Raw genomic sequence first — 55,140 nt, forward strand, 5'->3', positions numbered from 1 at the left:
ACTCCCGACGCCACTGCTTTTGCACCAGATCGCCGGCGGAACGCGCATCTGAGACAACGCGCCCCTTATCATCACGAACGTCGCCCTTATGATCCTCGACCAGACTTCTCAGCTTGGCGGCGCCATATTCAACGCCATTTCCATACCCGGTAAAACGGAACCGCGCCCTCCCGAGCTCGGACGCTGCGCTTTCGTTGTAACGCCTCTGAATAATGTCCGCCGCCTTCGGATCGCCGGTCAACCGCTCCCCTTCCATGCTGCGCAACACCACCACACCGTCAACCTTTAAAACGCCATGTGATGGTTGCGAAACGGCATAAGCAAAGCTGCGATTACCGAATGCGCTAGCCAGACTATCGCGCACGTGCTGCTGCAAAGCTTCTTCTGTTGCGAACCCGGCAGCTTCGATCGTCACCCGGAAAGTTCCAATATCCCTGCTCTCAGCCCGATTTTGAAACAATGGCTCCCAATCTCCGCGTAAACGGGCCAGCTCCTCGCGACCCTGAAGGCGCTCACCGTTTTCCTTTTCGACGCGTATTTCCCCGCCACGCGATACGTAATTGACCATCGCGCCGAACCGCGCACCGCCACCGTACGACGCCAATTTGACCACAGCTGGTTGACCACCGGCTGCGATTGCGGCCAAACGTGTTTCCATCGGCCTCGCGACAGCAACCTGTTTGTTTGATGCGCTACCTGCGCTTGTCATCGCTCTTGAGGATGGCCTGCGCATTTTCGGCACGGAAACACCACTTGCTGCAGCGGCACCACCTGCGATCTGTAATTCGCGCAACCTCCGGCGCATTTCTTCCTCGGCGCTGCTTGCAGCCCTCGAACCAAGTGAAAGCTCATGCAGCAACGCCGCCCGGCGCTGCTCCCATTCGCTCTCAAAAGCCCCGAGAAAGAATTCCATGGTCGCTATTCCTTGCTGCGGTGTCTGTATCCTGACCGCTTGGTGACGCGTCTCAATTCAGTCAGAACCGCAACCTGCAACTTTTGCACGTCACCCACCACCATGCGGATCTCGCTATCTGAAACCGATTTGCCGCTATTCAGCGCTCGAGCAACCTGATTGAGATTGATGCCTATCATGCGCATATCCTCAAGCAGGAGTGACAAAAGCGCCCTGTCTTCGTCATTGAAGATCGGCTTTTTCCCTGCCCCTTGTAGCAAAACGGCCTTGAAAAATGCGCTTATCGTCATGTCAACCGCCTTCGCGGCGCCGTCGATCGCGTCATATTCGTCCGCCGAGACACGGCTATGAATGGTTTGCGGCTGGGGTTTTGCGACCCTTATATCCTCTGAAATTGCTTCATTCATAAGCGTTGTTAGCTCCAATTCAGCGCAGCAATCGACAATCGCGGACGTGTTTCGCGATTGATCAGAAAAAATGTAGCACATTTTTCCGTATCCTGCCTCACCTATTGTCGAGAGAACCATTCTTATTCGTCGAATATGGCCCCGCTCTGCCCGCCCTTCACAGAATTACGCTCACCAGGGTTCACCCCCAGGGCCGCTTAACCGCCCTTGTGTACCCCTCGTACTCGCCAGCAAGGGACGCTACGCTCTTCGCCCTTGCCGGACTGCGTGCGAGCGGCACAGACGGCTCTTGCGCGGCTCCAGGGTCTTGCGCCGTGTGGGCAGCATTTGCGGACGCTTCGGCAATAAATAAACGCAAAGAACACCAGCATTATCCAGGTACAGGAGGGCCATCGTGACACTTCGAATATCATCGGTAAGTGGCAAAGGCGGAGCGGGGAAGACGACCGCAGTCATTTTGACTGCAGGTGAACTCGCACTCAAAAATCGACGAGTGTTGCTCATTGATGCCGATCCACGACAGAACTTGGCCGAGTGGTGGAAGCGGTGTGAGGCAAAGGACAATGTACCGGCGTCGATTTCACTGGCGACGGCACTTCGTCAGAACAATATAGAGAAGTTAATGGCGTCACAGGAGGACAACTGACGCGCCGGGCGTCGATAGTGTTGTGATGGATACGATAATCGACCATTCAGATATTGTCATCACACCCATTCAGCCCGCCCAGGACGAGATTAAAGCAGTTGGTGAAGCAGCGGAAGCAATTGCGACACGAACAGACTTTCTTGACCGTAATATCCCTCAAGCAGTTCTTCGAACACGCATCACCATCGTCAATCGGCACCTCGAAGAATACCGGATCATTCGCCCTTTCGTCCAAAATCTCAGCGAACACGGGTACAATTCCGTACTTCTCGAAACGGAATTAATCGAACGAAATTGCTATCGTGAAATCCGCAGCGGTCTTGGCACACTACAAATGCTCGAACCGAGTGAACCGGTTCTCAAGGCCAGAGCGGAGGTGAATGCATTCGTCGAGGAGTTGGAGCAACTTAAAAAGGAACACCGCGGGGAGACTATCAATGGCTAAGGGAAAAATCTCTCTTTCTGATTTCCCTGTCGCGGAACGTCGAAAACGTTCTGTTGATCTGGGTAAAGACACTGCCGCCCCGCCTATTTCTCACGTGCAAGAAGAAGGCGCTGCAAACGTTGGAAATGAATCGGCGTTCGTGACATCAAGTCAGAAAAAGCAGGATAAACCTCTCGAGAAAACGCCGGAACAACACCGCGCAAGTGCAATTGAAAATGCGAACCGTCGAGAAGACTCCCGTAACCGACTGCGCGAGCTTCGCAAATCCCGTGAACGCGAAAGCAAACATTTCGTCAATGTTTCGCTTGATTATGAAACCAAACGTCGTCTTGAGAACGCTGCTCATGACAATGGCCTCAAAATGACGGTCATTCTTCGTGATGCCATTGATCAATATCTTAAAGATAATGGATACTGACCGTGTTCGGCCGTAGTTTTCTCGTCGGGATAGCGCTCGGAATTGCCATTGGAATCTATATTGCTCCATCGCTACACACCAAACCAGATATTCACAATGACGAACCGACGATCGCTCGTGTGGCAAAGCAAAGCTACGATGCCATCTGGCCTGATGACGAAACAGCCAAGACAGAGCTATTTCGATTATCGAACTGGAATTACGCCGGATACGGCCATTCTTCCAAAGTGTCAGTGCTACGTTGTATTCTAATTAAAGAGCAGACCGCTGCATGCGAATTGTCTGCATCGCTAAGCTGGCTGAACGAGACCAAAGTTATCGAAGCAGTCTTCGAGGGCGCGGCCAATGATTGGCGCCTTGTGGCGGTGAAATCCAGATAACCGAAGTGACAACGTCGGCATTGGAAGCCCCGAACAACATAACGCCGAAATCGCTCTCCTGCTTCATTTCAATATAAACGCGCGCTGAAACAAGCGAACACCACCTCTGGAGTGCTGCAATTTTCAGAAAATGTGATAATGATCGCTGTTGTGGCACGGCAGGCAAAAGGGGTTTCCGCGTGAATCGTGAGGCATTGGATTTCGCTAACGAACATTCTTTGGAAAAAACCAATGATCCTGAGATCGATAAGCCAGTCTTCAGGCGTCCGGGCTTTAATGGAATAAGTACGTTTGAAGAAATCGATCAACGGCTTGCGAAATACCTACGTGATGCACGCGATAGCGCCGGCTTGAAACAAGCTGATTTTGCTCCGCTCATGGGACTTTCTACGCCCGTTTATGGTCGCTATGAACGCGCGTTTTCAAAGCTGCATGTCACTCGCATGGTGCATATCTGCGAAGTGCTGAACATTATGCCCATCGAAATGCTTTACGAGGCAGCACCTCATTTGTGGGGCAAAAGTGAGGAGGAAGCCAAGGATCGCGTCGAACTTGCGAAACTGGTGGCTGATCTCCCGCACAGCACTACGCGTGACTTGCTTTCGTTGGTTAAAAAAATGGCTGACCTACAAAGCCAAGTCGACGCCAAAACGCAAAGCTCAGATTGAATCAAATAATCAAAGCTGGCAATGGCTATTGCGAATAGCCGACAATTGCTTGAAATGCGCGAGCTAAGAACCAATCACCGATTGGAGGATAGGGTTCGCTATTGTACTACCTCACTTAATATGGTACTAATTTTCATACCTAATTTGATATGGACTTGTTATGCAACGTGTGGAAGCAAATATAGCGGTTAGCGTTTCAGACCTAAAAAAAAGTCCGTCCGCCGTAATGGACGAGGCTAATGGCGAGGCTGTGGCCGTTCTTAATCATAATCGAATTATGGCTTATATGGTTCCCGCTGGCGTCTATGAAGCCATGCTCGAACAGCTGGATGATATTCGCCTCACTGAGATAATCCGGAATCGAGCCGACGAAAAAGGAATTTCGGTCGATATCGATGCCTTATAAGCTTGAATTCTTGCCATCGGCCCTCAAAGAATGGAATAAACTCGGCGCGACGATCCAGCAACAATTGAAGAAGAAACTTCGCGAACGATTGGAAACGCCGCGTGTCGTGAGTGCTTCACTTCATGGTATGCCCGATCATTATAAAATCAAGCTTCGCCAGTTGGGCTACCGACTTGTTTACTCCGTCAATGACGATACCGTTACGGTATTGGTCATAGCGGTTGGAAAACGTGAGCGTGGCGATGTTTACAATACCGCTCGCACCAGATCACAGTAATATCTCATCTGTCAGACCCGATGCAGCGCAAAGAGACCTGCTGGACCTCGAGGTCGCTTACGCGACCTTCGTTCTGTGTATCGATACAAATCCATGCAGATAATCGGCAGCCGCCTGTGCTTTGGCTGCTGCAGTGATAATGGCGCGTTTGTTGGCCTTCAGGACGGCCAGCCAATTATCGATGTAAGCGGCTGTGTTTTCGCGAGGATCATGGGCCACGCCCAGGTCAGCGCAAAGGAAAGCTGCGGATAGTTCGGCAACGAGCTCTTCAAGAGCATAAGCGTTGGTGCCGAAGCGGCCAGATAGATCGCGATCAAGGCGATGATTTGCGCCTGACCAATGACCAATTTCGTGCAGAAGCGACGAGTAAAGATGGACGTCGCTTAAAAATCGCTCCCGGTCGGGCATGAGTATGTCGTCAGGTCCAGGACGATAGCAAGCCTGCGTGCCGCCGTAGTGAATGACGGCTCCGGTCTGGCGAACGAAGGTGTCGACGGTTTCATTGTGGGGCACGGGCGCCGTCGGGATAGATTCGGCTGGGCTATAATATTCGGAAGGCAGGTTTTCGATCTGCTCTACGTTGAAAACCGTGTAGCCCTTGAGAAAAGGGATTGAACGGTCGTCATCAGCGTCCTGATCCTTCGGGGTAAAGGTGCCATACTTGACGACGAGCGATCCACGTTCGCCCTTCCGGACTTGACCGCCGAGATCCTTCGCTTGACGATAAGTCATCCAAGTGGTGTCCTCGTAGCCGTTCATCTGCGATGCGATCCAGAGCATGAGAACATTGATGCCGCGATAGGCTTCGCCGCTTGATCGGCGGGGGATGATGGAGGTCGGGCGGGTATTTCCGCGCCATGGTCGCACCCAAGGTTTGGTGCCGCCTTCCAGCTGCTCGATGATGACGTTTGTGATGTGCTGATAGGTGTCGCTGACGTTTTTCATGGCCGTCTCCATTCGTTGGTTGACGGCAAGAAACGGAGATAGCCGAGACGAGCCTATGCACCCTTTGGGCCGCAACGGGAGCGGAGGACCGCGAAGCGGTTGCATGGGGGAGGGGCTATCGCAGCTTGTCCGTCAATCAGCCAACGGGTGAGGCGGCCTAAATGTCGTTCACCGAACCTAACGGAACGGCCATCGAAGCGGCTGATGTGCCACTTATCGTTCGCGGTCGTCGGAATCCCGCTCGGGATGCTTGTGCGCCGACAGCTCTGCAAGCCGGGATGGCGCCGCGGCGCTTTTCTGCTCTGGTGGCATTCGCTCAACGGCGGAACCATCTGCATTTCTGACGTGATCCGGGCGCGACAGGCGGGAAAAGTCAGAACGAGCCGTGAATGTAATTTCGATATCGTCGTCGGGCAACCGTTCTGGAAGGTCGGCGCGATCGACGGCAACAATCCCGTGATCGGTAACAAGGCTAGCAACACGGATATCGTGACCGAGAACCTGACCTGAAATCTGTTCGCCCGGCCTGGCGGTGCGCACGTTGTGCTCGAAAGCATTCTCACCGCGCATTTCCAAATCGACGAAGGCAGCTCTTATGGAGGGATCGTTGGTCGTCGCTTTAGATGCTTCAATCATGCGCGGTTTGGTGATGACAGTAAAGTCAACCTCATGACCATGTTCGCGACCGATGGCTGTTAGCAGTGCCTCCTGGGCCCGCCCGTTACCTTCTCGGAACGGGTGCACATAATTCAACTCTGACAACACTTTACCTGTGTCAAATGACACGATATTTGGCCTTTTTGGCCACTATGTTGCCTTTGGGTCAGGATTGCTGACCTTTCCAAACGATCCTCTGGTCAAGCCGCTACTATTCAATGGAGGATGGCCGTGCTGCAACTCGCCTGAAATCCACTTTGCGACTTCCACGCCCCCGCACGTCAAACAACGTGACAGCTCCTTGACAGTTTATCGACTGACAATGACACCAGGTCTGGAAGCAGGTCTTCTACCCGCGTGCTTAAGGGAAATCGATAATAGACCCAAACCGCATAGGCGATAATTTCATGCGCAAAGCGAAAGCCTTTCAGACAGGGCATAGGGTTTGGAATGATCATCTCAAAGTGATAAATCAATGCCCATCAGACAACTTGGCAATACTGTAAACTTCGCGCCGATATTCAGAATGCCCCAACGCGAGGTAATCGTGTCGGGGCTACTCGATACATCTTCGTGTGCCGTTTATGACAAGAAGCTAAAAGGAGATAATCGTTAAGAGAAATTACAGCGGAACCCGCTTGCTTCCTGTGGTTCTCCGAGCTTCACCTGCCTCAGGGACAGGTTTTATTCAATCATGGCTTTGTTCGTATCGACTTTTTCAAAGTGATTTTCCGATAAACGCGCTGAACGTCGTCGCCCTCTCAGTATTTCGATTCGAATAATCGAAATCGAGGGTGCCGGAAATCCAATAACCCTTATCCGCCAGGCCTGAATAGGTAAAAGTCGGTCCTACCCTCCCGCGTTCCGACCTAGCATAATCAGAGTCGGTCAGATTGTAGATGTCATATTGGTGATGGACGCCAACGGCCAGCGTATCCGTCAGCTGATATCCAAACGCGATATCCGCCAGATTGAGCGAAAGGCCTGCCTGCATACGCTTCCGGCCTCCCGTTTCCAGGTCGGTATAATTTTTATCGCGGAAGAGGTAGTTAATATTCGTGGGCGATATGCTTAGTTGCCATTTGTCATAACCAAAGAAGTTATTGACGCTCGCGCTGATGGAATACTGGTTCGCGCCAGCACCGTACCCGCTGGATTTATCCGATCCGTTAGGAAAGTTCATGAATATCGTAGGGCTGATCCACCAGGCTCGATAACCTTCTGTGTTTGGTTTGGCTTTTGTGGCTGCGACCTGATAGTAATATTCGAATCCTAGTTGAGGAGATGTAACACCCCACCGTGAGTCATCACCCTCAAAATCGCTTTTTTGGTAACCACCATTAAAACCTAGCCAGAGTTCAACCTGGTCCTGCTTTGTGCCGGTCAGTCCAGTTTCGCTGAACCAGGCCAGCTGGAAAAAATTTGCTGCCGTTTGGCTGTTATGTTCCTTCGTATAGTAAGGCCACAGTTGAAGCGCCCAACCCGGTGTCCCGGGTTGGGCGTTTCCCAAGAAATTTCCTGCGTACGCACCATTTGGAACGAATGAAAGAGCGATCGTTGACATTAGTAAGCCAGCGATGCTCATTTTACGAAAAAGTAGCATGGTATTCCCCTTCTTATTGGCATACTTGCGTAGGCATAGTATTTTTACATTTCGTAGATCAATTTGTGACGTCTATTACGATTTTCCCATGTGAACTCCTGGTTGATTTCATATATTTCCAAGCTTCGATGTATCCATTCATAGGAAATAAGCGGTCTATATTCGGAATAATATTTTTTAAAGTTAGATTTTTATTTACATAATCCACGCCTCCCTGTCTCATTTCTTGATGTTCAATATAGTTGAATACTGAGTACGCCTGGAACGTCACGTTCTTTTGAAACATGTCTCGCAAAGGAAGTTCGGGCGGCTTTGTGTCCAGAGTGCCGTAAAAATAGACATGCGCATCTCGCGCAAAGGCAGGACTGTATTTGGAGATCAGTCCCTCTCCGATTGGATCAAAGGCGACATCAATTCCCTTACCGCCGGTCACCGCCAGAAGTTGTTCGGCAATTGAAGTCCCGTCGCTATCGGTCACGATGACATGAGAAGCGCCTCTTTCCTGCAGATAGGGAACGTTGGAGGGAAACCGTGTCGTGCCGATTATGGTTGCGCCGAGCATGCGGCCTATTTCAAGTGCTGCTGATCCGGCTGTCGACGTGGCAGCGGTAGCGAGAACGAAACTATCCGGCCCAACCTTCGAGACTTCAGCGAGGGGATAATAGGCAGTCAGGTACTGCATCCATATGGATGCGCTTTCTGGGGCCGACAGTCCGGGAGGCGCCGGTGTTATATACCGTGCATCGACAATGAGTGTCTCTGTGCTGGCCCCACGATTGTAATAGAAATAGGGCAAAGTACAGTAGCGGCTTCCGATGGTTATTCCCTCAACCCCGTCGCCTACGGCCTCAACAATGCCGGCCGCCTCAATTCCGACACAAGCTGGAAAATGGTGGAAGCTGAATGAATAATTATCCACCATCAGATCCATATCACCCCAATTGAGAGCAAATGCCTCAATTCGAAGCCGAACTTCTCCGGGACCTGGTTGCTCAATAGGAACCTTGACAAGTCTCAGTCCCTGATAACCGTCATAACCATTGATGACCCATGCTCTTGCTGTGGCGCCCATATCAGCCCCTCGCCATATGCACGTCGCGCGGAAGCGCGGAGAGGATTTCCGGTCCGTATTCGCGCAGGATCACAATATCCTCTAGGCGGATGCCGAACCGGTCGGGCAGATAGATGCCAGGTTCGATGGAGAAGACCATCCCTTCCTCCAGCACCGTTTCGGAGGTTGCAGTGATATAGGGCGGCTCGTGACCATCGATGCCCATGCCGTGGCCGGTACGGTGCACGAAATATTCGCCATAGCCCGCATCGGCGATGACGTTGCGAGCCGCTGCATCCACCTCGCGCGCCATGACGCCCGGACGAGCTACTTTCAGCGCCGCCTGCACGGCCTTCTCGACGATGGCGTGGATCTCGCCATAACCTTCGGGCGGCATGCCGACGACGGCCATGCGGGTGATGTCAGAAGGGAACCCCTGCTTGCGTCCGCCAATGTCGATCACCACCGCGTCCCCTTCCTGGATAACGCGATCGCTAGCAGAATGGTGCGGGAACGCGCCGTTGCCGCCCGCGCCCACAATCCAGAAGCGCGGCTCGGCACCTTCCGACGAAAAATGTGCGCGGATTTCCGCGGCAAGTTCATTCTCGGTCATGCCCGGCCTGATTGCGGTGAATGCCGCTTCCATGGCGCGATCGGCGATGCTGGCATTCATCTTGAGTTTTGCGTATTCATTGCTGTCTTTGCGCATGCGGAGACCGCCGAGCGTTGCGGGCGTAAAATTGCGACACGTATCTGCAGGCAAAGCATCGAGGAGCAGTAGCGCGAAGTCAGCGCGCATCGTTTCATCAAGCGTGACGAGGCCGGGTGCTTCCGCCCCGATGGCCGATAATGCTGCTCGCAAGGCGACGTCGGGGCCTTCATCATCAGCCCAGGTGTAGAACTTGATATTCGTGAATTCCCGGCTGCCCTCCGCATTCAGCGCTGGCATCAGGAAAGCCTCCTTTTCCGGGCCAATGAGCAGCAGGCAGGGGCGCTCGTCGGGATGCGGGTGGAAGCCCAGCACCCAGTCCATGTGAGAACCGGGTGCGACGGCGACGAGGCCCGTACCTGCTTCGGCCATGCGCTGTCGCAGGGCTAGAAGTCGGGAGGCGATCTGTTTTTGCATGGTCTTGTCCTCGTTCACGTAGCTGGAATGATGATGCGGCTGCCGAAGATCGGCTCGTCGTCCGGAAAGGCTTTGAACGCGGCAAGTTCGGCTTCAGAAGGCGATTCACACGAGCCTTTCCGGCTTGGCACCCAGCCGCACTGGCGCTTAAGGATCGCTGCATATTCCGCCCGCTTCAAAGCGGCGATGGACGGATCGATGACCGGCACGCCGAGCTCTTTCTCGATTTCCTTGTAGAAGCCGACCTCCATGGTGCAGCCGAGAATGAGCGCTTCCGCGCCACCTTCCTCCACCGCCTTGCGACCGGCGGCCAGCAGGCGTCGGTTGGTTTCCGCATGATCCTTCTGGAAATCATCGACACCGAGGTCGACATCATAGAAGCCCGCGAGACGTTCCGCGTGGCCATACCCGTGCACGGTGGACTGCATCTGGTGCACCCATTTGCGCCGGCCGACGATGATGCCGAAGCGGTTGGCAAGGCTTGCGGCGATCTCACAGGAGGCAATGCAGGGAGCAGTGACGACCATTTGGTCCGAAATCTCAAGAGCATCGTGTAACGCTGTGTCGTAGAAGCAGCCAATGGCCAGCGCATCGAAACCTTCCCGTGCTGCGGTGCGCACCGCCCGCATGATGCCGCGTGTCACCAATGCCTCATAGGTGCGGAATTCGATATGGGAGAAGCCATAGCTAGCCTTCGGCAAGGCAGCGACGTGGACTTCCGTACCCGGCAGTTTGTGGTCCCGCGCCATGTCGGCAAAGATGGCATCTACTGCATCGTTCGCAGCAAAGGGATTGAGATACATGATCTTGAACGGTTCAGGACTCATATTGCTATTCTCCTTAGTAGTGTCGTTGCGATCCCGACGAAATTGTCGGAGATCAGACCGATCTCTCACTCTCGACTCATAGCTTTCCCGTTCGCGTACAGCCCTGAATTGGCTGATACGCGTCAGAACAAGACCTTGACCGGGAGCGGCTATCCTATCCTGTTTGTCGTCTTCACTCAGGAAGCAGGAATGATGATGCGACTGCCAAAGACGGGTTCGTTGTCAGGGAACGCTTTGAAGGCAGAAAGTTCGGCTTCGGAAGGTGCTTCGCAGGAGCCTTTCCGGCTAGGTACCCAGCCGCACTGGCGCTTGAGAATCGCAGCATATTCCGCTCGCTTCAAAGCGGCGATGGATGGATCAATGACCGGCACGCCAAGTTCCTTCTCAATCTCCTTGTAGAAACCGATTTCCATCGTGCAGCCGAGGATGAGTGCTTCCGCGCCGCCTTCCTCCACCGCCTTGCGACCGGCGGCTAGCAAACGGCGGTTGGTTTCCACATGATCTTTCTGAAAATCATCTACCCCGAGGCCGACATCGTAGAAACCGGCAAGACGTTCCGCATGGCCATAGCCGTGGACGGTCGACTGCATCTGATGTACCCATTTCCGTCGACCGACGATGATCCCGAAGCGGTTGGCAAGGCTGGCGGCGATTTCGCAAGAAGCGATGCAGGGCGCGGTTATGATCATCGAGCCGGAAATCTCGCGCGCATCATGTAAAGCGGTGTCGTAAAAGCAGCCGATCGCCAGTGCATCGAAACCTTCGCGCGCTGCGGTGCGCACCGCACGCACGATGCCGCGTGTCACCAACGCTTCATAGGTGCGAAATTCGATATGGGAGAAGCTGTAGCCGACCTTCGGCAACGCAGCCACGTGTACCTCTGTGCCCGGCAGTTTGTGGTCCCGCGCCATGTCTGCAAAGATCGCATCAACTGCGTCGTTTGCGCCGACGGGGTTAAGATACATAATCTTGAGCGGCTCAGTGCTCATTTTGTTATCCTACTCTACAGTTTCATGATGATCCCCGTCGATACCGTCGGAGATCAGTTCGATGACTCACACGTTCGATCCATAGATCGCGCGCGCACGTTCCGCCGTTACGTACTCGTTGCGGATGTCTTCGAGCACGAGGGCTGGATCACGTTCTTTCGGATTTCCGAACCCTCCGCCAGCACCCGTGATCACGCGGATCACGTCGTCCTTGTCGACCCTGATGCCGGAGGCGAAGGCGTAACGCTCCGATTCCCCATTCTTGCGCAGGACGAGCGCATAGTTGGCCGAGCCTTCGTTGCCACCGTCGAGTGACCATGGAAGGATGCGCGAGCGGGTATAGCCGAGCGTCAGGAAGGAATCGTCGCGGCGGATCCGGTAGTCGAGCCGGATGCCGCGGCCGCCGGTCCATTTGCCTTCGCCGCCCGGATCGGTGTTCAGCTCCATGCGGTCGACGACGAGGCCGTTGCGTGCCTCGGAGATCTCTGCCGGACAATTGTAGGTCTCGCCGTGCACGCCGGAGAAGATCGCCGAATTGCCGTCGCGCCCATCCGATGCGCCCCAGCCGCCGATCTGCGGCTCGATGATCGTGTATTGCCGCCCCGTATCGGGATGGATGCCGCCGATGAAGGTGCCGGCGATGGATGAGAAGTGCCCGGCGGGCAGCTTTTCTGGCATGTGCGGGGCAAGGCAGCGCCAGACGAGATCGTAGCCGCGAATGCCGATTTCATAGTAGAAGCCGACGGCCGCCGGCTCCTTCGCATGGAAGCACGACCCCTCGCGCGTTAAAACCTTGAGCGGGCGGAAGGAGCCTTCGTTGGCCGGCGAGGTCGGGTCGGTCAGCGCCTTGAAGATCACCTGCATGCTGACGAGCGTGTCGTCGTAGCCGGCGTTCGACGGGCCGCTGTCCTGGTCGGGGTTGTCTCGTAGGTCGATGACAAATTCCGTTTCCGATATCGTCACCTTGACGTTGAACATGCGCTCGTCGTCCTGCTCCTCCGTCAGCTCGAAGGTGCCGTGCGGGAGTTTCGCGAGCTCGGCGAGCGCGATCTTCTCGCCATGGTCCATGAAACCTGCCATCGCCGCCTCGAAGGTGGCGACGGTGTATTTCTCCGCAAGCTCGGCAAGGCGCTTCGCACCGATGCGGACGGAGGCGATGGCGGCCCAGAGGTCGCCTTCGAGGAAGTCCGGCATGCGAGAATTGACGGTAATGATGTCGAAGATGCCGGGAATCGCCTCGCCCTTCGATATCATCTTGATGGCCGGAAGGCGAAGACCTTCCTGGAAGATTTCCGTCGCATCGGCTGAGAGCGAGCCCGGCGACTTGCCGCCGACGTCCGAATTATGGGCGATATTGGCCGTCCAGGCGATCAGCCGGTCGCCGGAGAAGACCGGCATGCAGACGACGAGGTCGTTAAGATGCGTGACGCCGCCGTAGTAGGGGTCGTTGGTGATGAAGACGTCGCCGGGCTGGATGTCGCTTGGTTTGGAGAACTTCTTCAGGAGCACCTTCACCGACTTGTCGAGCACGCCGATGAAGCCCGGAATGCCCGCGCCCGAGGAAGCGAGACGACCTTCGGCGTCAGTGATCCCCGTGCCCATGTCGAGCACTTCGTAAATAATGGAGCTCATCGCCGTCTTGCGCATGGCCGCGAACATCTCGTCGGCGGTGGCTTGCAGCGAGTTCTGGATGATCTCGAGGGTGATCGGATCGTGGGAAGCTGTCGTCATGTTCCGCACTCCTCAGGCTTTCAGGTGGATGTGAGTGTTACCGAAACCGTCGATCTCGACGCGGTTGCCGGGGTGGATGACGATCGTCGTGCCCGCATCCTCGATGATCGCGGGGCCGTTGAAGGCCATGCCGGGCTCCAGCTTTTCGCCATCGAAGATCGCGGCCGGATGGATGCCTTCTAGCGCATAGTCGACCTTGCGTTGGCCCTTCTGCGCGGCGGAGGCCGGCGTCGCGGAAAGCGGCTTTTCCTGCATCTTAAGCTTGCCGACCTCGGCCGACGCGACCAGGTGGATGCCGACCAGCTCGACGGGGGCGTCGAGGCGGTAGGTATATTCCCGCTCGTAGGTCTCGTGGAACGCGGCCTCGATGGCGGCAAGGCTCGCATCTGTGATCGCGTCCTCGATAAGAACTTCGGTCGTGTGCTCCTGGTTCTGGTAACGGAACTTGCCGTAACGCAGAAACCGGACCTTCGCCGCTTCGACGCCTTCCTCGCCGAATTGCTGGTGGGCCAGCGCCTCGGTTTCGGCGAAGAGCGCCTCAATGGTGGCTGCGGCGCCGGCATTGAGGTCCGCGAGCTTGGTGACGAAATAGTCGCGACGCAGGTCCGACATCATCATGCCCCAAGCCGAGAACACCGAGGCGCCCGCCGGGATGACGACCTTCTTTACGCCCAGTTCCGTGCCTAGCGCCACCGCATGCATCGCGCCGCCGCCGCCGAAAGCGACCAGGGTGAAGTCGCGCGGATCGAAGCCGCGATTTAGCGAGACGAGCTTCAGCGCGTTGACCATGTTGTTATTGGCGATGCGCACGATGCCGCGCGCGACGTCATCGGTCGAGACACCGAGTTTCTCGCCGACCTCCGAGAGTGCCTTTTCCGTCGCCGCCATGTCCGCGACGACTGAGCCGCCACAGAAATAATCGCGGTTGATGCGGCCGAGCCAGAGATTGGCGTCTGTGGTGGTGGCATTGGTGCCACCGCGACCATAGGCGGCAGGACCGGGCATGGCGCCGGCCGACTTCGGGCCGACATGCAGCTTGCCGAAGTCGTCGACCCAAGCGATGGAGCCGCCGCCATTGCCGATCTCGACGAGATCGACCACCGGCACCATAATCGGATAGCCGGCGGAGGTGCGGTCGCGCTCGATCCAGTAGTCCGTCATTATGCGGACCTGGCCGCTCTCGATCAGCGAACATTTCGCCGTCGTACCGCCGATATCGAGCGCCAGCACGTTCGGCTCGCCGATCAGCTTGCCGAGTTCGGCCGCGCCCCAGAAGCCGGAGGCCGGGCCGGATTCGACCATGGTGATCGGGATTTTCTTCACCGATTCAAGCGAATCCACACCGCAGTTCGACTGCATGACGAAGAGGCTTCCGTCAAACCCCTTGCCGGTAAGGCCGTCGTTGAGACGCGACAGGTAGCGCTCGGCCGTCGGCTGCACATAGGCGGACATGACGGTCGTATTGGTGCGCTCGTACTCACGCCATTCGCGGGTGATTTGGTGCGAGGCGACGGTCGCGATCTCCGGCCAAAGACGTGCGATCTCCGCGATCGTTGCCTGCTCGTGGCTGGGGTTGGCGTAGGAATGCAGGAAACAGACGGCGATCGCCTCGACGCCCTCTGCACGGAAGTCGTCGAGGATGGCTGGCAGGCCCGAAAGGTCGAGCGACTTCATCTCCGTGCCGTGATAGTCGAAGCGCCCAGACAGTTCACGGCGCAGATAGCGCGGCACGAAGGGTTCTGGCTTTTCATAATTCAGGTTGAAGAAATCCGGTCGGTTGCCGCGGGCGATTTCCAACGAGTCACGAAAACCTTCCGTCGTGATGAGGCCGACTTTGACGCCCTTGCGCTCGGTCAGCGCGTTGATGACGACGGTGGTGCCGTGGGCGAGGAAGTCCACGGTCTTCGGATCGACGTCGCCTTTGTCGAGGACGTTCAGAACGCCCTGTTCGAAATTCGGCGGCGTGGTGTCGGACTTAGCCGTCGTGATGCGGAACTGGCCTGTCGCGTGGTCCGTCTCGAAGCAGACGAGATCGGTGAATGTTCCGCCGACATCGGTCGCGACCCGAATGGTCTTCTGGCTCATTGGTTTTTCTCCCTCTTCTGCCGGTCGTGCAGAAGCATGCAAACGGCGCCGGGCAGTTTCAGCGCGTCGGCGGCTCGGATGCGGTCCTCGGTGTAGTAGTCACGATCATGGAGGCAGTTCAGCGTACCGACGACTTCACCGTCGATGATGACTGGTACGTTGATGACTGACTCGCAGCCCAGTGAAAGGATCAACTCGTGGTCGTCAAAAACTTTGGCGATGTCTTCGATCGTGTTGGCGACAAAGGTGTCTTTGCGGTTCAGCGTGATTACCGACCATTCGGTTTCGTTATAGGGTTTGGTCCCGGAAACCGGGTAGACGTCGGGCATGCTTGAATAGATGCGTTCCGCCTGCTTGTCGGACGTATCGGCTGTCATGATGGTGAAAAGCTTGGCGCCAACAATGCCTTTCACCAGTTGCTCAAGTGCGGCGTAGGCCTTCTCCGGCTGGCTGCCAGCGTCGGCAACAGCGTGTACGAAGGCGGTGAAGTCAGGTATTTCCATTCTGCAGTTGCTCCATGATGTGATCCCGAAGCGCTGCTTCCTCAGAGCTGACGACGGGAACGGCGCCGATTAGCCGGCGCGTGTAGGGATTTTCGGGGCGGGTGAAAATGACGTCGGTCGTGGCAAATTCAACGAGCCGGCCTTTCTCGAAGACGGCGACGCGGTCTGCGATGTTACGAACGACGGAGAGATCGTGGGTGATAAAGACGTAGGTTAACCCGCGGCTTTCCTTGAGTGCCTTCAGAAGTTTGAGCACGCGCGCCTGCACCAGAACGTCGAGTGCGGAGGTTGGCTCGTCGAGCACGATGAGCTCCGATTGGCAAGCAAGGGCGCGGGCTATAGCAACGCGTTGGCGCTGACCGCCGGAAAGGGCCGACGGGGCACGGTTGCGAAGCTCTGCCGGCAATCCGACTTCCTCCAGCAGTTCGCCAGTGCGCTTGGCGCGGCCCGCCTTAGCGCCGATATTATGGACATCAAGCGCGAGGCGCAGCGATGCCCCGATTGAACGACGCGGATTGAGCGAGGAGAGCGGATTCTGTTGCACGAGCTGGATAGCCCGGCGATGTTCCTGCGTACGTCTTGCCGGCAGCGCCTCACCCTTGAAGGTGAGGTTGCCAGTGGTCGCGGCGTAGATGCCGAGGATAATGTTGGCGATGGTTGATTTGCCCGAGCCGGATTCCCCGACCACGGCGAGGCATTCGCCCTTTGTGACACTGAAAGAGACGCTATCGAGTGCTTTGACCGTGCCTCCATTGACCTCGAAATTCTTGGAAACGTCGGAAACGGAAAGAATCGTGCTCATTTGAGGAGTTCCTTTTCGCTGAAGCCTTCATGAGCAACTAGTGGGGCGAGGAATTGCGCAGGATCGTCGTCGAGGTCTGGAATGCCGCCGCCGGTGATGCGCGGCACGGCCGAGAGGAGCGCACGCGTATAGGGGTGGCGGGGATCCTCGAAGAGCGCGGCGGTCGGGCCCTGCTCGACAATGTTGCCCTTGTAGATGACATAGACCCGGTCGGCGAATTCGCGCACTACTCCGAGATTGTGCGAGATGAAGAGCACGGAGGTGTGGTGTTTCTCGACAAGCTCGGACATCAGCTTGAGCGTCTGCGCCTGCACGGTCACGTCGAGCGCCGTGCCAGGTTCGTCAGCCAGCAGCAACGCCGGATTGTTGGCGAGCGCCATGGCAATCATGACACGTTGGTTCATGCCACCGGAAAGCTGGAAGGCATAGGATTCGAGCACACGCTCCGGGTCATGGATCGCAACGTCTGCAAGTGCTGCAAGGGCCTTGCGGCGAGCCGTCTCGTAATTGATGTTAGGTTCTGTGCGTTGCAGGACTTCCCGAAACAGCGTGGATATCTTGTAGACCGGATTCAGCGACGAGGTCGGGTCCTGAAAAATCATCGACATGGCGGTACCGCGCAGCGCATGGCGCGAAGCGGATTTTAGCGTTTCGAGGTCAATGCCTTCGAATTCAACCGTGCCGGAGATGTGAGCTGTGCGCAGGTGCTGAAGCATGCCCAGCACAATGCGCGCTGTCACAGATTTGCCGGAACCGGACTCGCCGACAAGGGCGACACGCTCACCTCTGCGGATATGCAGAGAGATGCCGTGCAGCACGTCGATCATCCCGGACCACGTCTTGAAGCCGAGCCGGAGGTTATCGATCTTGAGTGTAGGGGCCGTCATTGATCCACTCCCAGGAATTCACGCAACGCGTCGCCGATCAGGTTGAATCCGAAGACGGCGATCAGGATGGCAAGGCCAGGGAACACGGTGAGCCACCAGCTGTCTGGAAGGTACTTCGCACCTTCTGCAACCATGGAGCCGAGGTCGGGTGTCGGCGGCTGAACGCCAAGACCGAGAAAAGACAGCGAGGAGGCAATGAGAATGACGAAACCGAAGTCGAGCGTCATCTTGGTGATGACTGAGGGAACACAGTTCGGCATTATCTCGCGGAACATGATATGCCGTTTCGAGGCGCCGATCACCTCCGCCGCCAGCACATAGCCCTCTTCTTTCTCAGAACGGGCGATATTGTAGACAAGGCGGGTGTACCAGGGCCACCACATCACGGTCACCGCGATCATACCATTGGTAAGGGTTGGCTCGAGGAGGCCCATGATCGACATGGCGAGCACCAGTGGCGGTATTGACAGGAAGACGTCCGTAAGCCGCATCAGCAAATATTCAGTCCAGCCGCCAAGATAGCCAGCAGCAAGACCGATGGCGACGCCGACCGGAACGGCGATGATGAGCACGACAATGCCGAGGATCAGCGAGATCCGGTAGGCATAGACGACGCGGGTGAAGAGGTCGCGGCCAACGAGATCTGTGCCGAATATATTCGGCCAGTGTGGAGGTTGGTTGAAGTTGGCGAAGTCCACCACAGCGCCGACATGTTCAGGGAAGGGCGTGATGAAATCGGCGAAAATCGCCGAGAACACTACGATTCCGACGAGCACCAGCCCGATCAGCGACAGAGGATTGGCGGCGAGGATGACAAGGGTCTTCTTCATGACGCTCTCTGCGAAAGGCGGATGCGTGGATTTACGATAGAAACCAGCAAGTCCACGACGATGTTGACGATGAGGAACATGGCCGAGATGACCAGAACGGTTCCCACGATGGCGTTAAGGTCCTTACGCAGGATGGCGGCCACGCCGTAGCGCGACAGGCCGGGCCAGGCATACACGGCTTCAACAAGGAATGCGCTACCCAGCATGGCGGCAAAATCGAGACCAATAATGGTAAGAGAAGGGATCAGAGATGGTCGGAAGGCATAGCGTCGAGCGATGCGCTTTTCCGGGAAGCCATATGCCTCTGCCATCTCGATGTAAGGCCGTTCGTAAGTCTCGACCATGTTCGATCGCACGAGGCGGGCGGCCTGTCCGATACCGGAAAGGGCCAGAGCGAAGGCAGGGAGGACCAAGTGCCAGACGGCATCTGCAAACGCTTCGAGATTGCCGGCAAGCAGCGTATCGATCAGCATGAAGCCGGTTACGTTCTGCACAGCGATACTGTCTGAGAGCCGACCCGCAATCGGAAAAAGCCTTATGAAGTAGGAGAAGACGAGCAGCAGCACGACTGCCCAGACGAAGGCGGGCGCGGAGACACCAAGCATAGTCACCAGCCGGATAGCGTGATCTATCCATTTTCCGCGGTAATGGGCTGACAAAACTCCGAGTGGAAGGCCGATGCCGATCATCATCAAACCTGCGACCATGACCAGCTCCAGCGTTGCGGGTAGAAACTGGGCGATGTCGGCCGTAACAGGGCGATTTGTGTACAGCGAGATGCCAAGATTGCCGTGCATAAGATCGGCAAGAAAATAGCCGTACTGGACGAAGAAGGAAGCATCGAGATGCAATTTATCCCGCAGGGCGGCAATTGCTTCGGGCGTCGCGTTTGGTCCGAGCGCGATGCGCGCCGGGTCGCCGGGAATTACCCGAGCGATAGCAAATATCAGCACTGATACCCCTATGAGAACAAGCAAAGAGGTACCTAGCCGCTTCGCTAGGAGGCGGATGAACGGTGACATAATCAAATTCCGGTTGAAAGGCGGGGCCGCTAATGAACGACCCGGGTTTCGTCGGTAACTACTGCTTCATTTCCATCAGGCGGAAACTCATGCCGAACCCGGCTAGCGCGAAGGCCTTGGACGGATCAGTCAGCGCCGGAACCAAAACTTTGTCAGAAGCGGCGAAGACTGAAATCTGATCCTGAGCGAAAATCGAGGGGGCGATTGCGAGCAGCCGCCTATTGAGATCTTCATAGATATTGGCACGCGCTGCTTCATCAAGTGTTGTACGAGCCTTCTCCAGCAGAGCGTCGACTTGTTCATCTTTCAGATGTTCTGGCGACATCCAGGTACCCGCAGCGCTCGAATGATACATGTTAGATAGGAGAGTATCCGGATCACCCGTCATGGTGTTCACGAAGACCTGCGAGACAACGGGTGTACGTTCGGCCTTTGATACCTGATCGGAGAATAGAGCCCAAGGCACCTTGCTGACTTTCGCCTTTATGCCAATCTGCGAGAGATTGGCCTGCAGCAGGAGTGCGAACCGCTCCTCTATTGGAACCTCACCCGTCCAGGATATATCGATATTCATATCCTCGGGCTTATATTTGCACGCGCTGAGATATTCTTTCGCCTTGGTGAGGTCCTGCTTGAGGGGTTGTTCATTGGGAAGAGCTCCCAACATGCCGACCGGGAGTGGTCCGGTAGCAGGACTGCCCAGGGAAACATTGTCTGTGATGGCCACCATCTTAACGCCCGTGCCATAATCAAAGGCGTAGCTTACTGAGAGGCGGCAGTTAACGTCGTCGAAAGGAGGCTTCGTCGTATTCAGCTTGATATAAAACCCGGACGTTCCCCTTTCTGTGAGCAATTGGGCTCCATCGGCAGCGAGCGACTTGAGTACTTCCGGAGGCAGCCATTGCGAGGAGATTTCGTGCTCGCCCTGCGCAATCAACGTGCGTACAGTGGCTGCTTCCAGGCCATAGCGCAGACGCACCTTATCTGGCGCTGTAGCGGGCACTCCGAGAAAATAAGCCGGGTTCTTGGCCATTATCGTCTCTTCTTGCGGATTGTGCGAAATGACGGTGTAAGCACCACTGCCAGCAGCATGGTTCGAAAGAAATGCCTGGCCCCAGTCCTTCATAGGACCATTGCCATCCCCCAGATTGGCCATTACGAGTTTCCTGTCGACAATAGGCAGACGCGTGAGTGCCGAAATGAAAGGGGCATAGATTTCTTTCAAGGTGAAACGGACAGTTGAAGCATCTATCGCCTCTGCCTTTTCCACTTTGTCGAAGAGATATGACAGCCCTTGGCCAAGGGCGCGCATGCGATCAAGCGAAAAGACGACATCATCTGCGGTAAGCGGATTTCCGCTCTGAAATTTTACATCGTCGCGCAATCTGAACGTAAAGACCTTGCCGTCAGTGCTTTCCCATGATTCAGCAATAAATGGCTCATAGCCAGGCTTTCCCTGTTTGGGAACTACCAGTGCATCATAGATGTTGAACATCAGAATGGAGTCGGCGTAATCTGAAGCCTTGGCGGGATCGAGTTCGCCAACGGGCGACTCATCAAGCCTGAGTACGGTGTCTGCGGTCGCTTGATTCTGGATAGATGTAGTGGCCAAAAATGCGGCCAATAGCAGTTTGATGCCAGATCTCATTTTCAGTTCCCCTATTTGTTATTATTTTGGTGCACCACGTCGGTTGACAGCTCTTGTTACAGCAAGGACATTTTCCGAACCGGTCCCCTGATTTTCGTCACCGAACACGTCCATTGTGCATGTGTGAAAAACGATCGTCGTGTCGCCTGTATGATTCCAGGTGACGTGTGTCTGGGAGGACGGGAAATGTGCGGTATCGCCCTCGTTCAGGATCGTAATTTCGCCTTCCAGCTCAAGCGTCAACGAACCGCGAACGATGTAATAGATCTCTTCCCCCTCATGAGATGTCGGTTCACTTCGAAAGCCCGGAGGTTCGTGGATCAATGTCGAGCGCAGAATATTGCCGGGAAAGGCCGCCGATAACCTCTCGTAAGTAACATCTTTTCCCGTCAATGAGCCGAGGCCATAAAGCGGTCTATTATCTCGACGTGTAATCGGCCCCTGAGGCTGAGACTTCTGGAAAAAGGTTCCCACATCGACGTCAAGCACCCGGCAAACGGCAACCAGTGAAACGAGGGAAGGCACGGCAATGCCGCGCTCGATTTGAGATATGAATCCTACTGACAGTTCTGCTTGATCTGCAACTTCCTGAAGCGTTAGTTTCAACGCCTTTCGGCGGCTACGCAAACGCTTTCCTAGCGGCTGTTGATCAGCCTCGATAATTTTGGCGAGATCGCTCATTGTCCCTCTTTTTTAGTATTTATTCAAAATACAACCCACTTAGCGAGTCATGTCAACATTTTTTTAGTATGACTTCAATTTTAATATAGAGGTCGGACGCCTTTGAGCTACTCAAATGGCACTGCATATTCGCAATCCGGAGGCCGATAGGCTCGCGCGCGAGCTTGCGCGCATTGACCGCACAAGCATCACCGATGCTGTAATCGTCGCCCTTCGTGAAACCGTCCGTAACCGGATGAACCAGGAGAAGCCATGGGAGACGGCACAAAAGATCCTTGCCAAACATGGCCGATCTTTTCCGCCAGATCGAAAGCCCGTTCCTCCAGAAGCCTATCACGAGCTTGACCACGATTTGACGGGTGACGAATAGTTTGCGTCAACAGGCACCGCTGTGCCAAAAATCCTGATGCCAAAAACCCGTTGTGAGGTACGCCTTTTCCGGATCGCGAACGCCTTTATTATTTCAAGGGCAGAATATCGTGACAAAAAAGGCAAAATATCTGAAACCAGTTAAATTTGACATGTTTGTTTTCAATGACTTAGAATAACATCAAGGGCCAAAATTCGTGTCACTCGACATTACCGGCGATTTCGGCGAACCGTTCGACCGACGATCCGCGCAAAATTTCGGGATTCCGGATCGGTCTAAAGGCTTCATCCAAGCCCATCTCGATACGCGAGCCGTGTAGGAACGAGGTTCCGCCTTTCGACAGATTGCCAATTGGCTCCACTCTCTGGCCATCGACAACGGGGCTTTCATTGCGCGTATGACCGGCCCATTCATAAATGTCTTGGAAAATATGACCATGTATGGCCTTCAGATGTTGCGCGTTGAAAGTCCCTTTCGGGCCGTCTCCTTCGGCAATTTCAGCCATCCGGAATGCTGCCGCGCGATATTCTTCGACGCGTAGTTCCTTATGCGACTGAATCCCAAGTTTGTTGCGCAGCACATCCCTGCGGTCCGGATCGCCCGATGTGTTCGGATATGTATAGGAACCGTTGGATTCCGTTTCAGCCATGGCGAAAACCAATAAAAAGCCGCCTGCCCTGGGCAGGCGGCATCAAACTAAAAATATTGAGGTTGAACTACTGCGGTTTGCGGACTACGCGATCTCTGTATTCGTCACGCGTGATATCGCCGGCGACATAGGCCGCTGTTGCCTCTTCCAACAGTGGATCGTGGATATAGCCCTGTCGCATATTTGCGGCGCGCGCCTGATTCGTAGCTTTTTTGCGCCTGGCAACAGCTTCCGGAGATCGATCCGGACGGGGGGCATGAACGTTCATCTTCAAAACTCCTGTTGCAGTTAACGCTAGCGCAAAAAGCACGCAAAATCCAGAAAACAAAGGGATTTTCGCGACTTTCGGTGCGTTGCGCCCGGCACTTGGCCGGGCGCTATTGGACTATCAACTGCGCGGATCCCATTCGAGAACGGCCTGAAGGCTTGGGTCGTCCTGTCCGCCGAAGCGACCGAGGTTGGCGTTGTAATTCAAGCGGCGGATCGAGAGATTGCGCTTAAAGCCTTCGCCGTCGGCCTTTGCCTTTCTCCAGATCCCGCCAACTTCGATATTGAAGCCACGTGGGGATTTGGCGAAAACGCGGTGCGTCGGAGCGTCCGGGTTTTCCGAGTTGAAGGGCACGACCTCGATGTCGATGTCGTCGGTCAGCGTCGAGATGCGGCCTTTGCCGGATGCGGTGTCGAGGTCTTCGCTGTCGAACTGGATGAAGTTGGTGATTTCGTTGGCCATGGTATTCACTCCTCTATGTGGTTGCGATGATCGTTCACTGGCACGGCGGTAAGCGGTGTTGCACCCTTGGGCCGGAGCGCTACGGAGGAAGCCGAGGGCCGAAAAATTTGTCGCGCGAGGAGCCGCAGGCGGGGAAATTTTTCAGGCTTCAGGCTTTGCGGCAACCGCGTCGACTTGCGAACGAGCGTCAAAAGCAACCGAATTAGAGGTGTACTCTATGCGCCAATATGGCAATTCGTCTCGTCGACACAGACAGTAGACACAATACCGAAATTATCACGCATGATAGCCGGATGCAGCGCATTTTCAACAGGATTCGTGTAATCTTGGCAAATTTGGATAACCGGATCGGTTCTCTACGCTGATCATCCTATAATGCCAATCTGGTTATGCACGGGCGGACTTATCTGGAGGCATGGACCCGTTGACAGAGATGCGGGCTCTCTACGTCCTCCGTCCAGATTAGAAGCAACCGCTCGCGTGCTACATTCTCGGCATACCCGTATTCGGCAATGTTGATGCCGTGGTTTCGCGGCAAGTAGCGCAACATCGCTTCAGCCTGATCGGCGAGCAACCAGGCTGCATGCCCACGTCTTGCCGCTCAAAAAGCCGCTCTCCTCCCTTTCGCAAGCGTCGATTGCGGCCATAAGGCCACCGCTGCGGCGAAAACGTAGCGAAAGATCATTGCGTGCCTTCCATTCCATGGCGGGCAGCAAGCCCGAAAACCGAGCGCGCAAGATGCAATTCGCCAGCGGCCGCGCGCTCTGTCATGGCGCGCAAATAGCCGCCCGGCGACTTCACTTGCCTCTCGTCGAACTTCTGCAGCGTGATCGCGATGGCAATGGCGGCGGCCTGTTCTCCCATCTGATCGATAGCGCGGCGGCGTGCATCTTCGGAAATGCCCGCTATGCGGCAAATTTGCGGGGCGAGCCGGGCCAATTCAGTCCAGGTGCGAGGGCGCGACACTCCGTAAGTGGTCAGCGCCGGTGTTGCCCGTATCAGGTCTTGCAGAGCCACTAACGCTTGTGGGGAGTAGAGCGGTTGATTGACCTGGCTCGAATTGCGCCCCAAGCTCTTCTCGAGAGCTGTCTTACCGGCGAAGCCGATTTTAGGGAAACTGAGTTGTTCGGCGTATGCCGAACGCATTTCATTCTTACAATATCCAAGGGAATAGGGGTTTGTAATCTGGTTGTGCATGTCGTTTTCGACATATGGGCGTGTCGAATCTTCGTTTCTAGCGGAAGGTTGCTCACCGTGAGGCAGCTGCATTACCCTCTCGATGATCCATTCGATTAAGCCTGTTGCGCGACGAAGAACGGTACTGGATGCTTTGGTCGCGATGCCTACGGCATCAAGCACACGCGCGAAACGCTGCTCGATCATGGCGCGCAGCCGCGCGGGCAGATCCTCCATAGAGGCGAGTGCGTAACGCAGATTGCGAACAGCACCGCGATAGCGGCGCAGGTTCGCATTGAGTGCTTTCTTTTCCGCCTTTGCCTTCCGGACCATCCCATCAAACTCCGGGAAGCGAGCTATAAGAATGCGCAGATCGATGCCACAGGCGTCGGCAATACTGCCGCTCCCATTACGGACCGGATAGCGCTTATAGTTGCCGCTATCCTGCATTGTTATTAAACCGGCATCGAATAGCCGTGATAACATGCGGCTCACACGTCCCTCGGATCGTCCGATCTCGAAAGCAAGCGCCGCATTGGATTTGAACACGATCGGTCGGCCACCTTTGTCATAGCTGTCTGCTGGAGCCGTATTGATCAGTACAACAAGCAAGTGCGCCTCTGTGCCGTTGATGAGGCCAAGGCAAGGGAGTGACTGCGCAAGTCCGATCAGTTGGCCGCGTGTCACCGTTCCAATTTCCGCAGTCTGAGCCAGCCGCCGAAACTCGGTTCGTTGTGATGTCTGTTTGCGGCCGACCCGCCGCACAGGCTGTAGGGCTTCCCCCATACTCCTCGTCTCCTCTTAGGGACCAGGCAAAGCTTTCCCGTTCGCCGAAAAGCGTTTTGTATTGACTTTGGAAGTTGGGAGTGCGACTTTATTTTTACGGAATATTTGAAATTTGCACCCCGCTTCCGGATTTTTTCGGGAGCGGTTTTTCTTTTAAGGTCCGGACAGAAATCTCCTTGAAAAGGTCAAGCATTACTTCGGCATCATGTTACCGATTTGGTATCGTCAGACAACCCTAAATTTCTCGTTCATTCTTCCTAAACGGCATTCAAAGGCCTTAGCAGCTGATAACTGGCATCTAACCCCGGTTTCAATATTACCATTTAGGGTATCTATTGGAACGTAGCGGTCAAGAAAATTGCCATCATTTGAATGAGGCCTCCGGCAACCCTACAGCGCAAATTAAAAGCGCGGGTGCCTCCGGCCTGCTCCCTTCGCTACGCTCTCTTCGCAAATGAAGTCCTCGCATTGGAACTACCGCGTAGGCGATTCATTATTTCGGGCTAAAACACATATCGATGCTATACGTGCATCATCGTTGGGCTACATTTCTGCAGGTCAATCGCAAAGCTGCACCGGTCATCCATCACCCACGGTTGTCACCGGTAGCAAAACTCTCAATGTTGTGAGCCGCTCGATATTCTGTGCGGCTAGAGCAGGTGTTCATAACATTGTCTGGCTTGCCACACCAGTTTTGACGTCGGTTCGACTTGATTCATCTAGTCGACGGCTGTAGGATTAAATCCTACAAAGGAGGTATGCACCATGCGCCGCTCCACACAACAATTCAGCATTACCCTGCCCAATGAAATGGCCGAAATGGTCAGGGCCAAAGTTGCAGCAGGCGAGTATGCCACCGAAAGCGAGGTGTTCCGTGACGGCCTGCGCGCACTTGCAGCCCGCGACAAGGCCGTCGAGGCCTGGCTGCGCAACGAAGTCGTTTCGGCTGCCGCCGCCCTTGACGCCGATCCGGGCCGAGCACTTAGTTCTGTGCAACTGCGCGCCCAGCTAGCTGCCAGGCGCACCAGCAGGAAAACCGTCAGCCCGTGAAACGCTTCGCTGTCGAATATGCCCCCGAGGCCCTTGATCAATTGGCGGCCATAGAATCCTATATCGCAGAAGCGGGTTCGCCGGAAGCTGGCGAACGTTTTGTTGATGAAATCGTTTCCCATTGCGACGCTCTGGAAAGTTTTCCTGAGCGGGGTACAGCGCGTGACGACCTGTTGCTAGGTTTGCGCACTCTTGGTTTCCGCCGCCGTGTCCTGATCGCCTACACGACTGATCGCACAAGTCAGACAGTTCGCATTCTCGGTATTTACTACGGTGGTCAGGATTACGAAGGTCGGCTTGTCGAACAACAATCTGATTAAAACCAATCATTCAACAAAAGCCGGCGAGTACCGAATTTCGCCGAGAACTAACCTTCCTCTACTCCAAGCAAAGGCGGCAAAATTAGCGCTAATCTGGACGCAGCGCTCCTCGCTTCATACATCATTCCTGCCCAGCCGAAACTGACCCGCAGGTGTTATCGCGCACTCGTTGGCCCTATATTGGGTAAACAGTGACCTCGATCAGAAACCGACCCCAGTCTGAACAATGTGTGGTGTGTCCCGCGGCCCAGAAAGAGCCGCCGGGGATTTTGTTTATTTCAGCGACGCCATGCACGACCCCACTCATGCATATTGGGAGCGGTAATTATCATAAAGGCAATTCGATAATCTTTGGCGATCGTTGATCGACATAGATTTACGACCATTCCGTCGTCAGACGGTGGCGGGTTGTAAAACCGTGAACAGCGCCCCACCGTCCCGGTCCAGATCCTGAATATCCAGTAGTAGAAAGCCTCCGAATTCAGGCACAGCGAGTTCGGTCTTGGTAGCGTTCAATGCTGCTCCAACTGCTTTTTTGTTTCCCCACACTTTTCCACGCCTGATCACATCCGGACCATCTGCAGGACTAGCAATGCTGAATTCAACGCCGCCCACATCAACGCCGTCGCAGATGAGATTTCCAGTGCCGTGCAACAATGTAACAGCCATCACTATTCCCTGTGTCTTAATCCAAAATCATCCGAAGTTTCGCAGCTTATCGGTTTTCAGAACCACCCTGCTTCGCTTCTAACCGCTCATTCAACAGGAGCTTGAGCCGGACATTTTCCGCTTCCAGCTCTTCCAGTTCTTCGTCTGTCACCGGTCCGTCTTCAGCCTTGGGGCCCAGCTTTCCCACGTGCCGTTGCTTTTGCGGTGATTTGAGAACGGGAGGCGAAGCTAGAATTTCATCTATCCCCTCCTCTTTCCGCTCGGGCTCCACAACAACTGGCGCTTCTTGAGGGATCTTCGACTCTTCAGCGAGTGATAACCCCTTAGAAGAAGCGACGGGCTCGACCTTTTGGGCTGCTGCCTTGCCATGTATTTCATCAGGATCTGTGGTCGTTACTTTGATGGATAGTCGCGTTGGCAATATAGGTTCAGGCTGCTCAGAGCTTTCGCCGACTGTGGGTTCAGCATCTGGCTTTTCGTTCGGCAAAGCCGGCCTCTTCCGCGATCGCCAACTCTTCAACCGCGCAACGAGACGTTCCCCCAGTGACTTCATCGTGATCGACCTCCCTATCTGCTGTGCCGAGATGCTGTCAGCTTGAGCCTGACAACACAATAGTTTTGGCAACCATAACCGTTACACATGTCACCACAACGCGTGAACAGATTAGTTATGAGGCCAGCAGAGCAGTCTTAGCGACCGTTTCTCTATTGCTTTTCCAATCGTCGAAGCATTTTGAGCAACTGTCTGTTCTCCATGCGCAATTTGGCGGCCAGTTCACGTTTCAGATCGGCATTCTCTATTTCAAGAGCTGACAATTCAGCCTGAATATCAGGCTCGGCAACCACCCGATTTGCCGCTTCGTGTTTCTGCGGAGCTGATTTCTTCTTACGACGTGGAACAGACGGCTTTTTCTCACTGACAACAGGATTTCCCGCCATGTTTGCCGTTTGCAGCTCTTCCGTTGCAAGGGATGCTTCCTCCGGTTTCGAGGCGTCCATGTTGGAAAGTTCTGGCTCGCTCAGAGCCTCTTCAACTTGCTCGATGACCGGCTCAGCATGAGCCACAACTTTTGTAGTGGCGTTCTCGGTTCTGCGCTCGATCAGCTTGGATAGATCAGGCTGGGCCCGAACCTCCACTGGAGATTGCGGCGCATCGGCCTCCACTTGCCGGGCAATCGACTTCAGATCCAGATTTCCCCACAAAGATGACGAGCCCTTGCGAGTACGCTTGTTCTTATATTCAACGACAATATTACGGTTTGGATTTTTCATCCGTGAGTAGCTTTCCAGAGGAGATTTGAAGGTACGCTCCGCGCGCGTCAAAGGGCTTTTAGCAGTAGCTACATATTATGCGGCGGATTTTCAACACTCAACAGAATGTCCGACCTGATCGATATGTCCTGAAAGCAAGTTCATCTCATCTTGAACACATGATGTACACGGCCTTATTGTTACATCAACCATTGACCTGTATTTTTGACGCCTAAATGAATTTCCAAACATTGATCTGGAGAAGCATACCATGGCAGACGAAACCATTGCAGCAGTAAACGAGACACCAGTTGAGGTGAAAACCGCCGAGCCTGTGGATGCCACGAAGAAAACCCGTGCGCCACGCAAAAAAGCTGAGCCTAGGCCCGCAAAGGCGGCTACAGCACCTGCCGCTAAAACTACCAGGGCCGCATCCAGACCAGTGAAAGCAGCCGAAGCTGCTTCAAAAGCAGAACCCGCTGCAACTCCACCGGTAGAGAACAAGCGCAACAAGTATACGCCGGCCCAGCGCGCCTCCATCCTTGCTTCGATCGAAAAAGCCACAAAAGATGGCAAGACCACTCTCAAGGCTGCATTGCAGCAATCTAAAGTGAGTGAGCAGACCTATTATAACTGGAAGAACGCTGCTACAAAGAAAGCGCCCGCGCCGTCGGCAGGGTCGTCCAGCGATGATCTTTCCAGCTTGGTTGCACTGGAAGCAGAGAACCTCAAGCTACGCCAAGAACTTGCTGCAAAGCTGCGTGCTGAGAATGAAGAGTTGCGTAGACGTCTGGGTCGAACCTGAGGCGAATTGCTCCGCAGCATCTGCACCAGGGTGCTGTCAAAACAGATGACTTCCTACGTGTAAGTCATCTGTTCACCTTTCGATGATGAAAATTCGAAGCCTTTGTTCTCTCCTTCCAATGGCTCTCTAATAAAGCCAAGAGCGAGGGTTACCATTCCGCACAACTTTTGGTCTGGATTAGTGCATGACGACCGCCAAGCGTCACGGGCAGGATTATGCTGATTGCCAATACCAAGATGGAGTCACATCATGATTTTGGGTCCCGCTCGGGCCGAGGCACTCTACAAAGCGATAAAAGCCCTGAATGAAGGGGGCGGCCAGCTACTTAACGCTTCCTTTGATGCATTCGTCCACGGTGAGGTAATCATTGATGTTTTTACCCACCCTGATGATCGCATCGAACTGCGATCTGCCGGCAATGTAACGGAAGTACACGACGACCTATCCATTTTCGCAGCTGCCTATCGTTTGCAAGCGCTGTGATTGCTCAAGCGAAGGATGACACTGCGTTTGATTTCAGTTTTTTATCTATGAAATCTTCGTACGGTCCGATCGATTGAGACTTAACAGAAGACAATTGAATAATGCGCTTAAACCATAGACCGGGTCATCGCCCAATGACGTGCTTTTTTGCTATTTCCAAGGCCTTCCGCGCATTGTTCTCAGCGGTCTCCTCGGTCGGCGCAACCGACTGGATTGTGAGCCTGTCTCCGGCTTCTACGACAAAAATATTCACCCCCTTCAGGCCACCTACATTCGGAAGGCGGATAAGTCGTCCAATCGCAGGGGACACATCGATTTTCTCGATCTTGAAACCGATTTTTTCGGAACTGACGTCCAGCTCTGTGAGATAACCTTCGTCCGTTCTGTTTTCTTGCCCTTGCTCGTCGACATGGCGATCGATAGCGATCATCAAATGCTGGTCGTCATCTGTTCCGCAGCAGGACATCCGAAAGTTAGTCGGTTCTTCCGCATGATGCGCGGAGGCATCGAAAATTGACCAGAACTCCTGCTTGATGGGCGTCAGCTCATGGATTTTGAAACCGTCGGCCCGCACGGGGACATTAATTCCGGCAAGTGCAATCGCGATGACGACCGCTATGAAAGATCTATTTTTCATTCAGGGCACCATTACATTAAGTTAAGCACGACCACAGTGAATCTGGACCGCTACGCTTGAAAATAAAGTCAAAACTTGCGTCATGATAGCGTTCGTGCAGCCAAATCAGTTCAGTCACAGTGGCCCGGCGCAGGACAGTTCGACGCGGACATCTTTACCTGCAATCAGATTCTGATCCGATGCGAGGATCACTGTTCTATCGCCCTCTCGTGCAAGTGAAATGATGCCTTGCTGCAGCTTCTGGCGTATGCCGTTGACGTCCACGCTGGCGGTGTAATTGACCAATGCAGACATGCATCCACACATTCCGATCGACCGGTGCAAATTAAACCTCGCGTCGAAGGAAACAATGTTCGCCTGCCTCCTCACCTGCCCGGCCTTCAGATCGACGCAGGCCGATAGTCCGTTCTGCAAGTCAATCTTGACCGCTTCACTCGAAGCTGCGTGTACCGTGGAAATGGCGCAAAAGAACACAACCACGAATGATCTGAATAGGGGCCATCTTCTCCTTGCAGAAATCCGGATGACTTCGTCTGTTTCAGGAAGCTTTTGACCCGAACCACTAATCATTTTTCTTGTTGATCCGTTCGTCGTTAACCTGATCTGTCTTTAACGGAGCGGTCTGCTGTTTCACAGTGCCGATCAAACCAGTTTCCCGCCACGCATCTTTTTCTGATTTCAGTCCGTCGTCGTCTGCCAACGCACTTAAGAGCGCCCTGGTCTCGTAATTTCCACCATGTGCATCTCCCGTAACCAACACTGTTTTTCCTCCGTGAGACGCAGCGTCCCTTAGCGCCTCAAGCCGATTGATTTCCATCATGAACGCCATGGCGTCCGCATCTGTCAGTGTCGTATCCGCTCGAAACGCGGCAAGGGCTCGCGCATTGCCTTCTGCGATAATGCTGCGACTGGCTGCGATGCCCCGCGCCGTTATCGACATGGCGGCAGCAGACGCTTCCGCACTCTTTGTCCGCTTAATTTTCTCAGCCTCTCCATCATTGTGTGCCGCTTCCAATCTGCGTTGAGAAGCAAGCACTTCGTTGAAGGCTGAAATCATCTCCGGCGTTGGCCGCGGGTCATCAATCAACACGGCACGGATCTCATAACCATATGCATTGATAGCTTCGTCCAGAGATTCACGGACAGTGCGCGTGAATTCGTCTCGATCAGTATAAAGTTGGTCGAATGTTCTCGCCGCAGCGACCGCACGTGCATCTGTTGCGACGTAGGATTCGATCTGCTCTTCGGGATTATGTAACTCGTAAAAGGCCGCCTCTACTGCAGCAGGAATAACCCGATATTGCAGGCTGATCGGCATGGTGACGAAGGCATTGTCTTTGGATTTGACGCCCAGCTGAAGAGATATCTGTTTCGTCTGCAAGGAAAACGGCGAGCGAGCGCGCTGAAATGGCCAGGGAAATTTTATCGACAAACCCGCTTTACGATAGCCAGTGTAACGGCCGAAGGTTTCAATAATTCTCACGTGCTGCTGGGGTGTCATGACAAAGAAGCTCTTAAGCCAACGCAGTCCCAGATATATCGCCAGAATGGTAATAATAACCGATACAGGCGTTGTAATAATGGAACTGGAAAATTCAAATCCAAGAAAATTAAACATTCCAACCCTTCTTAATTTCGAATTTCACTATTTTCAGTTTGCTCACTGAACGGCACTGTTCCTCATCATTCAACCACAGAACATCATGATTGGCAGCAATTGCTATTTTAACCAAAGCTCTTTGACTGGCAAGTCGTTCTGGTATGTGTGTCATCGACGCCTGCTTAATGCGATAAATGACTTTAATGACTGGCGAAAGCTGATCATTCCTACAGAATTGGACGCGACAGGCTGCGACATATATTGGATTTGGACAATTATGCTGGCGGCACGGATAACAATATCGGCACGTCAAACTCTGTTCACATTCCCTCAATAGGACAGCAAACCACCAGAGCGCGGGGAATAGGAAGCATGAACGAAAAGTCGCAAATCAGATCGAACCCTGTCCTTGCCACGGATAAGGATATTCGAAGAGCAACGGCAATCGCCGATTTGCTCGTGCAGCCGCTCGGCGTTCTACCCGACACCGTTGGCGATCCTGTTCGACCGGTCTGAATCGGCATCCCGCAGACTTGTAGCCAGGTCCACCGCTGCATTCTGGCGGCGGGCGGCCTACGCTTATATTTCTGATCTCCCTGTTCAGCGGTACTCCATACGCGCCTTGCAGGGAAGCCATTCAACGAAACCGAGACGCCCTCTTCTTTTGGCGATCATCCGCCAAACCGCTTATCGTTATTAAAGCCCCTCGCCTAACGGCTCGAACGTCGGAAAAAGGACAACCAGTGCGATAAGCAAATCAACGCCAGACCGGCCACAAGAATGACGCCGAGCGCAAAAAATCCACTTAGCGCCCAAAATATGATCGGATTATCGCTCATGTAAACGTCCGGCCCTCGTCTGTTGACGATCCTCCCGTTCTGTATGACGCCTACTAGACCCTGTGCACCAGCCCAGACCAGCCAAGAAAGCAGTCCCGCGACAAGGCCCGAGCCCAGAATTTGGCTTATTCTCGATAGATGTTTCCAATTCATGGCTGTGCCTTCAGAACCGGGCCCAAGCAGTCTCACATCGAGACGAGACACCCACTTGCCATCATTTCCGAAAACAGGAGCTGACGGATTGAGAAGGTCCCTCCCCTCGCCTTCTGTGTCAGAGATCGTAGATATCCGCCGGGCGAATTGATGGTTGATAGTTTCTGCAGGATCCAAGCAATAGCCGTCGAAGCGGTTTCTGGCCCCATGAAACGGATCGCTTCCTGATAGGCTGACTGACTGATACCGAGAAAGCGTGAGACAATACGCGAGGCATCGAGAAGCTCACGCCATGACGTAATGCCATTCGTACAATACTCGCGGATGTCTGGACATGATCGCAGCACCTGGTCGAGAGAAATGGATGGCTTTAACTGGCCTGAAGTTCCTTCCTTCAGCTTCACAGAAACGGGTGTTTCCGCGGAAAGCGCATTCAAATCAATCTTTTTGCCATTTTGAGATTCAAAAAGGGATTCTGGCAGGGATTCACTATGCTGCCGCTCATATTGAGCGACGCTGCCGCTCATTTCCGGAACAATCTCTATTGTTTTCAGAGCGATAGCCAATTCACCACGAATGGCTTCAAAACTGGCCCTGATTGCGGACAGTTCATCAAGAGATGCACGGCGAGGAATAGCGTCGACAATGGCGCGGAAGCGAACAAACAATGCTTCGATACGTTCACCAGGTTCACCTGCTTCGTGAGCCTTATCCGCAAAGGCTGCCGCGATATCTCGGCGCATGACCGACACTTCGTCGCGAAGACGCTTCAGTGCTTTCTGATCGGCGAGAATTTTATCCGCGATAGCAGCAACGTCAGAGGCGCGATCGAGCAAGGGCGCAAAGGAAAAGCCGAAAGCAAGCTCGATGCCGCCTTCTCTATCCTTATGAGCATAACGTTTACGCGTCGGACTATCCTTGCGCGCAATGATCCCGGCTTCGATCAGGGACGTCAGGTGTCGCCGCAGTGTAGATTCCGGCATGCCATGGGCGCGCAGCGAAAGCTGTCGATTGGATGGGAACACGACGAGACCGCTTTTCTCATCCAATTCATCATCGGGTAGAAATGACAACAGCGAGCTCAGCACAGCAAGGCAACGATCATTCATACCGAATTCTGCCTTAGCGACGCAAAGCTGTTTGTAGAGCGCCCATCTGTTTACGCCCCTCCCCTGCTTGGGCTTCTCTTGCCGGCCAGAATTTTGAGCAAACACCTTCATTCGCCCACGCAATGCGGACGTGTCAGTCTTCAGAACTTGCATTCCCTCTCACCTTTCAAAAGGCAAAAGAAATCCACCCGCCAAAAAGACGCTTACGACTCTTGACACTGATTCATGGAAATGCGATTCTCAGTCTGCTAAAACATCGAGAAGGGCTTCCACGACGGCAACGTTTGGGGGCCTTTTTCTTTTGCGGCTTAATCTCCATTCTTGGTTTCTGATTGCTTGAACTCCTCAAAAAGGATTTCAAGTCGCTCGGATAACCAATCGCCGAACGGTCTAGCCTTCTCGCTTCTGAAAGAGAAATCGACCCGTTTCGGCTTTTGACTCATCGTAATTGCAAATTCGCTATATCCCCACGACTTTGCCGTTGGTGTGGTTCGTTCCTTTTTGACCGGCTTGCCTTTGGCATTCGCCGCAGCGAAGACCCGATTGAAACGCTCGTCGCTATCTATTGAACCAAAATCTTCCGAAGTTACGATTTCGGAAATCGCAGTGGCCTTACGTTCGACCAGAAGGCTTAGTTCAAGCCAGCGTTCGCGCCCCACCCCGGGGGCTGATCCTATAACATTGATGAGTTCCGGCGAAATACGGGACGTTACGGAAATCATCTTGGAAACCGCTGCCGCATTAGCTGCAAGTGCTGAGGAGATTGTTTCACGGTCATATCCGAGAATCTCAAGATTTTTTGCGAAAAGAGCTTTCTCAATGAAGCTGAGATTTGCTCGAGCCGAATTTTCTTGCCCTTGCGCGATAATATGTGTTTTGTCGTCAAGTGCCTTTACAACTGCTCGAACATTGCGTCCGAGCTCGCGGGCGACCTTTACACGGCGATGACCAAAGACGATCATAAAGCGACCATCTACGCTTGGATGAGGACGAACGAGTATAGGGCTGTTCTGTCCGCGTTCCTGAATAGCTTGCAGAAGCTCCTGATATTCTTCACCATCAGTGCCAAGACGATCAGATACAAAAGAACTGTCTATAACATTTGGATCGAGGTCGACTACTTGCTCACCTTCAAGGAAAGCGTCAGCTTGACGTGCAAGCTCATTAACAGAACGGATCATGGATTTGGATGCACCACCGATCCGATAATTGGACGTCACTGGCTCTTCGGTTGACTCCGTAAGTCCCGCGAGAAGATTTTTCCTAGCCATTTCAGTCTCCGTAATCGCTTATCTCACTGAATTTGCAATCATAAATGCTGGATTTGTCAGCAGACAAACTCATCTGCCCCAAGATTCGTGGATAAGGCCTTCAATTTCGCCATTGACGGCATCTAATGATTCAATTGCACGTTCATAGGTCGAACGCGTCATCGCGCTTTTTTCGACCTCATAGAGAGTTTGCTTTGTGATCCCAGCATCCGAGACAGCGGTTGATTTGACCATCTGGTTCTTGAGGATAAACTCGCCAAACAATGTCTGCAAAAAAGCCACCATCTGAGCCTGTGGCTGATCTGTTGGCTCGTATCTTGTTACAAGGTAGCGATACCATTCCAGATTTACCTCTGCGCCAGCAGCGCGGATAGGCTCGAGAATATTGCCAAGCATCAGGAGGAACTGGCCCATCGACATCACATCCAGCATCTGGGGATGTATCGTGATGAGAACTGCTGTGGCTGACGTGAGCGCCGTTATGGTCAGATAGCCAAGCTGTGGAGGGCAATCAATGACGACGATGTCGTATTGGTCGTCAACTTCTTCGAGCGCTTTGGAGATGCGGGTGAAGAATGATTTACCAGCATTAGAATTGCGGTCACTCATTGCGAGCGGGGTATCATATTCAAATTCCTGCAATTCTAAATTTGCAGGCACGATGTCCAGTCCAGGAAAGTTGGTGTTCTGAATAATTTCAGAGAGCGGCTTTTGCCCTTCATCATATCGGATCGCGTCATAGATTGAAGGGACCTGATCCAACTCCGGTTGAAACCCGTGCAGTGACGAAAGTGAAGCTTGAGGGTCGAGGTCGATTGCCAAGACGCGATGACCAGTAAGGGCCAGATGTTGAGCCAGATGGGCGGTAGTTGTAGTTTTCCCAGAGCCGCCCTTGAAGTTTACGACCGCTATGACCTGAAGATGTTCACCTGGCTTTCTGTGAGGGACGTACTTACGTGTTTCCGACCGACCGTTTTGATCAAGATACTGGCGAATGTCGTGCATCTGCTCTGCGGTGTACGAACGCCGACCAGACGGCGAAGTTTCAGGAGCGGGGCCTTTGCCTTCCAAATGAAGTTTCTTAAGATGGCTCTGACTTACCCCTATATATTGTGATGCTTCTGCAAGAGAGAATGAACGAAGCGTCTTCTTTCCAGAATCAGGGAAGTTCTGAACGCTGAGCAAATGCAACTTCTTCGAAATTTGATCCCCTTGATCGAGGATGTGTTTTTCGAATTTAAGCGTGGCTTTCGGCTTTTTGAGCGAGATCTCGTTCATTACCCATTGATTTCCATAAAAACGATTTTTAGCCAGAATGGCCAATCTAACCGTTATTATGTCCGATTCTTAGGGATGCGCAACAAATTTAAAGTTAATAATAAGTTAACACCGTCGCAGGGTCTATAGCTCTTGCTCTTGTAGATTATCATATTGATTTAAAGCAATATTTTCCAACTTTTGTCAGCAGACAAAATGCTGAGGTTGGTTTAATCTGGGAGCGAAACGTCACAAAGTTAAATGCAGACGAATAGTCAAGAACGATCGTTTCGCCAAAGGCGTCGGAATCAATGCGTCCTATAACCTAATGCCACGGCCGTTGGCTGTGCGAGTTATGACGTCTCTCCGGAGTTGCCATAGGATGAAGTTCACTCAACAACGCCGCGATTGCGATGTGTGTTCCCGCGCGCTCCTGCAATAACGTGAATACGCAATTCCTATCCACCGATTTGCAAATAACAAATCCTGCGTCTAAACACCGTACGCGCCCCTGGGAGGACGGGCCTGTGTTGTTTTAGAAGATGGATGGAAGAATAATGATTATTGTTTGGCGTGGATGGGGTTTTCTCTCCATCTTTATTATCGGAGCGGTGACGGTTACCACTTTGCTCGGCACACTTTGGGTGACAGAAACCTTACAGTTGCCGGACTGGACAAAAGCTCTTGATTTTGCGCTCTCCTTAACCATGGCCGGTGTCGTCAACTGGATAGCTGGCCGATATCTCAACAAAGCGAGCAAATCCCGGTTTGTGCCCAACGGAAACACCAGTCGCTCATCTGGCGACAGCGCGGTCGGGCACGATCTGTTCTTCATAAAGATGGAGTACTGGTCAGTCCCGCTCATTGTTATAGCAGCCTGGTTTACGGCAGCTGCTTTCTTCGCCCGTTAGTCTGGGCTCATAAACGCGATTGGTTGCCTGCGTTTTCGACGCAGATACCGCATGACGGATTCAAACCAGTTATCAGACCCAGTCGAAACAATTCCAATTCCGAAAAAAAGGCTCGTTCACGCATTAGTGTGACGTTAAAGTAGCATGACACCAATTATGAAATCGCTTCTAACTGCGTTATTCCTTTCTGCAGGAGTTTGCCTTGCAGGCTGCAATGATCAAAAGGATGAGCAATCAACGGCGGAGGTTGAACAGTCTTCAGCCCAGCAGCAGGAGATTGCGAAATACAATACCTATATTGACGCGGCAAACGGCAGCGCGTCTTTCGCAGCCAATCTCGCTGACCATCTGAAATATTATCAGGAGACGCTGGAAAAGGGCCGGGAGCTCAAAAACTATTCCGTCGAAAGTCCGTATAATATCAAACGTATGCGTGAGACGCTCGACAAGGCTTTGGCGTTGCCGGCGGAACCACCCGAGATCGACGAGGCTGCAAAAGCCCTTACTGCGGCGTTGAAAGAAGTTGAACCGTTGAATACGGAACTGGACAGCTACGCACAGGCGAATGGCTATCTCGCAGACAAGGGAAAAAAGGCCCGTGAAAAGGATGGCGATTACGTTGCCGCAATGGCGAAAGTCGCAGCCGCAGAAAAAGATTTCTATAACGGTATCAGCAAGCGAGATGAGGTGAACACCCGTGCTGCGTTCGAGCAGGCCCAGAAGGACTCTGTCGAATATTTTCGCGCAGGCATAATCTTTTATTCAAAGCAGACCGCGCGACTTGCCGATGAATTCTTCCAGTCGAAGGGTGAAGAAAAAACTGCACGGGCCTTTGGCGACAGTCTCAATCAGGTCAATAAAATGGCGGAAGGCTTTGATAAAAAGATCCGCGAAAGCAGGCCGGATGGTTGCACGAGCATGATGCGTTCGATCAACAGCGTCCTGGCACGCGGACGTAATGCCATTCAGCGTGCTGAGCGAGGCGATTACAAGGGCCATGAGTTTAGCAGCCTTTCCGATCCGGTTGCCATGGATGTCCGCGCGTTCAATCAGGACTTCAACAATATGATCAACGACTTCAATCGCGATCGATGCTGAAACGGGGAGCCATTCAATGAATTTCCTTCATAGCTTTGGTTCCGCCATGTTGTTATCGCAGTTTGCCAGCCGTCAACTGGAGGGCCTGCATACGCTCATTGATCGGAAACGCATTCCGGTCGAGAAGTCTGATGATTTTTATCGACAGGCACTCGCTCTCGACAGGATTGTGGGCGAGGGGAGGTTCGGCCGCTGTTATCACCGATATTCTTTGACCAGAAAGGTCACGGTCGCAGCGGCGTCGATTATCATTGTTCCGGCGTTGGCTGTCTTTCTGTTGTCGAAAGTGCCGTCGTTTGGCGGCCCGATAAACGAAATGACGGCATTGCTCATGTCAGATTTCATGCGGTTCGTTTATATTGTGGGCACGGCAAGCGGAGTGCTGCTTCTGGTGCTGGCTGTAGGCCATTTCTATTCGCGCGCGCTTCTGAACAGGCTTTTGGGGCCGGAGCTTGCTCAACTGTGGCAATCAATTATTCGGAAGTGGGCTCCTGAACTGCAGCATCAAGATGCTTTAAGCCGTAACGACCCTGACGAAATCGCAGCTTTGATCGTGAACTGCCAGCGTTGAGACCTAGGCGGTTTCGCTGCAAAACCGAAGACACAGTGTATTGATGTCTTGAAGTAATAAGACATCCGGAAACGGAAATTGAGGGGAGTAGTGGTGCCAACAGGAAGATCGATCTGTATTTAGGAATTGTTGAATCAAACAATTGATGAGGAATGTTATGAAAGCATATCTTTTGGCCGCCGCACTCGTAGTTGCAGCTACTCCTTCTTTTGCCTGCACGGCCGAAGAAGCGACTGCAAAGGCAACCGAGGTCTCGCAAAAGATGCAGGAACTAGCAGCAAAGGACCCTCAAAAGGCTGCAGCCGTTGCTCAGAAGATGTCGGCTGCTCAAACGCAGGCCGCGACGGATCTCGACGGAGCCTGCAAGGTCTATGACGATATGCTCGCTGAGCTGAATTAATTTTGATGCTTGATGGCAGCGCCTTATGGGGGCTGCCATCGACTTGTCCCCAGACAATTGCTGACGTCAGGACTTGGTGTTTGCGTCTTCCGCGAGCCGTTCTTGGCTAAAGGTGGCGAAGTCAAACAGAAACCGTTCGGCAACCTGCCGGTTGGAAGGAATCTCGAGTATTTTCAGGATCTGTTCCGGCGCCTCATTCATGACAGCAAGCCGGAAGAAAAGGCTCTCGTTGAAACCAGAGCTTACAGTCGAAAGCACTGTTCTGAGCGTTTCCAGCATATCGTCTCCACGATGCGAAGCATGGACGAGTGCAATAGGCTTCGCGATCACCTGATCGCCGGAAACAAGCCAGTCGATGGCGTTTTTCAAGCCGCCTGGGAGACTGCGGACATATTCGGGGCTTGATATGATCAACCCATCACTTTCCGAAACAGCCCGTTTGAAAAGCCGCACATTATCGGGCTCGTCGGAACCCTCGAGGTCGGGCGAAAAGACTGGCAAGTCTCCGATACCATCAAACACATTGATGACGACATCCTTCGGAGCAATCGATTGCATAGCTCTCAATAAAGCCGTGTTAGTGGACCGTCGGCGTGCGCTGCCTGAAATTGCAAGTATGTTCATGATCGAAAATGCCAATCTTTCTGATCGTCGGATCTAACCTGGCCGCGGCTGCGTGGAAAGTCTGACAAAGCGCACATCCGGTCTGGATGGAAAACACCTCACGACAAACGGAGTATAGTCCAGTTCGAAATACGACATTATGCTGATAAACAGATTCTTGCAGAATAACGGTTTGTAAGAGGGAGTTTATGCGAAAATCCCGAGTTCTTCTGACATTGGCCACCATATTGTTTGCCAATGTCAGTCTTGCGGAGGAGGTGGACCAAAAGTTGATAGCAGCTGGTTCGGCTCAATGGGTTTCTAGTAGCGGGGACAAGTCACCGACGGATGCGATGATAGACATTGGTTCTATGCGTCAAGTGGGAGATGCGCTCGAGGTTATTATTCGCTGGCCTTACCTGCCAGCGTCTTATGGCCCTGAAGCAGTGGAAAAAGATCGCATCATCTGTCGGGCAGATGGAGCGTTGTCATTCAGCGTGGAGGAGGGGCACGTCTCGCCGGATGGAGATTTTCAGTTCAAGAATGTCTACGATCCGGCAAGTCAGCGAGCCGAAGCTGAAAAGCGAGCTTCTCAAACGGCTAAAATCGGCAACGGGGTCTCGTCTTATGGTTCCGATCCGCGAAGCCTCGCATGTTGGGCAGCAGCCCGCAAATGCGCCAATGAAGCATTCACCTGGCCTCCTCCACCGAACCGAACTCCGCTCGAATATACGGAACAAGCCCGTCAGATGAACGCAGATTATAACCAGATGTTTGTCCCGACCTGTAAGCTGGATTGATCGACTTCCGGTTGGCAACGCTGACAGAAAGGGCCTTCGACGTCATTGCGGCCGCATATCGTCAAGAATGACCCTCTTGGAGTTGTCCCGAACATGGCCGGAGTTGGCGCAGATGTCGGGAATTGAGCGACGGGAGAGACAGGAAGTCGACAGTAAAACCAAACTTTAAACAATGCTGGAAAGTGAAATGATAAGGAAGTTGGCGGCTATCGTCAGTGCAGTTGTCTTGACGTTTTCGATCCCTACGAAGGCTGATCGACTTGTTTGTTCCGAGTCAGAACATCTGCGCTACATGAAAATGGTCGGCGAGGTTGGTGAGATGGGGATCGATCTTAGCCCTGTGGGACAGGATCGTACGGCCTTCGAACGGTTGATTGCGGCATATGAAACGCTCAACCCGAAGGGGGCGAAGACTTCACTTTTCGTCGCATATGTCCCCACCGGTCAGATTTATAGTCAGACATGTGCGAAAGAGCGCTGTACGATGGAAGAAATGTCAGCACCAGAGCAGGCCTGTTTGATCGATCACATGAATCAATGTAGCTATGTCGCTCTTCGCTTCCGGGATGAAGCGTTCTGTTTGCTCCGTTCGCCGCGAAATTAGATGCTTGATTCATGCAATTAAGTGGAATAGCCCCTTAATTGCCCGGACAGTTTCTGCCACTTAAATAAGTGATAGGACTACTGTTCACATTATGACTGGTAATAGCATTAAGATGGAAATTCTTTCCGGCCCTGAGCGGCGTCGACGCTGGAGTACCGCGGAGAAACTTGCGATTGTCCACGAAACCTACGAGGCGGACGCAACGGTCAGTCTGGTCGCCCGTCGTCATGGCATTGCGCCTAACCAGCTGTTCGCGTGGCGCAAGCTTGCGTCACAGGGTGCATTGGTCGCAACGGCAGCCGAAGAGGAGGTTGTCCCTGCCTCGGAATACCGGGCGCTTCAGGCTCAGGTGAAGGAATTACAGCGCCTGCTGGGCAAGAAGACGATGGAAGGGGAAATTCTCAAGGAGGCCCTCGAAATCGCCAGCGGCCCAAAAAAACGCATGCTGCACTCAATCTCGCTGCCGAAGGACGTTTTGCGATGAAAGCGGTATGCGAGACGCTAGGTGTTGCCCGGTCGAATATCGCGGCGCGAGCCACAGGCACCCTTTCCAGAGCCCGAGGGAGACCTCCGCTTCCCGACGCTGATCTGGTTGCTCAGATCAAGGCGATCATTGAAGAAATGTCGACCTATGGCTATCGGCGCGTTCATGCCGTTCTGCGGCGCAAGGCCCGTGAACAGGGGCGTTCATGGCCGAACGCCAAACGTGTTTACCGCGTGATGAAGCAGCATGATCTGCTCCTTCAGCGCCATACCGGAGCTGCCGGTGAACGCAGACACGACGGGCAAGTCACCGTCGAGCGCTCCAATACCAGATGGTGCTCCGATGGCTTCGAGATCACGTGCGACAACAAGGAAAAGGTCCGCGTTGCATTTGCGCTCGACTGCTGTGATCGGGAAGCAATCGCTCATGTGGCCACGACAGAAGGCATCAAGAGCGAAGATGTGCAGGATCTTGTCATCACGGCGGTAGAAAACCGCTTCGGGCGCATCAATACGCTGGCAGAGCCCATCCAGTGGCTTACCGACAATGGTTCATGCTTCATTGCGAAAAGCACCGCGTCCTTGCTCCGGGATATCGGTATGGAACAGTGCAGAACACCAGTGCGCAGCCCGCAGTCAAATGGAATGGCTGAGGCTTTCGTCAAAACATTCAAGCGCGATTATGTCCGGATAAATCCGACGCCGGACGCCGAAACTGTCATGGCTCAACTGCCATCATGGTTCGAGCACTACAACAATCTTCACCCGCACAAGGCTTTAGGATATCAATCTCCACGAGAGTTCCTGAGCCGAAATGCTCAATTCTGAAAATGTCCGGTTTTTATGGGGCAACTCCATTAAGGGAAAATAGGCTGGTCGTCCTTCCCGACCAGCGTTGATTTATTGTGAAACTTGAAACACCGTGCCAAAAAGTATATTCTGCGATTGCATCAACGAGTGATAAGTGTGCGTTACTAGCCGGCCAGGCCTAGGTCGAAATCAAGCGTAGACATTGACCTCAATCAGTTGATTAACTACTTGAATATCAGTTCAATAATTTTCATAAGAAACCTATATCGCTGCTCAGTTTTGTTACTTTGACGCTATTCCTCTTTTACAAGCCATCAATTTGAATTGGGTATTCGTTTGACGAATAGTCAAGAACAGCCGCTTGTGGCTTCGTTGAGTGGGTAAGAACTATGGCCACTTTAAGGGTGCCACAGGGCATTGCGAGGTGCCGTAGAGAAACCTTTGACCGCCACAAGCCAATTGAATTTTTTGGACCAAAGTTTGGAACAGGTGCTTTGCGTAAAACGACAAGAGTGGGCGGCTTGACTGGTATTTAAATTCAGGAAGTTCGAACTATGATGCATAAAAGGGGAAGATTCTCGGGGGGCACAATGTACCTGTGTGGTGAAGGTATTGATGAAGTATTGATCGATCTCTATCCCGTTCTGTTAAAGGAAGGGGCAATGAACACTGGTACTCGCGGCGATATGCGAGAAAAATTGGGAGTGTCATTTCGATTATCAAACCCCCGGGCACGTATCAGCAGATCACAAGACCGTGGAAAGCCGTTCAGTGCTCTAGGCGAGTTACTTTGGTATCTAGGAGGACTGGATACACTCGAATTCATCCAGCCGTACATTCCGGGTTACACCGAAGATGCCGAGGAGGGCATACTTGCTGGCGCTTATGGCCCCCGTATTCATACAATGCATGGACACATAAATCAGCTCGAGAACGTCACTAGATTACTGCAAGCGAAATCCACGTCCAAGCGAGCCGTAATTCAGCTTTACGATGCGGCAGACATAGCAACTGATCACAAGGAAATACCCTGTACGACGGCCTTGCAGTTTGTGGCCCGTGACGGACGACTCCATATGTTTGTAACTATGCGGTCAAACGATGCGTATAAGGGGCTGCCGCACGACGTGTTTTGTTTCACAATGCTCCAGGAAATGCTTGCGACGCGTCTAGAGCTCGAGTTGGGCGAATACGTCCACTACGCTACCAGTATGCACGTTTACGAGGAATCGATCCTAGCGATGAACCAATACGTGGATGAAGGACATCAGAAAACAATACAGATGCCACCCATGCCACAAGGTGATCCATTTTCTGTAACGGACACTTTAATGCAAGCCGAGGGTGATGTCCGAGCAGAAAAGAGCATTGACGCCGCAGATTACGCATTAGAGCCATACTGGGCAGATATAATTCGCCTGTTACAGGTCTTTTGGGCGACAAAACGTCGGGACGCCCCGGGTTTTAAGAATCTCGAACGGTTGAAAGCCGAGTTTCATGACCAAGTTTATCGCACTTATCTTGAACGAAGGCAAAAGATCCGAATTCTGAGGGACGCTAAAGCAAATGGAGCAGCCTAAGATGTGGCCGAAAAGACAACAGCAGCATGAGCACCTTTTTAGTTCGCTACAGGCCCATTCGGAAAATGTCCGCGGTCTCCCTGGTATTGTAGATGATTTGGCCCGAGAAACGCTCTCGATGCAGTTCGTCGCGAGCTTAAGGCGCGAAGATTATTATAAACGAGTTCAGGAAAAGCCTATTGCTGCAAGGAGAGCAGACCCAAATTCGGGCTCATTCGATGCCGAGCGCGCTGTTGCTTATCATTTACAAAATGAAAATATTGAAGAAGCTGCTTGGCTTCTTTTTCTTATGACCCATTTCGCTCGACCGGCAACTTCTGGCTGGCTTCGTTTACGGCAGGTATATGGCCGCCTCGGTGAGGGGATATGGGACTGGCAGACTGTTTCACACAATCCACAAGGCATGATTTCCTGGCTCGCCGAGAATTGGACGAGCATCGGAGGAAAATTTGGTAACCATCGGAAGTACGAAAGTCTACGTCCGAATTCTAACAGAAGTTTCGGGGAGGTTTTGCTCAGCTATCTAGCTTGGATAGGGCCAGCAGGACATCAAGCTTTCTTCTCAACGGCTGTGCAGCAAACAGGCAATGATCCGGCGACGATATTCGATGCACTGTATAAGAACATGAACGTAAAGACATTTGGGCGTCTCGCTAAGTTTGATTATCTTGCCTTAATCTCACGATACGGTGTCGCTCCAATCGAACCGGGGAGTGCCTATTTTAAAGGCGCCACGGGTCCTACTTCAGGTGCAAAACTCCTATTTACGGGTTCACGAACGGGACCCGCAACGGAAATACAGCTGCAGAGTTGGGTGGACGAGCTAGATAAAGCCCTCGGCGTAGGAATGGCTGTAATGGAAGACGCTTTATGCAATTGGCAGAAGAGCCCAGCAGCATTCATTCATTTCAGAGGATAGCGCCGCTAGACGGTGGCGGGTTTGATTTGGCTCCAATCCCAAGTTCGCTTCAAATAATTCAATTTGTCGGGCTGTAGCATTTGGCGATGCTGCATCTGACCAACGGTTAGACCTGGTGCTACGCCAATCGAAACGCTGAAGCGTACGATATCGTCTCGTTTTGGTTCGATACGCCTGAACTCGGACTCCCGGAGGGGTGGGATAATGCATTCTGCTGCAAATTCATTGGCTTCATTCTCGCGGTCAATATCTCCTGGTTGAGACTCATCTTCTAAGAACGTGTTCGCCTTGTGGAGCACCAGATGGCCGATTTCGTGGAAAAGGGTAAACCAGAACTGATCATCCCGCTTGTAGCGGAAGCTTAGTAATAACATTGCTTTGTCAGGGTCGACCATTCGCACCGCGCCGCTGGCACGGCAGCCAGTCGGAGCCTTGACAACGACAAGCGCGACACCCGCTTCTGCGCATAATGTCTTCAACCTAGGAAGAAATAGTTGCGGATGCCGGATCATAGAAAGTCTTCGGATTTCCTTCAACCGATCCATTAGATTTCCGGAATTCCACGCGCGTGTCTGGATCATGTCGGCTTCTAACTCGCCACGCCGAAGCCATAAAAGAGTGGCGTCTTCTTTTGTAGCGAATGCTTTGGAAATCCGATAGTCGGTTTCGCCTACCAAGCGTCCATATCGACCAGACCATGAAGCCGCATCCGGCACGTTGTAAAACACCAATCTCTTGCGAATTTCTGTAGCACGGCGTTCGAGGGACATCTTGCCGCGCACTTTTTCACCCGGAGCTGGGAGGCGCAGCAGTAGATCTTCATGACCTGAGTCTTGAACTTGAGCGACGGCGCGATCTACCGCTTCTTCAAATTTTTCTTGTCTCTTCAGCCAAAATTTTACTGAAGCTCCCAACGCCGCAGAAAGCGTTGTCGCTATGGATTCATCGATTGGCCGCGAACCGTCTATTAGACCCCGGACAGTATCAATTCCGTCCTCAAATCGTTCAGCGAGTTCATGCACCGTAACGTTCCGTCGCTGCATAGTCGTACGGATCGAGTCACCAGGTTTTGAAAACCAATTGGCGGTGGCGTTTTCGTGATTCATGGTACTTCCGATATAGATGTGATCTTCACGAATTCAACGCTAGTCCAGTCAATACGATCGGCTGATGTCTTGACCGCGTTACGATCTACGCTGACGAAGGTAGCCCTATATCGCGTACTGATCAGGATTTCAAAGCTGTCATCTCCGTTGATTGTCACGTTGCCCCCAAGAAATTCATGCCATTGCGACACGTTTTCGAAAGCTTCGGCATCTGCAAGCTCCGTGATCAATTGGTCTGCGTAGGTTCTTCCGAACCGTTGCTCCGCGACGTCCCAGTTTAGACAACATTGTTTCAAATCGGCGGTATCATATGAAATCTGCATGCACGACTCAGCGTTCAGTTGCTCGATACTAGCTTGCGTGGCTTGAGCCGCGCTGACCCGGCGTCAGAGATTTTCATTGCGGAAGTGCAGACCCATGAGGCTTCGCCGCTTGTTTTTGACGGATTCGGTCGATTCGTGCCCAGTTCCTGTCGAGTTCGAGCTCTCCTGCGTCATTCATATCTATTTCGACAGCATTACAGAGTGCTGCTAAAGTAACCATCACACCGCCTGCTTCTTGCCGGGGATCGCCAGATGGTCGATCAAACACATACCCTACTAATTGGTAGGCTTCTTCCTTCGTGCAGCCGTTGGCTTGGGCAAGCTCTAGTGCTTCTTCCAAGAACCGATGATTTCGCTCGCCAATGTCGCGGTGAGCAGATTCTGGAAAGCAAGCAACAATCCATTGCCAGACGCGGCGTTGAAACGAATTAGACGGCATTTTTGCTCCTTAGAGTTTAGCTAAGAAAGCATTAATTATAGAATGAATTCAAGTTTGGTGATGGAGCACGAAGTACGGGTGTTACTAAAGGTTGTGCATAAACTGCACTTTCCGTTCCTAGTAAAAGAATGTCTACGATAAAGGCTCGAGAAAAACGCCGTGTCCTTACTTACTGCGCCCTCTATAGCAATCTTGACGCCCGTCCGCTGCGTCGCTTGGCGTTGTTGTAATAGTCGGACGCCTGCTGCACGGAGCGATGACGCGATTGTTCCATGGCTTCGGGCAATGGAATGCCACGATTGGCCGCTTCGGTGAGATAGCCGGAGCGGAGGCCGTGGGCGGAGAATTCTGTGGCATCAAGGCCCGCCATTTGGGCGCGCTGCTTGACGATCCGGTTGATGGCGCTGGGTTCCAGGGCCCGCACCGACACATTGCCCCAGCGATCGACTTTTCGAAACACGCTGCCCTTGTCGATCTTGGATGCTTCCAGCCAGCGGGTGAGGGCTTCGACGGGGCGGCCGGTCAGATAGACGATTTCGTCTTGATCGGTACCACTGGTTTTGGTGCGACCGAGATGGATGCCGAGCGAGGAGAGGGGAGGGCCGTCCTCATCGGTGACAGGGGCCTGTTTGACCAGCTGGTCTACGCGCAAGCCGGCGATTTCGCTGCGCCGGCGCCCGCCCGAGGCAAAGGCTACCATCAGGATAGCTCGATCCCGTAATGCGGTTAGATCCTCGCCGGAACAGGTTGCCAGCAGCTTGCCCAGAATATCGCCGGTAATCGCATTGGCACTCTTGCGGCTGCGCGGCCGGTTCAGGGCACGCACCGCAAGCCGGATTGCCGATTTGACGGAAGGCGATGAAAAAGATCCTTCCAGACCGCGCCAGCGGGTGAGCGTCGACCAATTGGCCAGACGCCGGCGGACGGTTGCCGGTGCATGCGGTCCGGATACGCGCAAAAAGCCTTGTCGGCGCAATTCATCTTCTACGCCGGCCGGCATGCCGTGATCAGGTTCGATCTCGCGTTGCTGTGGCCGCCACAAATGATGCGCGATGAATTTCAGCAACAGGGCTTCCGGCGCGGGAAAGGGGAGGGGGCTGCCGGTTGCGGCCATCGACCAGGCTTCGAGATAGGCCAGATCCGAAGTCAGTGCGCGCAGGGTGTTTTCGCCCATGCCTTCATTGATCAGATGGCGCAGCGTTTCGACATCCTGATCGGTCAGAACCTCGACCAGCAAATCACGGCGGTTCATCGGCAAAACGGCGGCGATAGTATCAAGTGTTTCGGCGCGCCGTTCGATGGAGGCATCCGCGATCATGGTTATGCCGTCGATGATTGAGGGTGCAGTTTGAGATCGGTTTTTCCGAAATCCTGTCCCTTGAACAGAAGCGGCGCCTTGGCAACGGATGCCACGGCGTAGGAAAAACAGTCGCCCATATTCAGCGCGGCGGGATGACGGCCTTTGCCGAACCGGTGGAAGGCACTTTCCGCCGCGCGATAATGCACCTGATCGAAGGCAATGGCCGTGGTGTTCGGCAATTCAGTGAGTTGATCGACAATGGCGGCGGCATTCAGAAAACCTTTGCCTGTGAGAACCATGCGCAGTTCCAAAAGCGTTGGCCAGCCGACGATCACCACATCACGGCGCACCAAGCTTTCGAATTGTTCCGCTTCAGGTTCGCGCAAAGCCATGGCCAGGATGACTGACGTATCGATGGCGATCATCGCGGCAGTCCGTGCTCATCATAGAGATCGTCATGGGCAGAGGTAGTGCCCTCTGGCACATCCCGCCGGCCTTCTGCCATCAAATCCAGCAGCGCGTCCATGGGCGTGAGCGCCTGTTGCTGGCGCAGTTCCTGATCGTAACGCTCCAAGGCCCGCTCGACGAGCTTGTTGATGGGTTGGCCGGTGCGTTTGGCCAGGGAATGGGCGAGATCGCGTGCTTTGCTGCTACGTACGGACAGCTGTGATTCGGACATGGCCTTAATCCTCATTGAATAGGGCGCAATATAGCAATTGACGGCGAAGATGGCAACTGTAGCGCATTAGATGGCTAATATTCGATAACCTATACTTATCGATGGTGATAAGTATAGAAAAATACCGTCGATGTAACGAAAGCAAAAGGATAATTCAGTTTCGTATAGCAATAATAGTCATACGTTTCCAATAGTTTGCCTTGATTAATGCGCTCGCCAGTTCAGCGCATATCGGGTGAATCGAAGCTGACCACTGCGCGTGTCGTTTTCCGTTTAAAATTGCAATTGCAGTCGTTAACGGAAAAAATGCACTCCATAATCCAAGTGACTGGTTGAAATAATTTACGTTTTTCAATGGGCCCACTTTTCTTATGAAGGGCCGCCTGGCACTATCGAAGCAACTTCAGTCCGATCAATGTGATGGTCGCCCAGCCAACCGTTAGCGTCAAGATGAATAGGCTCCAGTTCACACCGATATTCTCTATGCCGAAAGCCATCGCGAATGGCGCAGTGGCCGAAATGATTAGTCTGGCTGACATGATCTTGCCTTGCATTGCACCGTAGCCGTCACTGCCGAATAGTGACAGCGGCAACGTTCCGGAGACAATACTGAATAGACCGTTTCCGAAGCCAAAAAGACAGGCAAACATCATCGTCGCAATAATGGATGGGGCTCCGAATAGCAGAACAATGAGGGCTAGCCCCATCAAGGAGGCAGAGATTACTGCCAGACTGATCGGAGCGAGGTTTTTGCCACCGAGCATGTTGATCAGGCGGCTGGCTACCTGAGAAGGTCCGAATATCGCGCCAATAAATGCTGCAGAACCTGCAAGACCGAGCGCGCTCAACATCGGCACCATATGGACCAGAATGGCCGCTGCAACGAGAGCCTGCGTCGAGAATGCTACGAGTACCAGTACGAAACCTTTGCGCCGTTGATGGGCAGGCAGATCACCTGAAAAGGCGGTTGTGACTGTTTCATTCGTTGATCGTTTCCGACCACTCTTTGCAATAGAACGCGCGAGCAAAAGGTGTACCGGCACGCAGAGAAACAAATGGAGGCAAGCGAACAGCAAATAGGTCTGTTGCCAGGTAAGCCAATGTTGAAGGGTTGTTGTAATGGGCCAGAAAATTGTCGAGGCAAAGCCTGCAATCAATGTCAGATAGGTGATGCTACGCTGGGCAACATTTGGAGCTAATTGCACCAATAATGCAAAGGCTGTTCCATATTGGACGAGGTTTGCGGCGATTTCGATGATCGTTAGCGCACCTGCAAACATCAAAGCATTTGGAGAAAGCGAACACAGTATGAGAGAGACGGCGGCCAGTATCGAGCCTATCGTCATCATGCGACCTGCGCCGTAACGATCAATCCATTTGCCTAACCAGGGAGCCAGAAAGCCCCCGGCTAGCAGAGCAACCGACAGCGCTCCGAAAATCCATTCGTTGGAAACGGAGAAGTCCCGCGCCATGGTTGGCGCGAGAATGCTGAAAGAATAATATAAAGTGCCGTAACCGATATTCTGGGTCAGTCCGAGACCGGCAATGGCCGCAATGGGAAGCCGTTCAGCGCTCATATTGATTTCAACGAAACACGCTTTTCGAGTTTGGCAGCTTCTTCCTTGCGCTCGCTATAACGGTCTGTGAGATCATCCGAGATGCCACGCGTCAGAAGTGTAAACTTCATTAGTTCTTCCATCACATCGACCACGCGATCATAGAACGACGAGGGTTTCATCCGTCCAGCGTCGTCAAATTCCTGCCATGCCTTTGCGACGGATGACTGGTTTGGAATGGTGATCATTCGCATCCAGCGCCCCAGAATGCGCATCTGATTGACGGCGTTGAAGCTCTGCGATCCGCCTGAAACTTGCATCAATGCCAAAGTTCGGCCTTGCGTCGGACGAATTGCTCCACCCGGCAAAGGAATCCAGTCGATCTGCGATTTCATGACAGCGCTCATGGCTCCATGACGTTCGGGACTGGTCCAGACTTGGCCTTCAGACCAAAGCATTGCCTCACGCAATTCCTGAACCTTCGAATGCTCTGCTGAACCATCGTCTGGCAAAGGAAGACCATTGGCATGAAAGACACGCGTTTCAGCACCCATCGCATCGAGCAGACGCTGCGCTTCCAGCGTCAGAAACCGACTATAGGAACGGTCACGAAGTGAGCCATAGAGCAAAAGGATACGAGGCTTATGCTTTGGAAAGTCGGCGCGTAATGCATCCAGGTCAGGCAATGCGAAGGAATTCTGATCGAGGTTCGGCAGGTCCATATCAGCGGGACTTTCTTTGATAGGTGATGACTTCTCCGTCCTCTTTGGTGAATGACGACACCGGGTTTTCCAGAATGTCGAGAACCAGTTCTGACGGACGGCACAGTCTGGTGCCAAGTGGCATTTCCACGATTGGACGATTGATCAGGATAGGATGCGCCATCATGAAGTCGACCAGTTCATCATCGGTCCATTTGGGATCGGACAATCCCAACTCGGCATATGGTGTGCCTTTCTCGCGAAGGCGGATTTTGTACATATTCAATGACGACAGGCTCTTCGCCGCTGGCACGGATCAAGGCCAATGTGTTGCGAGAGGTGCCACAGTTCGGATTGTGATAGATCGTAACTGACATCAGAGTTTTCCTGTTTCCGTGACTGGCTTTTGATTGGCACCGCGTTCGTACCAGCCCTTGGAGCGGTTCACGATCCAGACGACCGAGAGCATGACGGGCACTTCAACAAGAACGCCAACCACTGTTGCGAGTGCTGCGCCAGAGGAGAAGCCGAAAAGGCTGATTGCGGCTGCTACTGCCAGCTCGAAGAAGTTGGATGCGCCAATCAAAGCCGAGGGACCGGCGACGCAATGTTGCTCGCCTGAAATGCGATTCAACAGATAAGCGAGGCCAGAGTTGAAATAGACCTGGATGAGGATCGGGACGGCCAGCATCGCAATGATCATAGGCTGGGCGATGATCTGCTCTCCTTGAAACCCGAATAGCAGAACAAGTGTCGCCAAAAGCGCAATCAGGGACAGCGGCTGTAGCGTTCTGAGCATTGCATCGAAAGCTCGTTCTCCGCCACTGGCGAGAATACTTCTGCGCAGGATTTGCGCGATAATCACCGGAATGACGATATAGAGGACAACCGACAATACGAGCGTATCCCACGGGACAGTAATTGCCGACAGTCCGAGCAGTAGCCCGACGATAGGGGCAAATGCCACAACCATGATCGCGTCATTCAGTGCGACCTGCGACAGCGTGAAATGCGGCTCGCCCTTGGTCAGGTTGGACCAGACGAACACCATTGCCGTGCAAGGGGCGGCTGCCAGAATAATCAGTCCAGCAATGTAGGAATCGATCTGGTCTGCAGGCAGATAAGGGCGAAACAACCAGCCGATAAATAGCCAACCGAGAAGCGCCATAGAGAATGGTTTGACGGCCCAATTGATAAAGAGCGTGACGCCAATGCCGCGCCAATGTTCGGTAACCTGTCTCAAGGCGCTGAAATCGATCTTCAGCAACATGGGGATGATCATGAGCCAGATGAGAATGGCGACTGGAATGTTGACCCGAGCAAGTTCAGCAGAACCTATGGCGTGAAACACAGTTGGAAAGAAGTGGCCCAGAGCTACGCCTGCGACGATGCACAGAGCCACCCAGACAGTCAGATATCGTTCGAATGTGGACATCAGTTATTCTCCACATTTGTCTGTGTGCTACCTTCCATGGTGCCGATTTCTTTCAGATGATTTTGAAGCGCCAAGCGGTCTATCGTGGCGTGGGGAAGGCTCAGGAATGCTGATATCCGGTTTTTCATAAAGCGGGCCGCCTGTGCAAAGGCGCGCTGTTTTTCTGCGTCATTTCCTTCTACGGCGGCAGGGTCTTCGATGCCCCAGTGGGCTGTCATGGGATGGCCAATCCAGACAGGGCAGGCTTCTCCCGCAGCATTGTCACAGACCGTAAAAATGAAATCCATCTGAGGGGCGTCGGTACCTGAAAACACATCCCAGCTTTTTGAGCTCAGGTTCTCCGTGGAATAGCCAAGAGCATCCAGTTCCTTGATTGCGAGAGGATGAACGTCGCCTTTTGGCTGACTACCAGCCGAATAGGCGTGAAAACGTCCTTCGCCATCCTTGTTCAGAATTGCCTCGCCCAAAATTGAGCGTGCGGAATTGCCCGTGCACAGGAAGAGCACGTTGTAGACCCGATCCGTCATTTTATCAGTCCGTTTGTGTAAGGCCGAATTCAGCGGCCTTGTGTTACTGGGCGACCGTCTTTGGTTCGCAACAGGGTGTCAGGCTTTTTATAAGAGGTGCACAGAGCTCGGCACTGCCGCCACAGCAGTCCTTGATCATGAAAAGGGTCAGTTCTCTAAATCGGTCGAGATCAGCGCGATAGATGATCGAGCGGCTCTGACGTTCGCCCTTCACAAGTCCGGCACGAGACAATGTCGCCAGATGCGCAGACATTGTGTTCTGCGGAACATCCAGAATGCGTGCCAGTTCCCCTGCCGGAATACCGTCAGGTTCATGCTTCACCAGCAGGCGGAATGTGTCGAGCCTTGTCGATTGGGCGAGGGCGGCTAACGCCGTAATTGCTTCTTCATTTTCCATACATCTAGAATAATCGATATGAAGAGCCTGTCAATAGGCAAAGCTGTTTCGACACATTGTCGCCAGTTCGTAAAATTGTCCGGCTGTCTAGCTCCCAAGTCGCCCGGAGGCGTATTGCGCAAGACCTGGGGAATTCACAATTGATAGTTGGTACAGCAGCATTCATACATTGGCAGCATTGTTGATATGGATAGCCGCGGACCGCTGTTGAGAACCGCAGATTATATGACCAAGGAAGCATTTTTAGCGAAGCAGCCAGTCTGAGTTTACAGCAATGGAATTGGAGCCTTATTTGCTTTCTCCTTACATAAAGCGCATGATGATTATAACGACAGTAATTGAAACGGGTGCTGTCATTTGGGCTTCAAATGCCTGACCCGCAACTAAGGAGGACGAAATGTCTTCCATCGCGTTGAATTCCAGAAACATCACTATGATTTCGCGACTTCTAAGGGAGGCTCGCAAACCCGGCGACACACAAGATTTGCGCACTGATGCTGCACGTTATCTGACACGTCGATTTCAGGAGGGAACACGTGACGAAGGTCGGCTACAGATCGCCCTGACACAGTTTATCAAGAAACATCGAAGAATGGCAAAGGCCGCCGATCGTTTGGATGACTAAGGCGGCGCAGTAAAAAGCGAAAAGTAATGGCCCTTTCATTTCCAAACCCCAGCAGAAGTTTCGATGATCTTGAGGTGGGCGTGCGATTTGTCGGCTACGATGGAATGACCTCCGTCCCATTTCTATTCGATAAGCCCGCCCTGGAGAAGAATGGCGCCATTGCAGCGACGG

The 55,140-nt window shown here is 53.3% G+C and carries 63 protein-coding genes and 5 pseudogenes (2 of these 68 running past the window's edge); 23 read left to right on the forward strand and 45 right to left on the reverse strand.

Annotated elements, in window-relative coordinates:
• Positions 1–913: the 5' end (the start) of an LPD7 domain-containing protein gene (locus WIX40_RS22845; protein WP_182506628.1), read on the reverse strand. 2,072 nt of this gene lie to the left of the window's left edge; only the first 913 of its 2,985 coding nucleotides appear in the window; it begins with the start codon at positions 911–913; its stop codon lies off the left edge, out of view.
• A 5-nt stretch (positions 914–918) separates the two neighbouring features.
• Entirely contained in the window at positions 919–1,320 is a 402-nt protein-coding gene (locus tag WIX40_RS22850) for a plasmid mobilization protein (protein WP_339442454.1), read from the reverse strand.
• A 394-nt stretch (positions 1,321–1,714) separates the two neighbouring features.
• On the opposite strand from WIX40_RS22850, the pseudogene WIX40_RS22855 reads away from it, so the two are divergent.
• From WIX40_RS22855 to WIX40_RS22880, 6 genes and pseudogenes are all read left to right on the forward strand, one after another.
• Positions 1,715–2,411 (forward strand): annotated as a pseudogene (locus WIX40_RS22855) (ParA family protein).
• Positions 2,404–2,829 (forward strand): hypothetical protein, encoded by a 426-nt coding sequence (locus WIX40_RS22860; RefSeq protein ID WP_262077897.1) that lies wholly within the window; start codon positions 2,404–2,406, stop codon positions 2,827–2,829. The pseudogene WIX40_RS22855 and the gene WIX40_RS22860 overlap by 8 nt, the downstream one beginning before the upstream one ends.
• 2 nt (positions 2,830–2,831) lie before the next feature.
• Entirely contained in the window at positions 2,832–3,209 is a 378-nt protein-coding gene (locus tag WIX40_RS22865; RefSeq protein ID WP_138787172.1) for a hypothetical protein, read from the forward strand.
• Positions 3,210–3,388: 179 nt separating this feature from the next.
• Positions 3,389–3,877, forward strand: coding sequence for a helix-turn-helix domain-containing protein (locus tag WIX40_RS22870; protein ID WP_049768461.1), 489 nt, complete (start codon positions 3,389–3,391; stop codon positions 3,875–3,877).
• Positions 3,878–4,037: 160 nt separating this feature from the next.
• Positions 4,038–4,283: a type II toxin-antitoxin system Phd/YefM family antitoxin gene (locus WIX40_RS22875; RefSeq protein WP_011982865.1), complete on the forward strand. Its 246-nt coding sequence runs from the start codon at positions 4,038–4,040 to the stop codon at positions 4,281–4,283.
• Positions 4,273–4,560 carry a type II toxin-antitoxin system RelE family toxin gene (locus tag WIX40_RS22880; protein WP_182506626.1) on the forward strand — a complete coding sequence of 96 codons (288 nt, stop codon included), beginning with the start codon at positions 4,273–4,275 and terminating at the stop codon, positions 4,558–4,560. The genes WIX40_RS22875 and WIX40_RS22880 overlap by 11 nt, the downstream gene beginning before the upstream one ends.
• 57 nt (positions 4,561–4,617) lie before the next feature.
• Here the strand turns inward: WIX40_RS22880 and WIX40_RS22885 are convergent, their stop codons facing one another.
• From WIX40_RS22885 to WIX40_RS22965, 17 genes and pseudogenes are all read right to left on the reverse strand, one after another.
• Positions 4,618–5,505 carry an ArdC family protein gene (locus WIX40_RS22885; protein ID WP_182506625.1) on the reverse strand — a complete coding sequence of 296 codons (888 nt, stop codon included), beginning with the start codon at positions 5,503–5,505 and terminating at the stop codon, positions 4,618–4,620.
• 213 nt (positions 5,506–5,718) lie between these two features.
• Positions 5,719–6,273 (reverse strand): annotated as a pseudogene (locus WIX40_RS22890) (cell filamentation protein Fic); the annotation flags it as partial.
• A 201-nt stretch (positions 6,274–6,474) separates the two neighbouring features.
• Positions 6,475–6,620 (reverse strand): annotated as a pseudogene (locus WIX40_RS22895) (IS6 family transposase); the annotation flags it as partial.
• Between the two features lie 260 nt (positions 6,621–6,880).
• Positions 6,881–7,765 carry a hypothetical protein gene (locus WIX40_RS22900; protein WP_182506623.1) on the reverse strand — a complete coding sequence of 295 codons (885 nt, stop codon included), beginning with the start codon at positions 7,763–7,765 and terminating at the stop codon, positions 6,881–6,883.
• A 58-nt stretch (positions 7,766–7,823) separates the two neighbouring features.
• Positions 7,824–8,837 (reverse strand): zinc-binding dehydrogenase, encoded by a 1,014-nt coding sequence (locus WIX40_RS22905; protein WP_339442460.1) that lies wholly within the window; start codon positions 8,835–8,837, stop codon positions 7,824–7,826.
• Position 8,838: 1 nt separating this feature from the next.
• Positions 8,839–9,942: a M24 family metallopeptidase gene (locus tag WIX40_RS22910; RefSeq protein WP_182506621.1), complete on the reverse strand. Its 1,104-nt coding sequence runs from the start codon at positions 9,940–9,942 to the stop codon at positions 8,839–8,841.
• A gap of 14 nt (positions 9,943–9,956) precedes the next feature.
• Positions 9,957–10,769 (reverse strand): aspartate/glutamate racemase family protein, encoded by an 813-nt coding sequence (locus WIX40_RS22915; RefSeq protein ID WP_114217371.1) that lies wholly within the window; start codon positions 10,767–10,769, stop codon positions 9,957–9,959.
• A gap of 176 nt (positions 10,770–10,945) precedes the next feature.
• On the reverse strand, positions 10,946–11,758 hold the full coding sequence (locus tag WIX40_RS22920) for an aspartate/glutamate racemase family protein (protein ID WP_182506620.1): 813 nt from the start codon (positions 11,756–11,758) through the stop codon (positions 10,946–10,948).
• A 66-nt stretch (positions 11,759–11,824) separates the two neighbouring features.
• Positions 11,825–13,489 (reverse strand): hydantoinase B/oxoprolinase family protein, encoded by a 1,665-nt coding sequence (locus WIX40_RS22925; protein ID WP_182506619.1) that lies wholly within the window; start codon positions 13,487–13,489, stop codon positions 11,825–11,827.
• A gap of 12 nt (positions 13,490–13,501) precedes the next feature.
• Positions 13,502–15,574 carry a hydantoinase/oxoprolinase family protein gene (locus WIX40_RS22930; protein ID WP_182506618.1) on the reverse strand — a complete coding sequence of 691 codons (2,073 nt, stop codon included), beginning with the start codon at positions 15,572–15,574 and terminating at the stop codon, positions 13,502–13,504.
• Positions 15,571–16,077 (reverse strand): GAF domain-containing protein, encoded by a 507-nt coding sequence (locus WIX40_RS22935; RefSeq protein ID WP_182506617.1) that lies wholly within the window; start codon positions 16,075–16,077, stop codon positions 15,571–15,573. The genes WIX40_RS22930 and WIX40_RS22935 overlap by 4 nt, the downstream gene beginning before the upstream one ends.
• Positions 16,064–16,879, reverse strand: coding sequence for an ATP-binding cassette domain-containing protein (locus WIX40_RS22940; RefSeq protein WP_151081330.1), 816 nt, complete (start codon positions 16,877–16,879; stop codon positions 16,064–16,066). Before WIX40_RS22940 ends, WIX40_RS22935 begins: the two co-directional genes overlap by 14 nt.
• Positions 16,876–17,766 carry an ABC transporter ATP-binding protein gene (locus tag WIX40_RS22945; protein WP_114217367.1) on the reverse strand — a complete coding sequence of 297 codons (891 nt, stop codon included), beginning with the start codon at positions 17,764–17,766 and terminating at the stop codon, positions 16,876–16,878. Before WIX40_RS22945 ends, WIX40_RS22940 begins: the two co-directional genes overlap by 4 nt.
• Positions 17,763–18,596, reverse strand: a complete 834-nt coding sequence (locus tag WIX40_RS22950; RefSeq protein WP_182506615.1) for an ABC transporter permease — start codon at positions 18,594–18,596, stop codon at positions 17,763–17,765. The genes WIX40_RS22945 and WIX40_RS22950 overlap by 4 nt, the downstream gene beginning before the upstream one ends.
• Positions 18,593–19,618 carry an ABC transporter permease gene (locus WIX40_RS22955; RefSeq protein WP_182506614.1) on the reverse strand — a complete coding sequence of 342 codons (1,026 nt, stop codon included), beginning with the start codon at positions 19,616–19,618 and terminating at the stop codon, positions 18,593–18,595. Before WIX40_RS22955 ends, WIX40_RS22950 begins: the two co-directional genes overlap by 4 nt.
• A 58-nt stretch (positions 19,619–19,676) precedes the next feature.
• A complete protein-coding gene (locus WIX40_RS22960) occupies positions 19,677–21,266 on the reverse strand; it encodes an ABC transporter substrate-binding protein (RefSeq protein ID WP_182506613.1) in 1,590 nt (529 codons plus the stop codon).
• Positions 21,267–21,287: 21 nt separating this feature from the next.
• Positions 21,288–21,947, reverse strand: coding sequence for a helix-turn-helix domain-containing protein (locus WIX40_RS22965; protein ID WP_113731494.1), 660 nt, complete (start codon positions 21,945–21,947; stop codon positions 21,288–21,290).
• Positions 21,948–22,062: 115 nt separating this feature from the next.
• Between WIX40_RS22965 and WIX40_RS22970 the strand changes: the two genes are divergently transcribed.
• Positions 22,063–22,317: a type II toxin-antitoxin system VapB family antitoxin gene (locus tag WIX40_RS22970; protein WP_162792733.1), complete on the forward strand. Its 255-nt coding sequence runs from the start codon at positions 22,063–22,065 to the stop codon at positions 22,315–22,317.
• Between the two features lie 205 nt (positions 22,318–22,522).
• Here the strand turns inward: WIX40_RS22970 and WIX40_RS22975 are convergent.
• From WIX40_RS22975 to repC (WIX40_RS22990), 4 genes and pseudogenes are all read right to left on the reverse strand, one after another.
• A pseudogene (locus WIX40_RS22975) lies at positions 22,523–22,966 on the reverse strand (Fic/DOC family protein); the annotation flags it as partial.
• A 67-nt stretch (positions 22,967–23,033) separates the two neighbouring features.
• Positions 23,034–23,234, reverse strand: coding sequence for an antitoxin VbhA family protein (locus tag WIX40_RS22980; RefSeq protein WP_182506612.1), 201 nt, complete (start codon positions 23,232–23,234; stop codon positions 23,034–23,036).
• Positions 23,235–23,354: 120 nt separating this feature from the next.
• A complete protein-coding gene (locus WIX40_RS22985; RefSeq protein ID WP_182506611.1) occupies positions 23,355–23,696 on the reverse strand; it encodes a DUF736 family protein in 342 nt (113 codons plus the stop codon).
• Positions 23,697–24,377: 681 nt separating this feature from the next.
• Complete coding sequence (repC, locus tag WIX40_RS22990) at positions 24,378–25,658, reverse strand: plasmid replication protein RepC (RefSeq protein ID WP_182506610.1); 1,281 nt, start codon at positions 25,656–25,658, stop codon at positions 24,378–24,380.
• Positions 25,659–26,423: 765 nt separating this feature from the next.
• Here repC (WIX40_RS22990) and WIX40_RS22995 point away from each other — a divergent pair.
• Entirely contained in the window at positions 26,424–26,708 is a 285-nt protein-coding gene (locus WIX40_RS22995; protein WP_182506609.1) for a ribbon-helix-helix domain-containing protein, read from the forward strand.
• The gene (locus tag WIX40_RS23000; protein ID WP_182506608.1) at positions 26,705–27,028 is read left to right on the forward strand and encodes a type II toxin-antitoxin system RelE/ParE family toxin; all 324 of its coding nucleotides are present in this window, start codon (positions 26,705–26,707) and stop codon (positions 27,026–27,028) included. The genes WIX40_RS22995 and WIX40_RS23000 overlap by 4 nt, the downstream gene beginning before the upstream one ends.
• Positions 27,029–27,421: 393 nt before the next feature.
• Here the strand turns inward: WIX40_RS23000 and WIX40_RS23005 are convergent, their stop codons facing one another.
• The 3 genes from WIX40_RS23005 to WIX40_RS23015 all read right to left on the reverse strand — a co-directional run bounded on the left by WIX40_RS23005 (position 27,422) and on the right by WIX40_RS23015 (position 28,969).
• Positions 27,422–27,697: a hypothetical protein gene (locus WIX40_RS23005; RefSeq protein WP_182506607.1), complete on the reverse strand. Its 276-nt coding sequence runs from the start codon at positions 27,695–27,697 to the stop codon at positions 27,422–27,424.
• 46 nt (positions 27,698–27,743) lie between these two features.
• On the reverse strand, positions 27,744–28,184 hold the full coding sequence (locus tag WIX40_RS23010) for a hypothetical protein (protein ID WP_262077869.1): 441 nt from the start codon (positions 28,182–28,184) through the stop codon (positions 27,744–27,746).
• A gap of 218 nt (positions 28,185–28,402) precedes the next feature.
• Positions 28,403–28,969: a hypothetical protein gene (locus WIX40_RS23015; protein ID WP_182506605.1), complete on the reverse strand. Its 567-nt coding sequence runs from the start codon at positions 28,967–28,969 to the stop codon at positions 28,403–28,405.
• 250 nt (positions 28,970–29,219) lie between these two features.
• Here WIX40_RS23015 and WIX40_RS23020 point away from each other — a divergent pair, with 250 nt between their 5' ends.
• Positions 29,220–29,753 (forward strand): transposase, encoded by a 534-nt coding sequence (locus tag WIX40_RS23020; protein ID WP_182506604.1) that lies wholly within the window; start codon positions 29,220–29,222, stop codon positions 29,751–29,753.
• Positions 29,754–30,002: 249 nt separating this feature from the next.
• Positions 30,003–30,236: a hypothetical protein gene (locus WIX40_RS23025; protein WP_262077867.1), complete on the forward strand. Its 234-nt coding sequence runs from the start codon at positions 30,003–30,005 to the stop codon at positions 30,234–30,236.
• Between the two features lie 124 nt (positions 30,237–30,360).
• On the opposite strand, the gene WIX40_RS23030 is transcribed toward WIX40_RS23025, so the two are convergent.
• From WIX40_RS23030 to WIX40_RS23040, 3 genes are all read right to left on the reverse strand, one after another.
• The gene (locus tag WIX40_RS23030; RefSeq protein ID WP_182506603.1) at positions 30,361–30,873 is read right to left on the reverse strand and encodes a hypothetical protein; all 513 of its coding nucleotides are present in this window, start codon (positions 30,871–30,873) and stop codon (positions 30,361–30,363) included.
• Between the two features lie 114 nt (positions 30,874–30,987).
• A complete protein-coding gene (locus WIX40_RS23035; RefSeq protein WP_182506602.1) occupies positions 30,988–31,443 on the reverse strand; it encodes a DUF2195 family protein in 456 nt (151 codons plus the stop codon).
• Entirely contained in the window at positions 31,436–32,491 is a 1,056-nt protein-coding gene (locus WIX40_RS23040) for an SPFH domain-containing protein (RefSeq protein WP_339442474.1), read from the reverse strand. The genes WIX40_RS23035 and WIX40_RS23040 overlap by 8 nt, the downstream gene beginning before the upstream one ends.
• Positions 32,492–32,845: 354 nt before the next feature.
• On the opposite strand from WIX40_RS23040, the gene WIX40_RS23045 reads away from it, so the two are divergent.
• The gene (locus tag WIX40_RS23045; protein WP_182506600.1) at positions 32,846–32,989 is read left to right on the forward strand and encodes a hypothetical protein; all 144 of its coding nucleotides are present in this window, start codon (positions 32,846–32,848) and stop codon (positions 32,987–32,989) included.
• Between the two features lie 508 nt (positions 32,990–33,497).
• Here the strand turns inward: WIX40_RS23045 and repC (WIX40_RS23050) are convergent.
• The 3 genes from repC (WIX40_RS23050) to repA form a co-directional block, all read right to left on the reverse strand.
• A complete protein-coding gene (gene repC / locus WIX40_RS23050; protein ID WP_182506599.1) occupies positions 33,498–34,727 on the reverse strand; it encodes a plasmid replication protein RepC in 1,230 nt (409 codons plus the stop codon).
• Positions 34,728–34,882: 155 nt separating this feature from the next.
• On the reverse strand, positions 34,883–35,845 hold the full coding sequence (gene repB, locus WIX40_RS23055; RefSeq protein ID WP_031346297.1) for a plasmid partitioning protein RepB: 963 nt from the start codon (positions 35,843–35,845) through the stop codon (positions 34,883–34,885).
• A 69-nt stretch (positions 35,846–35,914) separates the two neighbouring features.
• Positions 35,915–37,123, reverse strand: coding sequence for a plasmid partitioning protein RepA (repA, locus tag WIX40_RS23060; RefSeq protein WP_339442479.1), 1,209 nt, complete (start codon positions 37,121–37,123; stop codon positions 35,915–35,917).
• 536 nt (positions 37,124–37,659) lie between these two features.
• Here repA and WIX40_RS23065 point away from each other — a divergent pair.
• From WIX40_RS23065 to WIX40_RS23080, 4 genes are all read left to right on the forward strand, one after another.
• A complete protein-coding gene (locus WIX40_RS23065; RefSeq protein ID WP_182506598.1) occupies positions 37,660–38,013 on the forward strand; it encodes a hypothetical protein in 354 nt (117 codons plus the stop codon).
• A 156-nt stretch (positions 38,014–38,169) separates the two neighbouring features.
• Positions 38,170–39,111, forward strand: a complete 942-nt coding sequence (locus WIX40_RS23070) for a DUF3829 domain-containing protein (protein WP_182506597.1) — start codon at positions 38,170–38,172, stop codon at positions 39,109–39,111.
• 16 nt (positions 39,112–39,127) lie between these two features.
• A complete protein-coding gene (locus WIX40_RS23075) occupies positions 39,128–39,682 on the forward strand; it encodes a DUF6097 family protein (RefSeq protein ID WP_182506596.1) in 555 nt (184 codons plus the stop codon).
• Between the two features lie 157 nt (positions 39,683–39,839).
• Positions 39,840–40,082, forward strand: a complete 243-nt coding sequence (locus tag WIX40_RS23080) for a hypothetical protein (RefSeq protein ID WP_182506595.1) — start codon at positions 39,840–39,842, stop codon at positions 40,080–40,082.
• A 66-nt stretch (positions 40,083–40,148) separates the two neighbouring features.
• On the opposite strand, the gene WIX40_RS23085 is transcribed toward WIX40_RS23080, so the two are convergent.
• On the reverse strand, positions 40,149–40,706 hold the full coding sequence (locus WIX40_RS23085) for an NADPH-dependent FMN reductase (protein WP_339442483.1): 558 nt from the start codon (positions 40,704–40,706) through the stop codon (positions 40,149–40,151).
• A gap of 188 nt (positions 40,707–40,894) precedes the next feature.
• Here WIX40_RS23085 and WIX40_RS23090 point away from each other — a divergent pair, with 188 nt between their 5' ends.
• From WIX40_RS23090 to WIX40_RS23110, 5 genes are all read left to right on the forward strand, one after another.
• On the forward strand, positions 40,895–41,485 hold the full coding sequence (locus WIX40_RS23090; RefSeq protein WP_182506594.1) for a hypothetical protein: 591 nt from the start codon (positions 40,895–40,897) through the stop codon (positions 41,483–41,485).
• Between the two features lie 187 nt (positions 41,486–41,672).
• Positions 41,673–42,089 carry a hypothetical protein gene (locus tag WIX40_RS23095; protein ID WP_182506593.1) on the forward strand — a complete coding sequence of 139 codons (417 nt, stop codon included), beginning with the start codon at positions 41,673–41,675 and terminating at the stop codon, positions 42,087–42,089.
• A gap of 91 nt (positions 42,090–42,180) precedes the next feature.
• Positions 42,181–43,400 (forward strand): IS3 family transposase gene (locus WIX40_RS23100; protein ID WP_339441987.1). Its coding sequence is split into 2 segments (ribosomal slippage): positions 42,181–42,517 and positions 42,517–43,400, totalling 1,221 coding nucleotides; the frame shifts between segments, so codons are not numbered across the junction.
• Between the two features lie 572 nt (positions 43,401–43,972).
• Positions 43,973–44,962: a thymidylate synthase gene (locus WIX40_RS23105; RefSeq protein ID WP_262077855.1), complete on the forward strand. Its 990-nt coding sequence runs from the start codon at positions 43,973–43,975 to the stop codon at positions 44,960–44,962.
• Positions 44,949–45,881 (forward strand): alpha-glutamyl/putrescinyl thymine pyrophosphorylase clade 3 protein, encoded by a 933-nt coding sequence (locus WIX40_RS23110; RefSeq protein ID WP_262077853.1) that lies wholly within the window; start codon positions 44,949–44,951, stop codon positions 45,879–45,881. Before WIX40_RS23105 ends, WIX40_RS23110 begins: the two co-directional genes overlap by 14 nt.
• Positions 45,882–45,886: 5 nt before the next feature.
• Here the strand turns inward: WIX40_RS23110 and WIX40_RS23115 are convergent, their stop codons facing one another.
• From WIX40_RS23115 to WIX40_RS23170, 12 genes and pseudogenes are all read right to left on the reverse strand, one after another.
• Complete coding sequence (locus WIX40_RS23115) at positions 45,887–46,987, reverse strand: ImmA/IrrE family metallo-endopeptidase (protein ID WP_182506592.1); 1,101 nt, start codon at positions 46,985–46,987, stop codon at positions 45,887–45,889.
• Entirely contained in the window at positions 46,984–47,310 is a 327-nt protein-coding gene (locus WIX40_RS23120) for a hypothetical protein (protein WP_182508354.1), read from the reverse strand. The genes WIX40_RS23115 and WIX40_RS23120 overlap by 4 nt, the downstream gene beginning before the upstream one ends.
• A 73-nt stretch (positions 47,311–47,383) precedes the next feature.
• On the reverse strand, positions 47,384–47,749 hold the full coding sequence (locus WIX40_RS23125) for a hypothetical protein (RefSeq protein WP_182506591.1): 366 nt from the start codon (positions 47,747–47,749) through the stop codon (positions 47,384–47,386).
• A 181-nt stretch (positions 47,750–47,930) separates the two neighbouring features.
• Positions 47,931–49,067 carry a site-specific integrase gene (locus tag WIX40_RS23130; protein WP_210272990.1) on the reverse strand — a complete coding sequence of 379 codons (1,137 nt, stop codon included), beginning with the start codon at positions 49,065–49,067 and terminating at the stop codon, positions 47,931–47,933.
• 2 nt (positions 49,068–49,069) lie between these two features.
• Positions 49,070–49,474 (reverse strand): type II toxin-antitoxin system VapC family toxin, encoded by a 405-nt coding sequence (locus WIX40_RS23135; RefSeq protein ID WP_182506590.1) that lies wholly within the window; start codon positions 49,472–49,474, stop codon positions 49,070–49,072.
• On the reverse strand, positions 49,471–49,728 hold the full coding sequence (locus WIX40_RS23140; RefSeq protein ID WP_182506589.1) for a type II toxin-antitoxin system VapB family antitoxin: 258 nt from the start codon (positions 49,726–49,728) through the stop codon (positions 49,471–49,473). Before WIX40_RS23140 ends, WIX40_RS23135 begins: the two co-directional genes overlap by 4 nt.
• 389 nt (positions 49,729–50,117) lie before the next feature.
• On the reverse strand, positions 50,118–51,305 hold the full coding sequence (gene arsK / locus WIX40_RS23145) for an arsenite efflux MFS transporter ArsK (RefSeq protein WP_339442489.1): 1,188 nt from the start codon (positions 51,303–51,305) through the stop codon (positions 50,118–50,120).
• Positions 51,302–52,006, reverse strand: a complete 705-nt coding sequence (gene arsH, locus WIX40_RS23150) for an arsenical resistance protein ArsH (protein WP_171380384.1) — start codon at positions 52,004–52,006, stop codon at positions 51,302–51,304. The genes arsK and arsH overlap by 4 nt, the downstream gene beginning before the upstream one ends.
• 1 nt (position 52,007) lies before the next feature.
• Positions 52,008–52,362: pseudogene (locus tag WIX40_RS23155) on the reverse strand (ArsC/Spx/MgsR family protein).
• On the reverse strand, positions 52,362–53,420 hold the full coding sequence (arsB, locus tag WIX40_RS23160; RefSeq protein ID WP_339442494.1) for an ACR3 family arsenite efflux transporter: 1,059 nt from the start codon (positions 53,418–53,420) through the stop codon (positions 52,362–52,364). Before arsB ends, WIX40_RS23155 begins: the two are co-directional and overlap by 1 nt.
• Entirely contained in the window at positions 53,420–53,947 is a 528-nt protein-coding gene (locus tag WIX40_RS23165; RefSeq protein WP_339442496.1) for an arsenate reductase ArsC, read from the reverse strand. The genes arsB and WIX40_RS23165 overlap by 1 nt, the downstream gene beginning before the upstream one ends.
• Before the next feature lie 43 nt (positions 53,948–53,990).
• Positions 53,991–54,344, reverse strand: a complete 354-nt coding sequence (locus WIX40_RS23170) for an ArsR/SmtB family transcription factor (protein ID WP_312472709.1) — start codon at positions 54,342–54,344, stop codon at positions 53,991–53,993.
• 397 nt (positions 54,345–54,741) lie between these two features.
• On the opposite strand from WIX40_RS23170, the gene WIX40_RS23175 reads away from it, so the two are divergent.
• The gene (locus WIX40_RS23175) at positions 54,742–54,969 is read left to right on the forward strand and encodes a hypothetical protein (RefSeq protein ID WP_339442499.1); all 228 of its coding nucleotides are present in this window, start codon (positions 54,742–54,744) and stop codon (positions 54,967–54,969) included.
• Positions 54,970–54,995: 26 nt separating this feature from the next.
• On the forward strand, positions 54,996–55,140 hold the 5' portion of the coding sequence (locus WIX40_RS23180; RefSeq protein WP_128095036.1) for a DUF1488 family protein. The gene runs 119 nt beyond the window's last position; 145 of the gene's 264 nt are visible here — the first part of the coding sequence; its start codon is at positions 54,996–54,998; the stop codon falls past the right edge of the window.

It is taken from the genome of Ochrobactrum teleogrylli, assembly GCF_037482325.1.
GTDB lineage: Bacteria > Pseudomonadota > Alphaproteobacteria > Rhizobiales > Rhizobiaceae > Brucella > Brucella teleogrylli.

Coding starts and splice junctions, on each gene's coding strand:
- WIX40_RS22985 (WP_182506611.1), bottom strand. CDS start 23,696: ATGGCCAACGAAATCACCAACTTCATCCAGTTCGACAGCGAAGACCTC.
- WIX40_RS23035 (WP_182506602.1), bottom strand. CDS start 31,443: ATGATTAGTGGTTCGGGTCAAAAGCTTCCTGAAACAGACGAAGTCATC.
- WIX40_RS23170 (WP_312472709.1), bottom strand. CDS start 54,344: ATGGAAAATGAAGAAGCAATTACGGCGTTAGCCGCCCTCGCCCAATCG.
- WIX40_RS23065 (WP_182506598.1), top strand. CDS start 37,660: ATGATTATTGTTTGGCGTGGATGGGGTTTTCTCTCCATCTTTATTATC.
- WIX40_RS23025 (WP_262077867.1), top strand. CDS start 30,003: ATGATTTTGGGTCCCGCTCGGGCCGAGGCACTCTACAAAGCGATAAAA.
- WIX40_RS23090 (WP_182506594.1), top strand. CDS start 40,895: ATGCGAAAATCCCGAGTTCTTCTGACATTGGCCACCATATTGTTTGCC.
- WIX40_RS23140 (WP_182506589.1), bottom strand. CDS start 49,728: ATGTCCGAATCACAGCTGTCCGTACGTAGCAGCAAAGCACGCGATCTC.
- repB (WP_031346297.1), bottom strand. CDS start 35,845: ATGGCTAGGAAAAATCTTCTCGCGGGACTTACGGAGTCAACCGAAGAG.
- WIX40_RS22995 (WP_182506609.1), top strand. CDS start 26,424: ATGCGCCGCTCCACACAACAATTCAGCATTACCCTGCCCAATGAAATG.
- repA (WP_339442479.1), bottom strand. CDS start 37,123: ATGAACGAGATCTCGCTCAAAAAGCCGAAAGCCACGCTTAAATTCGAA.
- WIX40_RS22965 (WP_113731494.1), bottom strand. CDS start 21,947: ATGAGCGATCTCGCCAAAATTATCGAGGCTGATCAACAGCCGCTAGGA.
- WIX40_RS22970 (WP_162792733.1), top strand. CDS start 22,063: ATGGCACTGCATATTCGCAATCCGGAGGCCGATAGGCTCGCGCGCGAG.
- WIX40_RS23115 (WP_182506592.1), bottom strand. CDS start 46,987: ATGAATCACGAAAACGCCACCGCCAATTGGTTTTCAAAACCTGGTGAC.
- WIX40_RS23175 (WP_339442499.1), top strand. CDS start 54,742: ATGTCTTCCATCGCGTTGAATTCCAGAAACATCACTATGATTTCGCGA.
- WIX40_RS23070 (WP_182506597.1), top strand. CDS start 38,170: ATGAAATCGCTTCTAACTGCGTTATTCCTTTCTGCAGGAGTTTGCCTT.
- WIX40_RS22910 (WP_182506621.1), bottom strand. CDS start 9,942: ATGCAAAAACAGATCGCCTCCCGACTTCTAGCCCTGCGACAGCGCATG.
- WIX40_RS22935 (WP_182506617.1), bottom strand. CDS start 16,077: ATGGAAATACCTGACTTCACCGCCTTCGTACACGCTGTTGCCGACGCT.
- WIX40_RS23005 (WP_182506607.1), bottom strand. CDS start 27,697: ATGGCTGTTACATTGTTGCACGGCACTGGAAATCTCATCTGCGACGGC.
- WIX40_RS22920 (WP_182506620.1), bottom strand. CDS start 11,758: ATGAGCACTGAGCCGCTCAAGATTATGTATCTTAACCCCGTCGGCGCA.
- WIX40_RS23125 (WP_182506591.1), bottom strand. CDS start 47,749: ATGCCGTCTAATTCGTTTCAACGCCGCGTCTGGCAATGGATTGTTGCT.
- arsH (WP_171380384.1), bottom strand. CDS start 52,006: ATGGACCTGCCGAACCTCGATCAGAATTCCTTCGCATTGCCTGACCTG.
- WIX40_RS22925 (WP_182506619.1), bottom strand. CDS start 13,489: ATGACGACAGCTTCCCACGATCCGATCACCCTCGAGATCATCCAGAAC.
- WIX40_RS23095 (WP_182506593.1), top strand. CDS start 41,673: ATGATAAGGAAGTTGGCGGCTATCGTCAGTGCAGTTGTCTTGACGTTT.
- WIX40_RS22915 (WP_114217371.1), bottom strand. CDS start 10,769: ATGAGTCCTGAACCGTTCAAGATCATGTATCTCAATCCCTTTGCTGCG.
- WIX40_RS22885 (WP_182506625.1), bottom strand. CDS start 5,505: ATGAAAAACGTCAGCGACACCTATCAGCACATCACAAACGTCATCATC.
- WIX40_RS22905 (WP_339442460.1), bottom strand. CDS start 8,837: ATGGGCGCCACAGCAAGAGCATGGGTCATCAATGGTTATGACGGTTAT.
- WIX40_RS23130 (WP_210272990.1), bottom strand. CDS start 49,067: ATGATCGCGGATGCCTCCATCGAACGGCGCGCCGAAACACTTGATACT.
- WIX40_RS23030 (WP_182506603.1), bottom strand. CDS start 30,873: ATGAAAAATAGATCTTTCATAGCGGTCGTCATCGCGATTGCACTTGCC.
- WIX40_RS22950 (WP_182506615.1), bottom strand. CDS start 18,596: ATGAAGAAGACCCTTGTCATCCTCGCCGCCAATCCTCTGTCGCTGATC.
- arsB (WP_339442494.1), bottom strand. CDS start 53,420: ATGTCCACATTCGAACGATATCTGACTGTCTGGGTGGCTCTGTGCATC.
- WIX40_RS22880 (WP_182506626.1), top strand. CDS start 4,273: ATGCCTTATAAGCTTGAATTCTTGCCATCGGCCCTCAAAGAATGGAAT.
- WIX40_RS23085 (WP_339442483.1), bottom strand. CDS start 40,706: ATGAACATACTTGCAATTTCAGGCAGCGCACGCCGACGGTCCACTAAC.
- WIX40_RS22980 (WP_182506612.1), bottom strand. CDS start 23,234: ATGAACGTTCATGCCCCCCGTCCGGATCGATCTCCGGAAGCTGTTGCC.
- WIX40_RS22850 (WP_339442454.1), bottom strand. CDS start 1,320: ATGAATGAAGCAATTTCAGAGGATATAAGGGTCGCAAAACCCCAGCCG.
- WIX40_RS23020 (WP_182506604.1), top strand. CDS start 29,220: ATGGCAGACGAAACCATTGCAGCAGTAAACGAGACACCAGTTGAGGTG.
- WIX40_RS22940 (WP_151081330.1), bottom strand. CDS start 16,879: ATGAGCACGATTCTTTCCGTTTCCGACGTTTCCAAGAATTTCGAGGTC.
- WIX40_RS23045 (WP_182506600.1), top strand. CDS start 32,846: ATGAACGAAAAGTCGCAAATCAGATCGAACCCTGTCCTTGCCACGGAT.
- WIX40_RS23105 (WP_262077855.1), top strand. CDS start 43,973: ATGTACCTGTGTGGTGAAGGTATTGATGAAGTATTGATCGATCTCTAT.
- repC (WP_182506599.1), bottom strand. CDS start 34,727: ATGCAAGTTCTGAAGACTGACACGTCCGCATTGCGTGGGCGAATGAAG.
- repC (WP_182506610.1), bottom strand. CDS start 25,658: ATGGGGGAAGCCCTACAGCCTGTGCGGCGGGTCGGCCGCAAACAGACA.
- WIX40_RS22960 (WP_182506613.1), bottom strand. CDS start 21,266: ATGAGATCTGGCATCAAACTGCTATTGGCCGCATTTTTGGCCACTACA.
- WIX40_RS22930 (WP_182506618.1), bottom strand. CDS start 15,574: ATGAGCCAGAAGACCATTCGGGTCGCGACCGATGTCGGCGGAACATTC.
- WIX40_RS23080 (WP_182506595.1), top strand. CDS start 39,840: ATGAAAGCATATCTTTTGGCCGCCGCACTCGTAGTTGCAGCTACTCCT.
- arsK (WP_339442489.1), bottom strand. CDS start 51,305: ATGAGCGCTGAACGGCTTCCCATTGCGGCCATTGCCGGTCTCGGACTG.
- WIX40_RS23135 (WP_182506590.1), bottom strand. CDS start 49,474: ATGATCGCCATCGATACGTCAGTCATCCTGGCCATGGCTTTGCGCGAA.
- WIX40_RS23075 (WP_182506596.1), top strand. CDS start 39,128: ATGAATTTCCTTCATAGCTTTGGTTCCGCCATGTTGTTATCGCAGTTT.
- WIX40_RS22945 (WP_114217367.1), bottom strand. CDS start 17,766: ATGACGGCCCCTACACTCAAGATCGATAACCTCCGGCTCGGCTTCAAG.
- WIX40_RS22875 (WP_011982865.1), top strand. CDS start 4,038: ATGCAACGTGTGGAAGCAAATATAGCGGTTAGCGTTTCAGACCTAAAA.
- WIX40_RS22900 (WP_182506623.1), bottom strand. CDS start 7,765: ATGCTACTTTTTCGTAAAATGAGCATCGCTGGCTTACTAATGTCAACG.
- WIX40_RS22860 (WP_262077897.1), top strand. CDS start 2,404: ATGGCTAAGGGAAAAATCTCTCTTTCTGATTTCCCTGTCGCGGAACGT.
- WIX40_RS23120 (WP_182508354.1), bottom strand. CDS start 47,310: ATGCAGATTTCATATGATACCGCCGATTTGAAACAATGTTGTCTAAAC.
- WIX40_RS23015 (WP_182506605.1), bottom strand. CDS start 28,969: ATGAAAAATCCAAACCGTAATATTGTCGTTGAATATAAGAACAAGCGT.
- WIX40_RS23110 (WP_262077853.1), top strand. CDS start 44,949: ATGGAGCAGCCTAAGATGTGGCCGAAAAGACAACAGCAGCATGAGCAC.
- WIX40_RS23040 (WP_339442474.1), bottom strand. CDS start 32,491: ATGTTTAATTTTCTTGGATTTGAATTTTCCAGTTCCATTATTACAACG.
- WIX40_RS23165 (WP_339442496.1), bottom strand. CDS start 53,947: ATGACGGATCGGGTCTACAACGTGCTCTTCCTGTGCACGGGCAATTCC.
- WIX40_RS22955 (WP_182506614.1), bottom strand. CDS start 19,618: ATGTCACCGTTCATCCGCCTCCTAGCGAAGCGGCTAGGTACCTCTTTG.